Source organism: Tolumonas osonensis, from assembly GCF_014202415.1.
In the GTDB taxonomy this organism is placed as follows: Bacteria; Pseudomonadota; Gammaproteobacteria; order Enterobacterales; family Aeromonadaceae; genus Tolumonas; species Tolumonas osonensis.
On the sequence record NZ_JACHGR010000002.1, the window covers coordinates 288,037 to 345,517 of the forward strand.

58 protein-coding genes (2 of these 58 running past the window's edge) are annotated in these 57,481 nt (G+C 47.3%); 29 read left to right on the forward strand and 29 right to left on the reverse strand.

Annotated elements, in window-relative coordinates; translation table 11 throughout:
- A protein-coding gene (locus HNR75_RS03825) for a cation-translocating P-type ATPase (protein WP_188025696.1) crosses the window boundary here: on the forward strand, positions 1-2,624 show its 3' portion. 106 nt of this gene lie to the left of the window's left edge; only the last 2,624 of its 2,730 coding nucleotides appear in the window; its start codon lies off the left edge, out of view; it ends in the stop codon at positions 2,622-2,624.
- Positions 2,625-2,629: 5 nt separating this feature from the next.
- Complete coding sequence (locus tag HNR75_RS03830) at positions 2,630-3,826, forward strand: MFS transporter (RefSeq protein ID WP_188025697.1); 1,197 nt, start codon at positions 2,630-2,632, stop codon at positions 3,824-3,826.
- 2 nt (positions 3,827-3,828) lie between these two features.
- Here the strand turns inward: HNR75_RS03830 and HNR75_RS03835 are convergent, their stop codons facing one another.
- Positions 3,829-4,350 carry a phosphoribosyltransferase gene (locus HNR75_RS03835; protein WP_223157746.1) on the reverse strand — a complete coding sequence of 174 codons (522 nt, stop codon included), beginning with the start codon at positions 4,348-4,350 and terminating at the stop codon, positions 3,829-3,831.
- Between the two features lie 46 nt (positions 4,351-4,396).
- On the reverse strand, positions 4,397-5,179 hold the full coding sequence (locus HNR75_RS03840) for a DeoR/GlpR family DNA-binding transcription regulator (RefSeq protein WP_188025698.1): 783 nt from the start codon (positions 5,177-5,179) through the stop codon (positions 4,397-4,399).
- Positions 5,180-5,519: 340 nt separating this feature from the next.
- Here HNR75_RS03840 and HNR75_RS03845 point away from each other — a divergent pair, with 340 nt between their 5' ends.
- The 8 genes from HNR75_RS03845 (at position 5,520) to HNR75_RS03880 (ending at position 16,604) form a co-directional block, all read left to right on the forward strand.
- A complete protein-coding gene (locus HNR75_RS03845; protein WP_188025699.1) occupies positions 5,520-6,269 on the forward strand; it encodes a sugar phosphate isomerase/epimerase family protein in 750 nt (249 codons plus the stop codon).
- Between the two features lie 6 nt (positions 6,270-6,275).
- Positions 6,276-7,274: a sugar kinase gene (locus tag HNR75_RS03850; protein ID WP_188025700.1), complete on the forward strand. Its 999-nt coding sequence runs from the start codon at positions 6,276-6,278 to the stop codon at positions 7,272-7,274.
- A gap of 20 nt (positions 7,275-7,294) precedes the next feature.
- Positions 7,295-8,575, forward strand: coding sequence for an MFS transporter (locus HNR75_RS03855; protein WP_188025701.1), 1,281 nt, complete (start codon positions 7,295-7,297; stop codon positions 8,573-8,575).
- Between the two features lie 12 nt (positions 8,576-8,587).
- A complete protein-coding gene (locus HNR75_RS03860) occupies positions 8,588-9,565 on the forward strand; it encodes an NAD(P)-dependent oxidoreductase (RefSeq protein ID WP_188025702.1) in 978 nt (325 codons plus the stop codon).
- A 24-nt stretch (positions 9,566-9,589) separates the two neighbouring features.
- The gene (gene edd, locus HNR75_RS03865; protein WP_188025703.1) at positions 9,590-11,398 is read left to right on the forward strand and encodes a phosphogluconate dehydratase; all 1,809 of its coding nucleotides are present in this window, start codon (positions 9,590-9,592) and stop codon (positions 11,396-11,398) included.
- Positions 11,399-11,413: 15 nt separating this feature from the next.
- Complete coding sequence (locus tag HNR75_RS03870; RefSeq protein WP_188025704.1) at positions 11,414-12,061, forward strand: bifunctional 4-hydroxy-2-oxoglutarate aldolase/2-dehydro-3-deoxy-phosphogluconate aldolase; 648 nt, start codon at positions 11,414-11,416, stop codon at positions 12,059-12,061.
- Positions 12,062-12,447: 386 nt separating this feature from the next.
- Positions 12,448-13,278, forward strand: a complete 831-nt coding sequence (locus tag HNR75_RS03875; protein ID WP_188025705.1) for a Hachiman antiphage defense system protein HamA — start codon at positions 12,448-12,450, stop codon at positions 13,276-13,278.
- A gap of 2 nt (positions 13,279-13,280) precedes the next feature.
- Complete coding sequence (locus HNR75_RS03880; RefSeq protein ID WP_188025706.1) at positions 13,281-16,604, forward strand: DEAD/DEAH box helicase; 3,324 nt, start codon at positions 13,281-13,283, stop codon at positions 16,602-16,604.
- 189 nt (positions 16,605-16,793) lie between these two features.
- On the opposite strand, the gene HNR75_RS03885 is transcribed toward HNR75_RS03880, so the two are convergent.
- The 7 genes from HNR75_RS03885 to HNR75_RS03915 are packed head-to-tail and all read right to left on the reverse strand — an operon-like array spanning position 16,794 to position 21,820.
- Complete coding sequence (locus HNR75_RS03885) at positions 16,794-17,825, reverse strand: substrate-binding domain-containing protein (protein WP_188025707.1); 1,032 nt, start codon at positions 17,823-17,825, stop codon at positions 16,794-16,796.
- 30 nt (positions 17,826-17,855) lie between these two features.
- Positions 17,856-19,397, reverse strand: a complete 1,542-nt coding sequence (locus tag HNR75_RS03890) for a PepSY-associated TM helix domain-containing protein (RefSeq protein ID WP_188025708.1) — start codon at positions 19,395-19,397, stop codon at positions 17,856-17,858.
- A 2-nt stretch (positions 19,398-19,399) separates the two neighbouring features.
- Positions 19,400-19,660, reverse strand: a complete 261-nt coding sequence (locus HNR75_RS03895; protein ID WP_188025709.1) for a hypothetical protein — start codon at positions 19,658-19,660, stop codon at positions 19,400-19,402.
- Positions 19,660-19,920, reverse strand: a complete 261-nt coding sequence (locus tag HNR75_RS03900) for a hypothetical protein (RefSeq protein WP_188025710.1) — start codon at positions 19,918-19,920, stop codon at positions 19,660-19,662. Before HNR75_RS03900 ends, HNR75_RS03895 begins: the two co-directional genes overlap by 1 nt.
- Complete coding sequence (locus tag HNR75_RS03905; RefSeq protein WP_188025711.1) at positions 19,917-20,342, reverse strand: ExbD/TolR family protein; 426 nt, start codon at positions 20,340-20,342, stop codon at positions 19,917-19,919. The genes HNR75_RS03900 and HNR75_RS03905 overlap by 4 nt, the downstream gene beginning before the upstream one ends.
- On the reverse strand, positions 20,342-21,103 hold the full coding sequence (locus HNR75_RS03910) for a MotA/TolQ/ExbB proton channel family protein (protein WP_188025712.1): 762 nt from the start codon (positions 21,101-21,103) through the stop codon (positions 20,342-20,344). Before HNR75_RS03910 ends, HNR75_RS03905 begins: the two co-directional genes overlap by 1 nt.
- A gap of 6 nt (positions 21,104-21,109) precedes the next feature.
- Entirely contained in the window at positions 21,110-21,820 is a 711-nt protein-coding gene (locus HNR75_RS03915; RefSeq protein WP_188025713.1) for an energy transducer TonB, read from the reverse strand.
- A gap of 225 nt (positions 21,821-22,045) precedes the next feature.
- Between HNR75_RS03915 and ydfZ the strand changes: the two genes are divergently transcribed.
- Positions 22,046-22,246 (forward strand): putative selenium delivery protein YdfZ, encoded by a 201-nt coding sequence (gene ydfZ / locus HNR75_RS03920; RefSeq protein ID WP_015878883.1) that lies wholly within the window; start codon positions 22,046-22,048, stop codon positions 22,244-22,246.
- 147 nt (positions 22,247-22,393) lie between these two features.
- Here ydfZ and HNR75_RS03925 read toward each other — a convergent pair whose 3' ends face one another.
- A complete protein-coding gene (locus tag HNR75_RS03925) occupies positions 22,394-22,834 on the reverse strand; it encodes a nuclear transport factor 2 family protein (RefSeq protein WP_246358723.1) in 441 nt (146 codons plus the stop codon).
- 265 nt (positions 22,835-23,099) lie between these two features.
- On the opposite strand from HNR75_RS03925, the gene HNR75_RS03930 reads away from it, so the two are divergent.
- Both HNR75_RS03930 and yegD read left to right on the forward strand, forming a co-directional pair.
- Positions 23,100-24,188 (forward strand): AbrB family transcriptional regulator, encoded by a 1,089-nt coding sequence (locus HNR75_RS03930; protein WP_188025714.1) that lies wholly within the window; start codon positions 23,100-23,102, stop codon positions 24,186-24,188.
- Between the two features lie 70 nt (positions 24,189-24,258).
- Complete coding sequence (gene yegD, locus HNR75_RS03935; RefSeq protein WP_188025715.1) at positions 24,259-25,548, forward strand: molecular chaperone; 1,290 nt, start codon at positions 24,259-24,261, stop codon at positions 25,546-25,548.
- On the opposite strand, the gene HNR75_RS03940 is transcribed toward yegD, so the two are convergent.
- Together HNR75_RS03940 and HNR75_RS03945 are read right to left on the reverse strand one after the other, a co-directional pair.
- Positions 25,541-25,801, reverse strand: coding sequence for a hypothetical protein (locus HNR75_RS03940; RefSeq protein ID WP_188025716.1), 261 nt, complete (start codon positions 25,799-25,801; stop codon positions 25,541-25,543). The genes yegD and HNR75_RS03940 overlap by 8 nt on opposite strands.
- A gap of 11 nt (positions 25,802-25,812) precedes the next feature.
- The gene (locus tag HNR75_RS03945) at positions 25,813-26,523 is read right to left on the reverse strand and encodes an SDR family NAD(P)-dependent oxidoreductase (protein ID WP_188025717.1); all 711 of its coding nucleotides are present in this window, start codon (positions 26,521-26,523) and stop codon (positions 25,813-25,815) included.
- Positions 26,524-26,942: 419 nt separating this feature from the next.
- On the opposite strand from HNR75_RS03945, the gene rpiB (HNR75_RS03950) reads away from it, so the two are divergent.
- The 4 genes from rpiB (HNR75_RS03950) (at position 26,943) to HNR75_RS03965 (ending at position 30,439) form a co-directional block, all read left to right on the forward strand.
- Positions 26,943-27,410: a bifunctional allose-6-phosphate isomerase/ribose-5-phosphate isomerase RpiB gene (gene rpiB / locus HNR75_RS03950; RefSeq protein WP_188025718.1), complete on the forward strand. Its 468-nt coding sequence runs from the start codon at positions 26,943-26,945 to the stop codon at positions 27,408-27,410.
- On the forward strand, positions 27,407-28,066 hold the full coding sequence (gene rpe / locus HNR75_RS03955) for a ribulose-phosphate 3-epimerase (RefSeq protein WP_188025719.1): 660 nt from the start codon (positions 27,407-27,409) through the stop codon (positions 28,064-28,066). Before rpiB (HNR75_RS03950) ends, rpe begins: the two co-directional genes overlap by 4 nt.
- 10 nt (positions 28,067-28,076) lie before the next feature.
- Entirely contained in the window at positions 28,077-28,736 is a 660-nt protein-coding gene (locus HNR75_RS03960; RefSeq protein WP_188025720.1) for a DUF4867 family protein, read from the forward strand.
- A gap of 110 nt (positions 28,737-28,846) precedes the next feature.
- Positions 28,847-30,439 (forward strand): PTS transporter subunit EIIC, encoded by a 1,593-nt coding sequence (locus HNR75_RS03965; RefSeq protein ID WP_188025721.1) that lies wholly within the window; start codon positions 28,847-28,849, stop codon positions 30,437-30,439.
- 82 nt (positions 30,440-30,521) lie between these two features.
- On the opposite strand, the gene HNR75_RS03970 is transcribed toward HNR75_RS03965, so the two are convergent.
- Positions 30,522-32,555, reverse strand: coding sequence for a glycoside hydrolase family 3 protein (locus HNR75_RS03970; RefSeq protein ID WP_188025722.1), 2,034 nt, complete (start codon positions 32,553-32,555; stop codon positions 30,522-30,524).
- Positions 32,556-32,927: 372 nt separating this feature from the next.
- Here HNR75_RS03970 and HNR75_RS03975 point away from each other — a divergent pair, with 372 nt between their 5' ends.
- A complete protein-coding gene (locus HNR75_RS03975) occupies positions 32,928-33,359 on the forward strand; it encodes a YqaA family protein (RefSeq protein ID WP_188025723.1) in 432 nt (143 codons plus the stop codon).
- Here the strand turns inward: HNR75_RS03975 and alsK are convergent.
- The 7 genes from alsK to rpiB (HNR75_RS04010) all read right to left on the reverse strand — a co-directional run bounded on the left by alsK (position 33,352) and on the right by rpiB (HNR75_RS04010) (position 40,505).
- On the reverse strand, positions 33,352-34,257 hold the full coding sequence (gene alsK, locus HNR75_RS03980; RefSeq protein WP_188025724.1) for an allose kinase: 906 nt from the start codon (positions 34,255-34,257) through the stop codon (positions 33,352-33,354). The genes HNR75_RS03975 and alsK overlap by 8 nt on opposite strands.
- A complete protein-coding gene (gene alsE / locus HNR75_RS03985) occupies positions 34,250-34,933 on the reverse strand; it encodes a D-allulose 6-phosphate 3-epimerase (protein WP_188025725.1) in 684 nt (227 codons plus the stop codon). Before alsE ends, alsK begins: the two co-directional genes overlap by 8 nt.
- 9 nt (positions 34,934-34,942) lie before the next feature.
- Positions 34,943-35,896: a D-allose ABC transporter permease gene (gene alsC, locus HNR75_RS03990; protein WP_188025726.1), complete on the reverse strand. Its 954-nt coding sequence runs from the start codon at positions 35,894-35,896 to the stop codon at positions 34,943-34,945.
- An 11-nt stretch (positions 35,897-35,907) separates the two neighbouring features.
- Positions 35,908-37,440: a D-allose ABC transporter ATP-binding protein AlsA gene (gene alsA / locus HNR75_RS03995; protein ID WP_188025727.1), complete on the reverse strand. Its 1,533-nt coding sequence runs from the start codon at positions 37,438-37,440 to the stop codon at positions 35,908-35,910.
- Positions 37,441-37,524: 84 nt separating this feature from the next.
- Positions 37,525-38,457 carry a D-allose transporter substrate-binding protein gene (alsB, locus tag HNR75_RS04000; protein WP_188025728.1) on the reverse strand — a complete coding sequence of 311 codons (933 nt, stop codon included), beginning with the start codon at positions 38,455-38,457 and terminating at the stop codon, positions 37,525-37,527.
- Between the two features lie 423 nt (positions 38,458-38,880).
- On the reverse strand, positions 38,881-39,759 hold the full coding sequence (alsR, locus tag HNR75_RS04005; protein ID WP_188025729.1) for a transcriptional repressor AlsR: 879 nt from the start codon (positions 39,757-39,759) through the stop codon (positions 38,881-38,883).
- 293 nt (positions 39,760-40,052) lie between these two features.
- Positions 40,053-40,505 carry a bifunctional allose-6-phosphate isomerase/ribose-5-phosphate isomerase RpiB gene (gene rpiB / locus HNR75_RS04010; protein ID WP_188025730.1) on the reverse strand — a complete coding sequence of 151 codons (453 nt, stop codon included), beginning with the start codon at positions 40,503-40,505 and terminating at the stop codon, positions 40,053-40,055.
- 344 nt (positions 40,506-40,849) lie between these two features.
- Here rpiB (HNR75_RS04010) and HNR75_RS04015 point away from each other — a divergent pair, with 344 nt between their 5' ends.
- A complete protein-coding gene (locus HNR75_RS04015) occupies positions 40,850-41,032 on the forward strand; it encodes a YqaA family protein (protein ID WP_223157747.1) in 183 nt (60 codons plus the stop codon).
- A 12-nt stretch (positions 41,033-41,044) separates the two neighbouring features.
- Here HNR75_RS04015 and HNR75_RS04020 read toward each other — a convergent pair whose 3' ends face one another.
- Both HNR75_RS04020 and HNR75_RS04025 read right to left on the reverse strand, forming a co-directional pair.
- On the reverse strand, positions 41,045-42,037 hold the full coding sequence (locus HNR75_RS04020; protein ID WP_188025731.1) for a Gfo/Idh/MocA family protein: 993 nt from the start codon (positions 42,035-42,037) through the stop codon (positions 41,045-41,047).
- 84 nt (positions 42,038-42,121) lie between these two features.
- Complete coding sequence (locus HNR75_RS04025) at positions 42,122-42,469, reverse strand: hypothetical protein (RefSeq protein ID WP_188025732.1); 348 nt, start codon at positions 42,467-42,469, stop codon at positions 42,122-42,124.
- Positions 42,470-42,614: 145 nt separating this feature from the next.
- Between HNR75_RS04025 and HNR75_RS04030 the strand changes: the two genes are divergently transcribed.
- A complete protein-coding gene (locus HNR75_RS04030; RefSeq protein WP_188025733.1) occupies positions 42,615-43,052 on the forward strand; it encodes an Rrf2 family transcriptional regulator in 438 nt (145 codons plus the stop codon).
- Between the two features lie 76 nt (positions 43,053-43,128).
- On the opposite strand, the gene hpxK is transcribed toward HNR75_RS04030, so the two are convergent.
- The 7 genes from hpxK to HNR75_RS04065 all read right to left on the reverse strand — a co-directional run bounded on the left by hpxK (position 43,129) and on the right by HNR75_RS04065 (position 50,956).
- Positions 43,129-44,343 carry an allantoate amidohydrolase gene (hpxK, locus tag HNR75_RS04035; RefSeq protein WP_223157748.1) on the reverse strand — a complete coding sequence of 405 codons (1,215 nt, stop codon included), beginning with the start codon at positions 44,341-44,343 and terminating at the stop codon, positions 43,129-43,131.
- Between the two features lies 1 nt (position 44,344).
- Positions 44,345-45,586: a pyridoxal-phosphate-dependent aminotransferase family protein gene (locus tag HNR75_RS04040; protein ID WP_188025735.1), complete on the reverse strand. Its 1,242-nt coding sequence runs from the start codon at positions 45,584-45,586 to the stop codon at positions 44,345-44,347.
- Positions 45,587-45,599: 13 nt separating this feature from the next.
- A complete protein-coding gene (locus HNR75_RS04045; RefSeq protein WP_188025736.1) occupies positions 45,600-46,418 on the reverse strand; it encodes a TSUP family transporter in 819 nt (272 codons plus the stop codon).
- Between the two features lie 18 nt (positions 46,419-46,436).
- The gene (locus tag HNR75_RS04050) at positions 46,437-48,041 is read right to left on the reverse strand and encodes a gamma-glutamyltransferase family protein (protein WP_223157749.1); all 1,605 of its coding nucleotides are present in this window, start codon (positions 48,039-48,041) and stop codon (positions 46,437-46,439) included.
- A 1-nt stretch (position 48,042) separates the two neighbouring features.
- Positions 48,043-49,230: an amidase gene (locus tag HNR75_RS04055; RefSeq protein ID WP_188025738.1), complete on the reverse strand. Its 1,188-nt coding sequence runs from the start codon at positions 49,228-49,230 to the stop codon at positions 48,043-48,045.
- A gap of 152 nt (positions 49,231-49,382) precedes the next feature.
- A complete protein-coding gene (locus HNR75_RS04060; protein WP_188025739.1) occupies positions 49,383-50,231 on the reverse strand; it encodes a MurR/RpiR family transcriptional regulator in 849 nt (282 codons plus the stop codon).
- A 32-nt stretch (positions 50,232-50,263) separates the two neighbouring features.
- On the reverse strand, positions 50,264-50,956 hold the full coding sequence (locus HNR75_RS04065; RefSeq protein ID WP_188025740.1) for a GntR family transcriptional regulator: 693 nt from the start codon (positions 50,954-50,956) through the stop codon (positions 50,264-50,266).
- A gap of 253 nt (positions 50,957-51,209) precedes the next feature.
- On the opposite strand from HNR75_RS04065, the gene HNR75_RS04070 reads away from it, so the two are divergent.
- The 9 genes in view from HNR75_RS04070 to tatC are tightly spaced (at most 60 nt apart) and all read left to right on the forward strand, a layout consistent with a single transcriptional unit that may run on beyond the window.
- Positions 51,210-52,226 (forward strand): ABC transporter ATP-binding protein, encoded by a 1,017-nt coding sequence (locus HNR75_RS04070; RefSeq protein ID WP_188025741.1) that lies wholly within the window; start codon positions 51,210-51,212, stop codon positions 52,224-52,226.
- 22 nt (positions 52,227-52,248) lie between these two features.
- Positions 52,249-53,538, forward strand: coding sequence for an ABC transporter substrate-binding protein (locus tag HNR75_RS04075; RefSeq protein ID WP_188025742.1), 1,290 nt, complete (start codon positions 52,249-52,251; stop codon positions 53,536-53,538).
- Between the two features lie 60 nt (positions 53,539-53,598).
- A complete protein-coding gene (locus HNR75_RS04080; RefSeq protein ID WP_188025743.1) occupies positions 53,599-54,462 on the forward strand; it encodes an ABC transporter permease in 864 nt (287 codons plus the stop codon).
- Positions 54,462-55,298, forward strand: coding sequence for an ABC transporter permease (locus HNR75_RS04085; RefSeq protein WP_188025744.1), 837 nt, complete (start codon positions 54,462-54,464; stop codon positions 55,296-55,298). Before HNR75_RS04080 ends, HNR75_RS04085 begins: the two co-directional genes overlap by 1 nt.
- Positions 55,291-55,983 carry an aspartate/glutamate racemase family protein gene (locus tag HNR75_RS04090; RefSeq protein ID WP_188025745.1) on the forward strand — a complete coding sequence of 231 codons (693 nt, stop codon included), beginning with the start codon at positions 55,291-55,293 and terminating at the stop codon, positions 55,981-55,983. Before HNR75_RS04085 ends, HNR75_RS04090 begins: the two co-directional genes overlap by 8 nt.
- On the forward strand, positions 55,983-56,906 hold the full coding sequence (gene puuE, locus HNR75_RS04095) for an allantoinase PuuE (protein ID WP_188025746.1): 924 nt from the start codon (positions 55,983-55,985) through the stop codon (positions 56,904-56,906). Before HNR75_RS04090 ends, puuE begins: the two co-directional genes overlap by 1 nt.
- Positions 56,907-56,942: 36 nt before the next feature.
- A complete protein-coding gene (tatA, locus tag HNR75_RS04100; protein ID WP_188025747.1) occupies positions 56,943-57,140 on the forward strand; it encodes a twin-arginine translocase TatA/TatE family subunit in 198 nt (65 codons plus the stop codon).
- Between the two features lie 2 nt (positions 57,141-57,142).
- On the forward strand, positions 57,143-57,385 hold the full coding sequence (gene tatB, locus HNR75_RS04105; RefSeq protein ID WP_188025748.1) for a Sec-independent protein translocase protein TatB: 243 nt from the start codon (positions 57,143-57,145) through the stop codon (positions 57,383-57,385).
- Positions 57,378-57,481, forward strand: the 5' end (the start) of a protein-coding gene (gene tatC / locus HNR75_RS04110; protein WP_223157750.1) for a twin-arginine translocase subunit TatC. It continues 649 nt past the right edge of the window; 104 of the gene's 753 nt are visible here — the first part of the coding sequence; its start codon is at positions 57,378-57,380; its stop codon lies off the right edge, out of view. Before tatB ends, tatC begins: the two co-directional genes overlap by 8 nt.

Genomic DNA, 57,481 nt, shown 5'->3' on the forward strand with positions numbered 1-57,481 from the left:
AACAGCGACAACAGCAATACGGTCCCAACCGCCTGACTCCGCCGGCAGGTGAAAGCAATTGGCAAAAATTTCTCCGGCAATTTAAAAATGTGCTGCTTTATGTGTTGATCGTGGCGGCCATAATGAGCTGGATATTAGGGCGCTGGACAGACGGCGCCGTCATTCTGGCCGTCGTCGTGATCAACGGCATCTTTGGTTTTATTCAGGAAGGCAAGGCCGAACAGGCGCTGGCCTCGATCCGCAATATGTTACGGGTGCATACCCATGTATTGCGGGATGGTGTCCGCCAGCAGGTGGATGCCGAGGAGTTAGTCCCCGGTGATATCGTATTACTGGAATCCGGCGATCGGGTTCCGGCCGATCTGCGCCTGATTGAATCCATCAACCTGGGCGTTCAGGAAAGTGCGTTAACCGGCGAATCATTCAGCGTACAAAAAAATACTGATCCGGTCAGTGCCGAGGCACCACTGGCAGAACGTTTTTGTATGCTCTATGCCGGCACGCTGGTCACACAGGGGCGCGCCCGTGGTGTCACCATCGGTACCGGAGATAACACCGAAATCGGGAAAATCGGCAACATGCTACGTGCGGTCGAACCCCTGGCCACCCCCCTGATGAAACAGCTGGGTGATTTGGGACATACCCTGACCAGAGCGATTCTGGTACTGACCGTATTTACCTTCCTTTTTGGCTGGATCTGGCGCGACTACCCGGTCGATGAGCTGTTTATGGCGGCCGTGGGCCTGGCGGTAGCCGCCATTCCGGAAGGTTTACCGGCCGTGATAACTATCACACTGGCGATCGGGGTACAACGAATGGCCAGTCATAATGCCATCATCCGCCGTCTGCCAGCCGTGGAAACCTTGGGTTCTGTCTCCGTCATCTGTACCGATAAAACCGGCACGCTGACCCGTAACGAAATGAGCGCGCAATCGGTCCGGCTCAGTACCGGTGAACTGGCGGTCAGTGGTGTTGGATATCATCCGGAGGGCGATATTACGTCGGATGAACAACTGCCAACCGACGCTCAGAACCAGACCCTGCAACGGTTAGCGACTGCTGCCATTCTCTGTAATGATGCCCGTTTTGATCAGGAAACGTTGCCCTGGCAGCTTCACGGCGATCCGACCGAAGGGGCATTACTGATTCTGGCTGCGAAAGCCGGGCTGGATCCGGCATCAGTGCAACAATCCACACCGCGTCTGGCGGAGATCCCGTTTGAGTCAAGCCACGGTTATATGGCGACCCTGCATCCTGCGCCGGAAGGGAATACGACACTGTATCAGCTCCTGCTGAAAGGCGCCCCTGAAAAGGTGCTGGGTATGTGCTCCCGGGTCTGGACGCCAACCGGTTCACGCCCATTGCATCTGGATGAATGGCAGCAGGCGATTGACAGTTTCGCCGCCCGTGGCCAGCGGGTACTTGCGCTGGCGGAAGCCGACACAGCGGACGCGGATATTGCCATGATCGATAATCCGGACGGTTCCCCGGATCTCTCCGCTTATCAGTTTAGTCTGCTGGGCCTCGTTGGCATCATGGATCCACCGCGCGAAGAGGCTCGCCATGCCATCGCTCAGTGTCAGCAGGCAGGGATCCGCGTCATTATGGTCACCGGTGATCATGCCAGTACGGCAGCGGCCATCGGTTCCCAGTTAGGATTAAGTGAACCGCTGCAGGTTATTACCGGTTCGGAACTGGAAAACATGTCGGACGCGGAGTTGCAGCAGAAAGCGGCACAGCTGGATATTGTTGCCCGCGCAACACCGGCGCACAAACTCAAACTCGTTGCCGCATTGCAGGCCGATCAGCAGGTGGTTGCCATGACCGGTGACGGCGTGAATGATGCGCCGGCACTGAAGCGTGCCGATATCGGCGTCGCCATGGGCATGAAAGGTACGGAGGCCGCGAAAGAAGCGGCAGAAATGGTACTGGCAGACGACAACTTTGCCACACTGCGTACGGCAGTGCTCGAAGGGCGTACTGTGTATGACAATCTGCGCAAAGCGCTGGTATTCCTGCTGCCCACCAATGGTGGCCAGGCACTGGTGATGATCGCCGCCATTCTGCTGGGCATTACCCTGCCTATCACGCCGGTCCAGATTTTATGGATCAACATGGTCAGCGCCATCACCCTGTCCCTGCCGCTGGTGTTTGATAAGGCAGCGACCAACCTGATGCAGCGTTCACCACGGCAGAGTAACGAAGCGTTATTGAACAATGTTCTGCTGTTCCGCATTGCCTTTGTCTCCGTATTGCTGATGGCGCTGACATTAGTGCTCTATAATTGGAGTACATCCCAGCAGCCTGATCTGGCGCGGGCCAGAACGGTTGCCATAAATTGCCTGGTAGGCGCGGAAATGGTGTATCTGATCAGTTGCCGCTCACTAGTGAGCTCGACGCTTTCGCTGACCAGCTGGTTGGAAAACGGCTATGCGCTACTGGCTATTTTCCTGTTAACCCTGATGCAACTGGCGCTGACCTATATGCCGTTTATGCACATGCTGTTCGGGACAGCCGCCATCGACCTGTCTGACTGGCTCATGATTATTGCCAGCTGTCTGCTGATTTATCTGCTGATGGAAGCAGAAAAACAGCTCACACCCCGTCTGTTTTTCAGGAAGTAAATATCATGAAATCAGAGATGAAACATCCTCCGTTACGGAAAATTCCGGCCGCAGTCTGGATTCTGGGATTTGTCAGCATGCTGATGGATGTTTCGTCGGAGTTGATCCACAGTCTGCTCCCGCTGTTCATGGTCACCTCACTCGGTGCCAGTGCGCTGATGGTCGGCTTTATTGAGGGCCTGGCACAATCAACAGCACTGATCGTGAAAATTTTCTCCGGGATGCTGAGCGACTATCTGGGAAAACGAAAATGGCTGGCAGTAACAGGCTATGCGCTGGGCGCTTTTACCAAACCCGTCTTTGCGCTCGCCAGCAGCATTGATCTGGTACTGACCGCCCGTCTATTGGATCGCGTCGGAAAAGGCATCCGCGGTACCCCCCGCGACGCATTGGTTGCTGACCTGACCCCTCCTGAAGTTCGCGGGGCCGCGTTCGGTCTTCGCCAATCGCTGGATAGCGTGGGTGCCTTTGTGGGCCCCCTGCTGGGTGTGGGGTTGATGTTGCTCTGGGCGAACGATTTCCGGGCCGTATTCTGGGTAGCGGTCATACCCGGCATGCTATCGGTATTGCTATTGATCTTCGGTGTTTCAGAACCGGATACCCCGGCGACACATAAACGGACCAATCCACTGATTATGGCCAATCTGCGTCGTCTGGACAGCCGCTACTGGTGGGTTGTCGGCATTGGCAGCATCTTCACCCTCGCCCGTTTCAGCGAGGCATTTCTGATCCTGCGGGCGCACGACAGTGGTATCCCGATTGCCTATATCCCGCTGGTATTGGTACTGATGAGTATGGTGTATGCGCTCTCTGCTTATCCGTTTGGTCACCTGTCCGATCAAATCAGCCGTTATAAATTACTGAGTTATGGCTTACTGATGCTGATTGCCGCAGACATTGCGCTGGCCATCAATGGACACTGGAGCGTGCTCCTGCTGGGTATCGTGTTCTGGGGGCTGCATATGGGCGCAACGCAGGGCATTCTCGCTGCGCTGGTTGCCGATACCGCACCCGATGATTTGCGCGGTACCGCCTTTGGCTTTTTCAATTTGGCCAGTGGCATTGCACTGCTGGCCGCCAGTGTGATTGCCGGCTGGTTGTGGGATAGTTTCGGCGCCTCAGCCACTTTTCTGACGGGCGCCGGATTTTGCGGAATAACATTACTGCTGGTGACTTTAAATAGCCGATTAAGCCCGCGCTGAAATTATTTTATTAGCTTGGATATAAAGGGCATGTTCCGATATTTATCATTCCAGGGTAATCCGTAACCCACCAGCAAGTCATCGTTTTCCATTTCATAGGCGAAGTGCTGGTCAACCGGAATATTTACCCGGCCCGGTTTGACAAACAGAGTCGCAACCGAAATGGATTTCACGTTGAAATTTTGTGCTAAAAATTCAACGATCCGTTTCATGGTGCCACCAGATTCAATGGCATCATCAACCAAAACCACATGCCGGTTAGCTATGTTTATATTTTGATGATAGATGATTGCTGATGTGTTGTTTTTTTCTCCGGGTGTATGCGGACAAGAAATGTAATCCATGGAAACATCAAATTTTAACTGTCTGACCAAATCAGCAGTAAACAAAATACCACCCGGTACAACCGTGATAATAACGACATCATCATTACTGAATTTTTTGTTTAGTTGATCCGCGACCTGACTCACACCTTCTTTAATTTGATCTGAGTTGAAAACTGTTTTACCAATATGCTTATTCATAATGTAATTCTCAAATATCCTCTGTCTCATTGAGTAATTCAGATAATCAGACTGCACGATGGATCTGAACATCCGGCCCGCACAGTGATTTCAGTAATTGTTCATCGGCATCCGCTTCGGCCACGAGTGCAGTCAGAATGTCGGTTCCGGCAATCCGGAACGGTGCAGTGGTCTCAAATTTATCGTTTGTTATGGCCGTCACTACCGACCTGGCCTGCGAGGCAACGAGGCGCTTGAATTCGGCATCTTCCAGATCAAACGCAGTCAGTCCCATATCTGCATCCAGCGCACAAACACCGAGAATGTAGAGATCAGCACGAATATTGGCGGCATCGCGCAAAGTCTGAGCACCAAGAGCCGCACCGGTGTTCCGGTTGATTGTTCCACCCAGTAGAACAAGATGAATGTTTTCCCGCTCCGCCAATACCGCGGCAATAGATGGTGCATTGGTAACCACTGTGATGTTCAAATCGTCCGGTAATGCCTGAACTACCGCCAGATTCGTGGAACCCGCATCAATAAACACCACCTGCTCGGGCTTAATGAGATTGACTAAACACGCAGCTAAAGCCTGTTTCCGTTCCGGGTTTTTTGTTGCACGTTCGGTCAGTGAACCCGACGCCGGAGAAACCGGTAATGCTCCACCATAAACCCGCTTGCATAAACCTGCCGCGGCAAGCTCACGTAAATCACGCCGGATAGTATCTTCTGAGGTATTGAATTTACGGGCCAGTTCAGAAGCGACTACCCGCCCCTGTTCCGTCAGTAAATCCAGAATGGAACGCTGCCGCTCTTCCGGTAAACAATCGATCACATCGATGGAACTCATAAAATTCTCGTTTCTGCCTATTCAGCCTGAATGAATCATAATAAAAAACGCGCAAACATGCAAAAACAAGATCAAACGTGCACAAGGTTCACGTTTATCAAAATCATCTAGTCGGAATGTTTTATTTACGGGCTCATTTGTTACCAGTAACTAACAAAAACACCTATTTTTGCCATGGAATAGTGACCGGTCTCATATTTTTAAATTCCTGAAATGGATCTTTTGATGGGACCGGTCCCATAATCATCTCATCGAGCATAACAGCTCCCCATAAATATCCTCTGCCGATGAACAGACCCAGATGGTATTTACTCTATTTATCTGATTAATAAGGACTTGTATGAGCAAGGAAATCGTTATCGTCACCTCGGCTTATGGTGCTGATACCGTCAGACAGTTTGGTGGACAAGCTGCCCTGCTGCCGATGATTAAGGCCAGCGGCGCTGACGGGGTTGAGATCCGCCATGAACTGTTAACACCAGCCGACCAGCTGGATGATCTGGCTGCTCAGATCAGCGCGCATAACCTGTTTGCCGTTTATTCCGTACCGGAATCGCTGCTGACAGACGATGGTCAGCCAGAACTGGAACGACTGGCACTGCATTTGAAAAATGCCGCACGTCTGAAAGCCCGCACGCTGAAGTTGCCACTAGGCTCAATTACCAACGATACCGATTTGTCCGGAATTACTGCAGTGATCAAATCACAGCCAGTTAAGTTGTTGATTGAAAACGATCAAACGCAGGAAGGTGGTCGCATCAGCCCGTTGATCACGTTCTTCGGCATGGTAGTTTCACAGAAATTACCGGTTTCCATGACCTTTGATATGGCGAACTGGAACTGGCTGGATGAAGACGCTTTTGTCGCCGCCAGAGCACTGGCCGCGCAGGTTGCTTATGTGCATGTCAAAGCCAGCCATACCGATCAGGGCAAAGTAAAAGCCATTGCACTGGATAACAGCGATGGCAGTTGGAAAGACCTGCTGGCAATGCTGCCAACCGACGTGCCACGCGGTATCGAATTCCCACTGGAAGGCGACGATCTGACTGAAGTGACCCGTTATTACGTGGCTAAATTAAAAGAGGTGTAACGATAAATGACTACTCAAGCAATCAATACCACCGATGACCTGGATGTGGTGACATTTGGTGAAGCCATGATGATGTTTGTGGCCACCCAAACCGGTGATCTGCATCGCGTAGAACAATTTGTTCGTCGTGCCGCCGGTGCAGAATTAAATGTCGCCATTGGTCTGGCGCGTCTGGAACTGAAATGTGGCTGGGTCAGCCGTCTGGGTAATGACTCTTTTGGCCGGTTTATCCTGGATACACTGGATAAAGAAAGCGTCGATCGTCGTGCAGTGACCATTGATAACACCTACCCTACCGGCTTTCAGCTTAAATCCAAAGCCGAAAATGGGACCGATCCCATAGTGGAGTATTTCCGCAAAGGATCGGCTGCCAGCCACCTCTCGCTGGCTGATTTTAACGAGGCCTATTTCGGCGGTGCCCGTCATCTGCATTTAAGTGGTGTTGCAGCAGCGTTGTCACCAACGTCATACGAATTATCCGCCTATGCCGCACAGTGGATGCGGGCACATGGTAAAACGGTCTCCTTTGATCCGAACCTGCGCCCTGTGCTGTGGCGCTCCGAAAAAGAGATGGTGACGCAGCTGAACAAACTGGCTTTTGCCGCTGACTGGGTACTGCCCGGTATGAAAGAAGGCCGCATTCTGACTGGCTTTACCACACCGGAATCGGTTGCCGATTTTTACCTCGATGGTGGTGTTAAAGCAGTCGTAATTAAAACCGGTGAAGATGGTGCTTATTACAAAACAGCAGAGGGCGAAAAAGGCGTCGTTCCTGCTGTCTTCGTGAAAAATGTGGTGGATACCGTAGGTGCTGGTGATGGTTTCGCGGTTGGCGTTATCAGCGCATTACTGGAAGGAAAAACAATAAAAAATGCTGTCGCTCGCGGTAACTTTATCGGAGCCCGGGCAATTCAGGTAATTGGTGATAGTGAAGGTCTTCCGACAAGAAAAGCTCTGATTGCAGAGATGACGATGACAGAAGAAACCGCTACGGTTTCTGTATAACGAATTAAAGAGGAACAAGTATGACTACTAAGCTCCCTGCCCCATCCAGATGGTGGCACATCATGCCGATTGTGTTTATTACCTACAGTCTGGCCTATCTCGACCGGGCCAATTACAGTTTTGCCGCGGCAGCCGGTATTAACGAAGACCTGGGCATCACCAAAGGGATGTCCTCCCTGCTTGGTTCGCTGTTTTTCCTGGGTTATTTTTTCTTTCAGATCCCTGGCGCAATTTACGCTGAAAAGCGCAGTGTCCGAAAACTGATTTTCCTGTGTGTGCTGTTATGGGGTGCCTGCGCCACATTAACTGGCCTCGTCAGTAATATTCCGATGCTGATCATCATTCGCTTCACGCTCGGGGTGGTGGAAGCGGCGGTCATGCCAGCGATGCTGATTTATATCAGTAACTGGTTTACTAAATCGGAACGTTCACGGGCCAATACCTTCCTGATCCTGGGCAACCCGGTCACCGTGCTGTGGATGTCAGTGCTCTCCGGCTATCTGATCCAGGCACTGGGCTGGCGTGAAATGTTCATTCTGGAAGGTTTCCCTGCTGTACTGTGGGCCTTCTACTGGTGGAAGACCGCGCGTGACAAACCACAGCAAGTTAGCTGGCTGACTCAGCAAGAAAAAGATGATCTGGACGAGATCATGGTTAACGAGCAGAAGAATATCAAACCGGTTCGTAACTATGCCGAAGCGTTCAAATCCAAAAATGTGATCCTACTGTGTGCACAATATTTCTGCTGGAGTATCGGTGTGTATGGTTTCGTGCTCTGGTTGCCATCCATCATCCGTGGTGCCTCCAATATGGGCATGGTTGAAACCGGCTGGTTGTCATCTGTTCCTTATCTGGCAGCAACTATCGCGATGATCACCGTGTCCTGGCTGTCTGATCGCATGCAGAACCGCAAACTGTTTGTGTGGCCAATGCTGCTGATCGGCGCGACCTGTTTCCTCGGCTCCTTCCTGCTGGGTGCAGACAATTTCTGGTTATCTTACACGCTGCTGGTGATTGCCGGTGCTTCCATGTATGCCCCGTATGGCCCGTTCTTCGCCATCATTCCTGAAATGCTGCCGAAAAATGTCGCTGGTGGCGCAATGGCGCTGATCAACAGTATGGGTGCGTTGGGTTCCTTCATCGGTTCATGGGTCGTGGGTTATCTGAATGGTGCGACCGGTGGCCCAGGTGCGTCTTATATCTTCATGGGTAGTGCGCTGTTTGTCTCTGTGCTGTTAACCATCATCGTTAAACCGAATGCCGATAAAGAGAGTGCTCAGCCGCTGCCTCAGGCTGCCTAAAAGGAAACCGTCATGAAACCGAATGTTGTACTGTACAAAAAAATTCCTGCTGACCAGCTGGAACGTCTGCAAAGCCACTTCAATGTGGCTTTCTTTGAAGGCATTACCGATGACAATCGTGCGGATTTTATCGGTGCACTCAGTAACGCTGAAGGATTGATTGGGGCGAGTTGCCCCATCACCGCCGATTATCTGGATGCAGCCCCGGCATTACGCGCTATCTCGACCATCTCTGTCGGTGTTGACCAGTTTAATGTGCCGGATTTAACCAGCCGGAAAATCAACCTGATGCATACTCCGAGCGTACTGACTGAAACCACCGCCGATACCATTTTCACGCTGGTGTTAAACAGTGCTCGCCGGGTCATTGAAATGGCAGAAATGGTGAAAGAAGGCCGCTGGACCCGCAGTATCGGCGTCGATTGTTATGGCACCGATGTGAACGGTAAAACTATAGGCATTCTTGGTATGGGTCGCATCGGTTACGCCGTTGCCAAGCGCGCCTATGCCGGTTTTGGCATGTCGGTACTGTATTACAACGATATCCCAAACCCGATGGCAGAACAGGATTTTAAAGCCCGCCGCTGTGAGCTGGATGAACTGCTGGCGCAATCCGATTTTGTCTGTGTGGTGCTGCCACTATTGCCGGAAACCGAAAAATTTATCGGCAAAACACAGCTGCAGAAGATGAAACCGAGCGCTTTTTTAATCAATGGTTCGCGCGGCAAAATTGTCGATGAAGCTGCACTGATTGAAGCCTTACAGCAAGGTGTGATCCGTGGTGCCGGGTTGGATGTTTTTGAAAAAGAACCGCTGCCGGCTGATTCACCGCTTGTGTCTCTGCCTAATGTCGTCGCCCTGCCGCATATTGGCTCCGCCACGCATGAAACCCGTTATGCGATGGTGCGTTGTGCCGTCGATAACCTGATTTCCGCACTCAACAACGATGTTTCGGTGAACTGTGTTAATCCGAAAGCCCGTCAACGCTGATATTTATCTGAAAGGAGCTGAAGTATGCATCCTGTAATCCGGCAGGTAACGGAGCGGATCCGTCAACGTAGTGCACAGAGTCGTCAGCAATATATCGCGCTGATGCAACAGCAGGCGATGGAAGGAAGACCGCGGGCCCAACTGGCCTGCGGCAATCTGGCGCACGTGGTTGCCGCTTGCCCGCAGGCACAAAAATCCACTTTGCTGGATATGACGCGTTGTAATGTTGCGATTATCACCGCCTACAATGACATGCTGAGTGCCCACCAGCCTTATGCCGACTATCCGGCACAGATCAAAGCAGTGGTCAGTGCGTTAGGCCACTCCGCACAAGTGGCCGGTGGTGTACCGGCAATGTGTGATGGCGTCACCCAGGGGCAGCCGGGGATGGATCTGTCGCTGTTTTCCCGCGATGTCATCGCACAGGCCACGGCCGTGTCATTGAGTCACAACGCCTTTGACGCCACTTTACTACTGGGGATCTGCGATAAGATCGCCCCCGGCCAACTGATGGGGGCACTGGCCTTTGGTCATCTGCCGACAGCGTTTATACCGGCGGGCCCGATGAGCACCGGCATCAGCAACGAAGAAAAAGTAAACATCCGCCAACAGTATGCCGCCGGGAAACTCGGTCGTGATGCGCTGCAAAATATGGAGAATCAGGCTTATCACAGCCATGGCACCTGTACTTTTTATGGTACAGCCAATACCAATCAGCTGGTCTTTGAAGCCATGGGCCTGATGCTACCGGGCTCGGCTTTTGTCCATCCGGATGATCCACTGCGGCTGGCACTGACGGAAAAAGCCTCATCCTTAATCACCTCGCAAGTGGCTGGCAGTTCACAATATCGTCCACTCTGGCAAATCGTGGATGAACGTTCACTGGTTAACGGACTGGTCGCACTACTGGCTTCAGGCGGCAGCACCAATCACACCCTGCATATGGTGGCGGTGGCCCGTGCCGCGGGTTTACTACTGACGTGGGATGATTTCAGCGATCTTTCCGACGTAGTGCCGCTATTGGCCCGGGTCTACCCGAATGGTCCGGCGGATATTAACGCCTTCCATCAGGCTGGCGGTGTGCCGTTACTGCTGAAACGACTGGCTGATCGCGGGCTGTTGAACACCGATGCACAAACATTCAGTGGTGATTTCAGTGCTCATTTCCACCAGCCATTTTTGGATAACGGCAAACTTTACTGGCAGGAAGTGGGTGAATCAAAACACCCCGATGTGATTGCCGCAAAAGATCAGGCCTTTAATGTATCCGGCGGTCTGAAACTGCTCTCCGGCAATCTGGGCCGCGCGGTCATTAAAGTCAGTGCGGTAGCGCCTGAACACCAGATCGTGGAAGCGGATGCGCTGATTTTTGATTCACAACACGACGTCGAAACTGCTTATAAAGCCGGTCAATTAAATCGCGACGCCATCATTGTCGTGCGCTTTAGCGGCCCGGCCGCGAATGGTATGCCGGAGCTGCACAAGTTAATGCCGATCCTCGGCAATGTGCAGAAAGCCGGCTACAAAGTCGCATTGGTCACCGATGGGCGGTTATCGGGTGCTTCCGGGAAAATTCCTGCCGCTATTCATGTCACCCCGGAAGCCGCTAAAGGCGGTCCGCTGGCGCATCTGAAAACCGGTGATCGCATTTTGCTGGATGCCACCGAAGGCAAGCTGGAAGTGCTAACCGATATCAGCCAACGAGCCACCGCAAAACCCGATTTGCATAACCAACACCGAGGAATGGGGCGCGAGTATTTTTCATTATTCCGCCAAAACGTCTCCAGCGCCGAACAAGGTGCCTGTGTGCTGTTTGCTGACAATACCGATTAATCATAAGGAAAGAGAATGAATTGGAATTTATCTCCGGCCGCGATTTTCGCCGCCTCCCCGCTGGTCCCGGTTATGGTGATCGATGACTTGAATCAGGCGGTACCGATGACACAGGCACTGGCTGCCGGTGGCATCACCGTATATGAAGTAACCCTGCGCACCCCTGCCGCTCTGCAAGCCATCAAGGCAATTCGGGAAGCATTGCCGGATGCGCTGGTCGGTGCCGGCACCGTGCTGAATCCGCAACAATACGATGCCGCCGTTGAAGCTGGCGCACAATTTGTGATTTCACCGGGTTGTACCACGGAATTACTGGCACATGCCAAGCAGCGAACCGTCCCGTTAATTCCGGGTGTTGCCACGCCGAGTGAAATCATGACGGCATATAGTATGGGTTATGACCATCTGAAGTTTTTCCCGGCAGAAGCCAACGGCGGTGCACCGGCATTAAAGGCAATCTCAGCGCCATTGCCACAAATAAAATTCTGCCCAACCGGCGGGATCAGTCCGAAAAACGTGCATGAGTATCTGGCACTTTCTTGCGTGGGAACAGTGGGCGGATCGTGGATGTTACCGGCGGATGCACTGAAACAAGGGGACTGGCAACGCGTAACACAATTGTCGAAAGAAGCCGTTGAGCTGGTTAAATCACTACGCGGTTAATCATTTCGGTGATCAGAACGGTAGGAGATGAATAAAGTTTCATACTTGTAGTGGCATACTGGAATGGCAGAAGTAGCAACAACTTGCTGCCATTTCTAACACGAAAATGCCCCATTGTGTGTTTGCATCAACTATCACCCATATATTCTCTTCTCTAGTCATACAATAAATACATGTCACGCGTGGTTATTGGCGGTAGATGAGGATAGCTATGTCAGTTTGACACAAATCAGAAAAAGCTAAAATACATGTAGTTTTCGGTTGCTATCAATCAGCTTCATCCGGCATCATGATGTCAAATGAAATTATCACCTTTATAAACTTAATGATTTTACTCTGATAATTGGTGAATTACATCGTATAACTCACAATAATACGGATGAATTATGAACGCTAAGAATCAATTAACAGCCCAAAGTAATTTGATAGGTGAACATCCTAAGTCGGGCTTTTTCTTCGATTGGTTTGAATGTGAAGATACTCCAACGACAGCTAATAAAAAACATAGAAAGCTCACTAATAAAGGGATTAACAGATCGACTTTAGTTGACCATTTATCTCAATGGATAATTAAACATCATGCAAATGAAAATCGTATGGCTAGGATCGAGAGAAAAAAACTGATCTTAGATAAGCATGGCTTTGCTGAGTATATGGAAGGAAGAGTTCCTTTTCCTATTAAGTCTGCAACAACGCAGAAAGGTAACCTAGGAGAAATAATTCTTGCTGAATACCTCACAGAAACATCAGGTTTAGAAATCCTTGTATATAAGTTGAGGTACAATCCAAATGTAGAGCAATCCATGAAAGGAGACGATTTATTACTTTTTGAAAAACAAAATATTCAGAATAAAATAATATTGGGAGAGGCAAAGTTCCGAGAAATCAAAAGCAAAAAAGCTTTAGACGATATTGTTGAATCACTATCTAAGGAAAAACTTCCAATATCTTTGACTTTTATTAGCGATAGATTAGAAGAAATGGGAGATGATGTTTTAGCGAATGAAATAGATAATTTAATCACAAACCTCCATTCCAAAAAAACACCAGTAACATATGTTGGTTTTTATCATAGTGAAGCTGCTGTATATAAGACCATAGAGAACAACTTAAACTCTAATAATAATAATCTTGTAATAGTATCGTATGGTGAAAATAACCCCTCTGAACTTGTTAAGAATAGCTTTGACGAGGCTCTAAGAATGGTAATGAAATAGATATGGATATTATAAAGGCTCAAGAACTTTTTGAGACGCTTGAAAGCGATGAGTTTGCTCAAAACTTGATTGCACAATCCAATGCAAAGAGTATTCTTTTAGCTGTCAAAGAAGATAGAAATAATTTTCCAAATTTCACAGAAGGGTTAATAGATAGAATAAATAGCATTGCCTTCGCATATTTGTCTATAGGTTGTGCTATAGCTGAAAAAAATGAAATTAATGATATTGCTCTGCAATCATTTGAGAAAGCTGGAGATGCAATATATTACATTCACGCCCCGAATATTGATTTTAACGAACAGAGTAGTTTCTACTTAGTTGTCAGTAGTTTATCATTTTACTTGGCGACTCAATATTCAAAATCGTTTATAGCCATAAAAAATATTAAAGAAGATTTGCCATTAATTAAGCTAGTTAGCAATTTTTTGAAGAAAGACCTACAATCACTCATTCACGAAATTAACAGCATTCAGTTCAATGATAAATATGACGAAGTATCTGAGGATGAACTAGAACAGAATAACAAGTATTATGTGGTTATTTTATCAAAATCCCTAAATTTAGTATTGGAGTATATTTACTCAGGTAAAGAAGAATATCTCACTCTCGGTCAAGAATTTCTAACTGACTTGAAAGAGTTAGCATCTATCGATGACGAACCTGTTGTATGGTGGTTGTCAAGGTTGTTAAATATATTGTTTGGAGTATTCAAGCAGTACTCCTTTTGGAATGTATTACCAAAATTAATTGATAGTAATATCATCGATAATTATGTAGCGCAATTAGCATTGCGAACACCGGCAATTACAGAGTTATTCTTTGCTCAATATAATGCACTACAGGTTATGCAAAATAAAAGTGATATTGTCTTAAGTCTACCAACAAGTAGTGGCAAAACAAGAATTGCCGAGATCGCTATTTTAGAAGCTTTGATTGATAAACCTTTTTCTAAAGTGCTATACCTTGCTCCTTTCCGTTCGTTATCTTATGAGGTAGAAGAGTCAATGGAGAAAACGCTCACGCCTTTGGGATTTTCTACCACGTTCCTATATGGCGGAGGACAGTATAGTAAGCTAGATAAAACATTAATCGAGAACTCCAATGTAATTATTGCAACCCCCGAAAAAGCTAAGGCAATAGTCAGAGCTGATGAGAATATCGCCAATGAAATTAGCTTACTGATTATAGATGAGGGGCACCTACTTGGAGCAGAAGAAAGACTAATTAAAATTGAGTTATTTATCGAGGAGTTAAAGCATCATGTTAATAAAAATGACGGCAAGATTATGCTTCTTTCTGCCGTTCTCCCAAATACAAATGATATTGCTCAATGGATAGCCAAAGACAGTAGTAATGTTTATGAAACAGATAAGAAAATTTCAAACAAGCGATTCGGCGTAATTAAATGGACTCACTCTAAAAATATAACAATTGAATGGTTTGGAGAACCAACCTCCTTTAACAGAAATTTCGTGGAAAAATTCTTACCACCCAAAGCAAAAACTAAATATTTCCCCAATGATAAAAATGAAGGTATTGCTGCTACAGCATTAAAACTATCGCAACTTGGGACTGTCTTGATGTTCGTTGCTCAGGCTAGGTATGTTGTTTCTTCAGCTAATAGAGTGTTAAAAGCAATGGGGAGTACTCCCGAATTACACAACTATAAAAATGAAGCGCTTTTTGCGTCATTTAGGCTCGCATGTGATGAAGCAGGTGTTAGCGAAATATACAATTTAGCTCGATTCGGAATTCTATGCCATTACGGAAAATTGCCTACGGAAGTTCGAATTTTGCTTGAGCAATTAATGCGATCAGAAAATGTAAAAATTATCGTTTCGACCACAAGCCTAGGTCAAGGAGTAAATATCGGCATATCAACAGTGATCTTCGCAGATGTTTTTATGAATCATCAAGACGAAACAAGAATTGACTCAAAAGACTTTTGGAATATTGCTGGGCGAGCGGGAAGAGCATTTACCGATATCGAAGGCAAAGTTTTGTACTGCATTGACGAGACTAGTTGGAGCTATCAACGGGATCTTGGTTTTTGTCGTGAATACTTTGATCCATCAAAAATGGAGCAAGCTAAGAGTGGGCTGTTAGCTCTAGTTAAATATATAAAAAATATATCTAAAGAATGTAATGTTAATTTTGATTTGTTGCTACAACTAATTGCTGACAATGATTTTTCTCAACTAAAGTCTGGTGATGAAGATTACTCAGATATATCTAGACAATTATTTGACTGGCTTGATGACACATTATTAGCATTAAACTACAAAAACAAAGCAAATGAATTAAAAGCCCCTTCGGATTGGATTGATACAGTTTTCAGAAATTCATTGGCTTATATACAAGCTAAAGAAGATGGTGACGTATCTCAAGAAGACATTATCAAATTTATTAAGAGTAGAAATCAAGCTGTTCTCAACATGGCAGGGGATTATGAAAACTGGGAGAATATGGTTAAGTCAGGTATTCCATTAAGATCTTCCATAGCATTAGATGATTACATTGAACCAATAAAAGATAGCATAAAAATTTACAACGATTCCGAAGGTAATCCTGACGATTTGGCAATATTTTCAAAAAGTATTGAAGAGTTAATTCAAAAACTGCCCACAGTTACTTTTAAACATCATTTTGAAGAAGCAGAGTTGAATCAGGTGAGATTGAAGTGGTTTAGTGCAATACCATTATCAGAAATAGCTGTTCATGAGAACGGTCAAGATATATGTGTTTCATATTTTTCGATGACGCTACCTTGGGCAATTAATGCAATTACAAGAAAGTTACTTGATTTAAAGCTAAATTATGAAGCTGAAATACTGGAGGGATTAGCTCTTTATTGCGAAATAGGTGTTCCTAATATGGATTCAGTGAAAATCTATTTGGCTGGGTTGAAATCACGAGTGGCAGCATTTGATATTTCTAAAGTACTGGTAGGCAAGCTTACCAATTTAAACAAGTCCACATTATTAACGTTACTTAAAGTCAATGCGCTAGAAATTGAATTTTTATGCGATGAAACAACAAATAAATGGGTAGACACCTTTACTATGGAACAAGAGGGAAAAACAGAAGATGAACTTACTAAAATTAGTGACTTTGTCTTAGTAGATATAATGCCTAAAAGCCATCAGTTAAATGTCCGAAGCTTCAATGACAAGCTATATTTATGCAACGCAGATATGAATGAGAAAATATCAATAACTTCTAGTGATGAGTTTCCTTTTGGTACAATTGCGGATAACCCTAAAGTTTACTTCGAAAATGAAGATTCTCACTGGACTATGAGAATTAGAACCAATCGATACTAGAATGGTATGGCAGGACAGTTGTTTTAAGTCTTAATGTACTTTCTTTAGTGGGTATTAGATAAGTTTGCTTTTTTCTAGCTTATTTTTGTCCAGAAACGCTCTACGACGAGTACGAGACTTTATTCCTCTCCCACCTCCCACAAGAACGCTTATCTCCGGCTGAATTTGCCGGAGATATTTCAGACTTTGTTATAGCGTTGTCGAACCGCGAATAATCAGTTCGCCGTTAAACAGATATTGCGACGGCTGATGATCCGGTTTATCCAGTTTATCCAGCAGACAGGTCACCGCTTTTCGTCCCATTTCCGACGTTGGTTGTGAGACGGAGGTGATCCCCTTCCCGGCTAAAGCGGCCCATTCCAGATTATCAAAACTCAAAAAGCCGATATCGGAACCCCAGTTCAGCCCTAAGCGGCTTAACGCCTGTGCCACTTGTAAGGTCAGCACACCATTAGCCGCAATCACGGCTTTACGCATTCCCCGGTGACTGGCACAAAACTCGGCTATCAGACGTTCAATTTCATCGGGTGCCGGTAGCACCACTTCATGACTTTCCCCCTTGATATGCGGATGTTGTTCCAGCATCTGATGGAAAGTCTGCAGACGCTCCTGCCGCGCACTGATATAACGGACTGGCTCCGTCAGAAACAATAACGCTTCAAAACCCTGTTCAATCAGGTGATTTGTGGCCAGCGTAGCGGCCTGCGGGTTATCCAGCCCCACCATGTCACAAGGGAAATCGTCGATTTTTCGATCGAGTAATACGAACGGCAGCGTGGTGGCTTTCAGTGCCTGCAAAAAATGCGCATTGATGCCGGCGGAATTGATGATCAGACCATCGACCCGGTAGCCATTCAGCAGATTCAGGAATTCACATTCCAGCTCAATACTGTTACGGGCATTACAGACCACTGTCATGAAGCCCTGTTTGATCGACTCGGCCTCAACACCTTTCAACACTTCGACCGAAAACGGGTTGCTGATATCAGCGATGATCAGCCCAATCAGACGGGTACGGCCATATTTCAGGCTGCGCGCCATCTGGTTCGGGCGGTATTCCAGCTCCTGTATCGCGCTTTCAATGCGCTGGCGCAGATCATCCGATAACAGATGATATTCACCATTCAGATAGCGCGAAATACTGGTCTTTCCTGCCTTTGCTTTGGCAGCAACATCCCGAATGGTGGCATAAGAACGTTTACGGTTTGTTGGTTCGCTCACTCTCAGCTCCCGGTCTTAACATCAATGATGTCAGCATCGGGCTATATTACCTGAAAAATCCACAACATACCGAGTTGCCCGTCGGGCCAGGCGCCAAAATACCCACGCATAAAGGATTGCCGCCAGATCTATCCAGAGGAAACCGGTTTTCAGGGTGATAAATCCGGCCAGTAATTGTTCCTGATTCATCCACAAATCAATCAGCGGAATGAATGCGGTCAATACCGCACAGCCATACAGCAATTCGCTTCGCCCTTGGCTCATGGGGCGGACAACACTGAACATCATGGCTGCTCCCCATGCCGTGAAAAATACTTTCGTCTGCAAAGACGCGATCTCCGGGTGATCGGCCATCACCGCAGAAAACACAAACAGAAACGAGATCGCGGCACAACAACCCAGCGTGAATCCGTTGGTGAGTTTGGCCATGGCAACACCCTGCCGCTGAATTTTGAGCTGGCGGTTTTTCAGTTGCGTGTTGATCCAGAGTTGATTGCCGGAATAGAACAGGAAACAACCGCCAATGCCCAACACGGCATACAACAAACGGATAGCGATGCCGCCAAAATCACCAAAATGCAGGGAATAAAGCCCCATCATCATGCCATGGTTCAGCGATTCGTTATCGCCGGTTTGATCTTGCAATAACTGACCATTGATGGCGTTAAGCACCACCAGTTTGCTCTGGCTTAATTGTTTGTCCTGATGCGCGACAATTTCTACCTGCGCCGCACTGTCACCGTAGTATTTGTAATGCAGCCATTTCGGCGTAAATTCAGCGGTATCCGGTAATTTCTGCAGCAGCACATCGGCTGGCAAAGGCGCCTGCATCACACCACTTCGTTGTACACTGCTCATCGGCATAAAGGTTTGTCCGGTGGCGGTATACAATTGCTGATCAAAAATGACGCTGTTAAACAGACCATACAATAACGCCGACAACCCCCAGATAGCGCCGGTCCAGGCAAAAATCAGGTGAAACGGCAGACTGATCACACCAACCAGATTGTGCAGATCCAGCCAGTGCCGGCGTTCCCCCTGCTTGTTGCGCAGCAGCCAGAAATCTTTTGTTAACCGCGGCAGATGAATCACAATTCCGGTGATTAATGCCAGCCCGTAAAGCAGGCTGATCACACCTAAAAAGGTACGGCCCACGCCCGGAATAGCTAGTGAAAAATGAATCTCGTTGATCAGGTGCGCCAGCTTCCCATTTTGCTGTTTTTTATCCGGTTCAGCGCCCAGCTCAGATTGCGTGACCGATTGTCGGCCATGTTTTCCCGCCTCCATCCACATAAACCGTAATGGCCGATCTGACTCGCCCGGCAACATCATCCAGAATTCATCCCGCGCCTGCGGATGCAATGCGAGAAAACGATCCAACCAGGTCTGATAGTCAACCGGAGAAACCGTGGACTGCTGCCTTAATTCCGGTTGTTGCCACTGCGTGACTTCACCACGAAACAGCGTGATCACGCCGGCATAAAAAGCCACGAACAGCACCATACCGGCAATCAGGCCTGCCCAGGTATGCAACCGACGGAAAACAGAGATATCAGAAGATGGCATCGCCATGATTAACCAACCAGATGAAGATGTTTTACAATCAGAAAAAAGGGAACCAGCACACCATGCGCGATACCCAGCCAGATGAGCGATTTTTGCGGTTTCTGAGCCAGTGCCCAGCCTGTCAGTCCGAGCCACAGCGGAAAGAACAACAGCAGCGACGGCACCCAGAGTTGCTGCCAGTTGCCCGGTGGCAAGTAAGCCAGCAAGCCACAGATCAGCGCAGCCAGCGAGAATCCCGGTACACTACCGGCCAGCAGACGCCACCACATCAGTGCTGCTCCCGTGGGCTGAAAAAACGGGTAAACACAAACGGTATCAGCACCGCTGCGGCCATCAGCATCGCGATCAGCGTGAACACGCCCGCCCAGAATCCGAGGCGAAAAATACTGACCAGCAACCCCAGCCCGAACGCCATCCGTGCGACACCTTTGGCGGCACGTTGCTGCAAAGGCCAGATGAGGCGTTTCTGCTGCAACAGATAAAGCGCCGTTACGGTGATGATCACGCATACTGTGATGAAGGTGATCATGGTTGATCTCCAGTCGGTTCGCTGACAAAGGCGATTTTGCTGACACCGGAACGCGATGACAGCGCCATGATGTCGGCGATTTTTCCATAGTCGAGATTGCGATCCGCATGCAGATGCAATTCTGGCACCGGTTGCAGCTTCGCGGCATTAATCAGACGGATTTCCAGCTCTTCTCGACTGATCGCTTCCCTGTTCCAGAACAGCTCACCGCCGGCTTTCATCGCTAACTTAATATCATCATTTTTGATCTCTTCCGGCGAACTGCTTGCCTGCGGCAAATCCACCTTGACCGCATTGCTCAGCAGTGGCGCGGTGATCATAAAGACGATCAGCAATACCAGCATAACGTCGATCAGCGGGATCATGTTGATTTCGCTTTGGGGCTGTCCGCCGCCCTCGTCAGATAATTTGCCAAATGCCATTACGCTTCTCCCGCCTGCAGTTCAGTCACCACCGCACGGGACACCGCCTTGACGGCCGGTTGAGATGCTGTTTTGGCCTGTCCTGTGGTCAGCAGTGCAAAGACGTCATGCGCAAAACCATCCAGTTCCGCCAGATACACCCGGTTCATCCGGACAAAGGCGTTATACGCCAGCACCGCCGGTAAGGCGACCGCCAGACCAAAGGCAGTCATGATCAGCGCTTCACCGACCGGACCGGCCACTTTATCCAGCGTGCTCTGTCCGGAAACACTGATGCCAATTAGGGCGTTATAGATACCCCATACGGTACCGAACAAACCGACAAACGGCGCGGCAGAACCAACCGAAGCCAGCAAGGTCAAGCCCGCCTCCAGCCGCAGCGTACTGCGGGTGACAGAGCGGCGCAGCGCACGCAATACAAACTCTTCGCGCGATCCCATCGCCACCAGCCCCTGATCCGGATTCTGAACCTGACGGGCAGCCTGTAATCCGCTGTTCATCAGTTCGGCACACGGTTCAGGTTTTGCCTGTTTCAGTACCTGCTCTTCGACCTGTTTCAGGTTGCGGCACGCCCAGAACGCGTCAAGAAATGCTTTGGTATTCCGGCGCAGTTTCCAGTTTTGATAAACCTTCAGCACAATCCAGTACCAGGTGGCAACCGACATCAGCAGCAACAAAATAGCCGGTACCAGCCCCATTCCTGTGGTCTGAGTCAATACATGGGCCAATCCCATCTGGGTTACTTCTGGTTGATTTTCCATCTTTCATCAGCTCCTTAACTTGAACGAAACGGGCACAATCACCCAGCCTTCAATCGATTGATTACCCTGCTTCGCAGGTACAAAACGCCAGTTCCGTACGGCCGTTAATGCCGCATCATCCAGACGGGAAAACCCGCTGCTTTTAAACAATTGCACGCTCAATGCCTTGCCTACGGTCGAAACATGGACTCTGAGTTTTACGATCCCCTCTTCTTCCAGCATCCGCGAACGACGCGGATAGACAGGGGCCGGATTTGATAAGTAGGCCGCATTAAATCTGGGGGCTTCCACCGGTGCCGACGCTGTTTCGGCTTTCACCGGCGCCGGTTTTGCCGGCTGAACCGGTGCAGAAACGGCCGGTGTCACTATCGGTTTTTGCTGCAGCGGAGCCTGTGTCACGACAGGTTTCGGTTTTTTGAGTGGTTTCGGTTTCACCTTGACCGGAGATGGCTTTTTCACTTCCGGTGGTGGTAATGGCAGAGATTCAGGTTCGGCCTCTGCGACCGGTTGAGGCTCAACAACCGGCTCAGGTTTAGGATCTTCCACTGGCGTTACCCAGCGCACGGTTAATGGCATAGCCACCGTCATTTCCGGTTTAACCGCCGCTGACTGATAGTGCAGCATGCCGGCCAACACCAGTCCGTGCAGGAGCACAACGCCACCGAACACCGGCAAGCCCAATCGATTTTGTGGATAAGAAACAGCGTCGTAGATCATGATTGCCGGATCGGATGTCGATTAAATCTGTGAGGCAAATCATATGACAAACAATCAATAATGAGAACCATTATTATTTGCAACAATAGAGAAGTCAGTTTCGATTGAACAAAAAAACATCATTCAGGGCAAAAATCGGAATTTTTTTGATCTAAAACAGATACAAGTGATGCCATAAGCGTACGCTGATCACAGTTTTTCTGGTGCATAAGAAAGGAGGTTAATATGGCTAAAATTTATGACCGGAATCGCAACCTGCTGTCAGCAGGACAACGAGTAATGATTGTGGGTACCGGTGAAATTGATGTGCTGGAAACAGCGCTCACCGATGGTCTTACATCATCTCAGGCTGAACGCTCAAAATGTGTTCTGCTAACTCACGCTCAGGAAAGGTATGCACCGATTGAATTAGTCAAACTTGGCTGAATCAATCCACTCATGATTTCAGGCCGGTTTTCTCCTGATTGATCAAAACAACAGCCTGAAAGCTGAGACATACATTCCAAGCTGTATCAACCTGACAGTGACTGCCTTCTACGACGTAACTGTCAGGTCATGAAGTCTGATATCCGCTTATGGGTTTATGCGTACGGCCTGACGAGCCAGCAACTTCCACTCACCCGCCGCCTGTTTTTGCCACACTTGCAACACTTTCAGCGCCACCTGGCCTGGTTTACCGGAATCATTGGTCGTCGCAGATAAGGTATGACGAATAACTGCAGTATCTCCGGTCACTTTTACGGTTTGATCCATAATGTTCAGCGTTACAAAATCAGAGGCGCCTTTCATCAGATCACCAATAAAACTTTCTTTGGTATCCAGTCTGCCGCTGGAATGACCATAGCTCAGATCATCCAGCACCAACGCGTTCAGTCCATCCGTTGTCGGGTCGACCATCTGCACTCTTAACTGTTCAGCCGCTGAAGTCACATCCGTATTTTGTGCGTTTGCAACAGGAATAAACCAGGCAGCAGAGCAAATAGAAGCAACACACAGAAATTTCTTTAACATCATGATTCTCCGAATCTGTATCTATTAATGAATAAGTTTTTTTGCCGGCAGAAGAACCATACACAAAATGAAATAATGGATCGATATTTATAAAACGTTGTTTCATAAATTTGTGATGCACGATGTCTTTTGTACTGTCAGACATCACTCAACAAGAAGCAGACACACATGTTCCCCACTTCTGCTTTGTTAAATTCATATAAATTTTCTGCATCACCAGCACAAAAGCGTATTATTTCAGTCTGGAATAGCACAGATTGGAACCACCATGCTCAACGGTAACTACCGACCTGAAAATATGAAGCCGGTTATTCAGTGGCCATTGCTAATGATCCTCTCGGCAGTTTTTGCGTTTTGTCTGCAATGGATAAAACTGCCGGGTGCGCTACTGCTGGGCCCGATGCTGGCCGGTATTGTCTGGAGTTTAAATGGCGGTACGCTGCAGCTTCCCCGTAAATTATTTATCGCCGCACAAGCCATCATCGGTTGTCTGGTGGCGCAGTCGATCTCATCCGGGATGCTTTCCACCTTTGCCCAGCACTGGCTACTGTTTCCATTTATTGTGTTCTCGACTATCGCCGCCAGCAGCCTGATGGGCTGGGTGATCAGTAAACTCAATGTACTGCCGGGGACCACCGCGATCTGGGGTTCCTCGCCCGGTGCCGCAGCAGCCATGGTCCTGATGGCCGAAGAATTTGGTGCCGATTCCCGGCTGGTCGCCTTTATGCAATATCTGCGGGTGATTGTGGTGGCCAGTGCCGCATCCATTATTGCCCGCTTCTGGGTTGATACCGGTGACATAACCGCTACGCCGATCGTCTGGTTCCCGCCCTTACAATGGGCCACCCTCCACACGCTGTTGCTGGCATTCGCAGGGATCATCATTGGTCGTCTGGCCCGTATTCCGTCCGGCGCCATGCTGGTTCCCATGATGCTGGGCATGGCACTGCAAAGCCGTCAGCTGATGACGATCGATCTGCCGGAATGGCTGCTCAGTATTGCTTATGCATTGATGGGCTGGCGTATCGGGCTAAGTTTTACCCGCGCGGTTCTGCAGCATGCAATCCGCGGGTTACCACAAATCATCCTTTCCATCGTGCTGCTGGTTGGGTTTTGTGGCGGCCTGGCCTGGCTGCTGACCAACCACTTTCATATTGATCCGCTTACAGCCTATCTGGCCACCAGCCCGGGTGGTATGGATTCCATCGCCATTATTGCCGCCTCCAGCAACAATGTTGATCTGGAGTTTGTCATGGCATTGCAGACTGCCCGTCTGTTTCTGGTGATTTTCATCGGCCCGGTACTGGCGCGGATGATCGCCCGTAAAACGATCGCCGAATCATCGTCCATCAGTTAAAGATTGTTGCTGGTGATAGCGGGAAGGTTGTGGTAACTTCGCCGACCGCTTTAAACGAGGACGATCTTTTATGTACGCTGGCCTGGACTTTGGAACATCAAACTCGGCATTAGGTATCTGGGAAGACAACCAGCCTAAACTGCTTTCTCTGGATAACGGCAGCCGTTTTATCTCCTCGACGGTTTATATCGGTAAATCGCAGCAGTTCATGCAACTGCGTCCGCAGGATCAGACTCTGGCCCACGCGATCAGTGGCGATGGCGAAAAGATCTTCGGTAAAGAAGCGATTGCCAAATTTCTGGAATCCCCGGAAGACGGTTTCTTCGTGAAATCACCCAAGTCATTCCTGGGCGCCCGCCTCAAACCTCAGCAACTGCATACTTACGAAAAAATTGTGCATCTGATGATGAACAATATCAAACGGCTGGCGGAAACACAGACGCACGCCCCGATTGATTCGGTCGTGATCGGTAAACCGGTGAAATTCCACGGCACACAGGGTGAAACCGGTAACCAGCAGGCCATCAAGGTGCTGACCTCTGCCGCCACCGATGCCGGCTTTAAAAATATCGAATTTCAGTTTGAACCGATTGCCGCCGCGCTGGATTACGAACGTTCACTGAATGAAAACCTGACCGCGCTGATCGTCGATATCGGGGGTGGTACCACGGACTGCTCCATGATCAAGGTCGGCCCGGCCTACCGGGAACTGACGGATCGGAATGAATCGATTCTGGGTTATTCCGGTGACCGTATCGGCGGTCTGGATCTGGATATCAAGCTGGCATTCCGCCAGTTGGCGCCGCTGTTTGGTAAAGATGAATTGCTGAAAACCGGCCTACCGACACCGGCGAATATGTTCTGGAATGCGGTGTGTATCAACAACGTCGATGCCCAGACCACCTTCTATTCCGCCGCCAATGGCCGTGAAATTCATAAGATGCTGCGTGATGCCCGCCCGGATTCGGTGCTGGATCGTCTGCTGCACATTTATGAAACCATGCTCAGTTATCACATCAGCCAGAGTGCGGAAGCGGCGAAAATTGCGCTTTCTTCTGATGAAGTCACCACGGTGGATCTCTCTTATCTGGAAGCCGGATTAGATACGAATATCAATCGTGAACAGCTGCAGACGGCGATCAGTAATGAGCTGAACAAGTTCATCGGGTTGATGCAAGAGGTTGAACAACAGGCACAGGTTGCACCGGATGTGATTTATGTAACCGGTGGTACCGCCCGCTCACCGATTGTCGATGCGTATATCCGCGCCGCCTATCCGCAGGCACGGATTGTGTTCGGGGATCTGTTCGGTAGTGTGGCCTCCGGTCTGACAACCTGGGCACACCGGATTTTCAGCTAAAACCCAACCACTGCCAAAATGACCGCCGCTGTTTCTGTTCTTTGACCCAGTTCAGCAATTCATTGTTTTGTATCCGGGTTTTCTTCTTTATGACCAGATAATACCCGGAATCCAGCGGCGGCTTTTTAATGATGTGATAACGAATCGATTTGATGAACCGGATCGCCTCTTTTTTATCGTTGGTTTCAAAGACCGGATATGAACCGGTGATCACATGACGATAAATCACATATTTACTATCTGTTTGCTGCATGGCTCACTCACTCAGCTGAATACGGGGATCCGCGCACCGCTCGTAGCATCTGAATGTAATATGTTTATCACTCCTGCCGCTACCACTTCCGGTGTACGAAGTTCGCCGCTTTCTTTCCGGTGAATGAAATAATCCACCGCCGGGAAGTCTTCTTTTTGTGAACTGCGGATCAGCACCTGCATATCGGTATCCATCACACCCGGATCAACATTCAGCACCACAAACGGGTTAGCTTCACTCGCCTGCTCGACCGCCACTGTGCGGATGTAGCTTTCCAATCCTGCTTTGGCAGAACAATACAACGACCAGCCGGAATAGGCTTTTAACGCAGCGCCCGATGAAATACTGACGATAACTTTCCGGCAGGCATGCGACTGGAAGTGTTTCATCACCTCACTCATAAAGAGGATGGCACTGGTAAAATTCGTATTGATATTTGCCAGCACCGCCATGGTATTTTTCTTCGACGTCGGCCCTATCGGACTGAGCGACGCTGCGTTGCTAACCACCAGAATTTCTTCCCACGGTTGTGCAGCAAGCTTTTCCAGATTCGATGTCAGCACTGGCAGCATCTGATCCGGCGATGAAAAATCGAGTTTGACGGAATAGGCGTGCGGCGCACTGCGGGAAAACTCCACCACCTGATAACCAGCCACCTGCAGTTTTTCTGCAATGGCATGCCCCAGGCCTTTGGAACCGCCACTGATAATTGCTAATTTCATCTTAATTCCTAGAGCTATCTTTGGATATGAATTGTCATCATATAAAAATAGCCAGCCTATAACGATATTTCATGCAAAAACACTAAAGTGATTATTTTTCTATAAAAGAAAAAAATGTAATGCTGCTCACAAAAACTTCACAACAAAAACAAAAGGCATAAAGATAACGATACCAAAGCAGTGTAATCAGCATCATATTATTTGACGAAGATCTCATTTTAACAAAAATAACAACCAATCAAGCCCATTGAAAAGGCTTCAAACAAAAACCAAAACACAATTATAACGTTATTATTCAATACGTTATCTGCATGGAACGGTTCTCACCGCAACAAACTTCATGCTTTTACTTTTTTATGTGAAGTGATATTGTGAAGTTATGGCTTGCCCATGTAGTAATAAAACTCAGCAGGTGACGTATGAAAATTGCATTTGGAAGTGATCATGTCGGCTATGAAATGAAGTGTGAAATCATGGCCTATCTAACAGAAAAAGGTATCGAATGTAAGGATTTTGGACCTTACACGACAGATCGGGTTGATTATCCTGATTATGCATTGGCAGTGGCTAACGCAGTGAATCAGGAAGCATTCGAAAAGGGCATTTTAATTTGCGGTACCGGTGTTGGTATTTCCATTGCAGCAAATAAAGTGAACGGTATTCGTGCCGTAGTGTGTAGTGAACCATATTCAGCCCAGCTTTCAAGACAACATAACAACACAAATGTACTCGCATTTGGAGCAAGAGTTGTAGGCATTGAGCTGGCGAAGATGATCGTTGACTGTTGGTTGGCAGGGCAATATGAAGGTGATCGCCATCAAATTCGAGTCAATAAGATTGCTGAAATAGAGAAACGTCAAGATGTAGTAGAAGGTGTTTGTTCATGATTAATATTTGTCCCTCTATGATGTGTGCTGATTTCACTAAGCTACGTGAAGAGATTACAGCCCTTGAAGCTGCAGGTGCGGATTTATTCCATATTGACGTGATGGACGGCAATTTTGTTCCTAACTTTGCTATGGGCTTCGAAGACATTAAAGCCATCTCAAAACTGGCAACTATACCTTTCGATTTGCATTTGATGGTCAATGAACCTGACCAGTTTATTGAACGCTTTGCCGCGACTGATGCAAAAATAATTTATGTTCATGTGGAAGCTTGTACTCATCTGCATCGGACTATTATGAAGATCAAAAAAGCAGGAAAATTGGCCGGGGTGGCTATCAACCCGGGAACGCCACTAACTGCGCTTGATGAAATTATTACGGATATCGATTATGTGTTAGTCATGTCTGTTGATCCTGGTTTTGCAGGGCAAAGCTTCATTTCATCAAGTATTGATAAAGTTCGACGTTTGAAAACAATGATCGCAGAGCGTGAACTGAATATAAAAATCAAAGTAGATGGTTCAATTAATAAGGAGAATGTTCCCCTGCTTTATGCGGCTGGTGCGGAGTATTTTGTTGTTGGAACCGCAGGTGTATTTAGGGATGGCTTTGACTATGCCAAAAATATTAACATATTGAAAAACTCAGCAATCTAATAGGATCACCATGAACTTGCTTAGTAACTTACAATATATGAATGAAGATATGAATATTGTTTCTGTGCTTGATGAGAAATTTAAGTGCTATGGTTCTGTGTTAAATGGATATAATTTTGATGAAATAATTAAATATTCTTTAATAAATATCCAACTTCCAGAATTTGGCAACTTATATGAGCCAGCAATTCCTGCCATTTCTGAATTTGAAGAGATCAAAAATATCAAAAGCAAAGTTTATGGTGAATTACCTATTCAGGCCGGTTATGTAACCGGCCATAATCAATCACTGACTGGATTAGAATATCACCAGGGAAGTGAAACGATTATTGCAATAACAGATTTGATATTGATATTGGGGAAAAGGCAAGATTTAATTGATGATTGTTTTTTATCTGAAAAGGCAGAGGTGTTCTTTGTTAATGCAGGGCAAGCCGTAGAGCTGTATGGAACCACACTACACTATACACCGTGCAAAACATCATTAGAGCCATTTTTGGCTGTAGTTGTATTGCCTGATGGAACAAATAGACCATTATCAGAAAAAAGAAACGAAAGTCTTTTGTTTAAGAAAAATAAATGGTTCATCACTCATACATCTGAAAAAGAAAAAGTCAAGAATGGTGCATTCCCTGGGTTACTGGGGAAAATAATAAAGATTAAAATTTAATATTACATTTTCTGGCAAAAACTTTGTGTTCCACAACCAAATAAACAACAACTAATTTCAAACTTAAATTAACCATCTGTTGTGACTTATGTTTCACAAGGGGAAACCATATGCAAAATTCGTTTTTCAGTATAATGCAAAGAGTTGGTAGATCTTTTATGCTACCCATTGCGTTACTACCCGTAGCTGGACTGATGTTAGGATTTGGAGCTTCATTTACCAATGCAACTAATATTGCGGCATATGATTTAGAAAGTATTCTTGGCAATGGGACTGTATTGCACTCATTACTTAGTGTAATGAAAAGTGCAGGTAGTATTATATTTTCAAATTTACCTATTTTGTTTGCCATAGGTGTTGCCATGGGTATGGCAAAGAAAGAAAAGGAAGTTGCTGCTATTGCTGCTGCTATCGGCTATTTCATTATGCACGCAACAATCAATGCAATGCTTGACCTAAACGGCTTACTGCTCCCAGGTACATTACCAGAAGGTTCAGTTGGCACAACTATCGGTATACAGTCACTTCAGATGGGTGTATTCGGTGGCGTTATTGTTGGATTAGGTGTTTCGATATTACATAATAAATTTTATCAAATTGAATTACCTACCACATTCTCATTTTTTGGTGGAACAAGATTCATCCCCATCATTACTGCAATAAGTTATCTCTTTGTTGGTATTACCATGTTTTTTGTGTGGCCAGTTATCCAGCACGGGATCCTTATGCTCGGCGATTTAGTAAATAAGTCAGGTTATGCTGGTACATTTTTATATGGCTTTACAGAACGAGCATTAATTCCGTTTGGGCTACACCATGTATTCTATATGCCATTCTGGCAGACGGGGTTGGGTGGTACAGAAATCATTGATGGTGTATCAGTATCTGGTGCACAAAACATATTCTTTGCTGAATTGGCAAGTCATAACGTTGACCACTTCTCTGTAGAAGCAACACGATTCATGGCTGGTAAATTTCCATTTTATTTGTTTGGGATTCCTGGTGCCGCTCTTGCTTTATACCGAACAGCAAAACCAGAAAATAGAAGTAAAGTCTTGGGTTTATTATTATCAGCAACTTTAACTGCGATCCTGACTGGCATCACTGAACCAATTGAGTTTTCATTCTTGTTTGCCGCACCATTATTATATGTTCTCCATTGTTTAATTGCTGGCATGTCATTTATGCTCTGCCATATCTTCAATGTTGGCGTAGGCCAAACATTCTCCGGCAGTTTAATTGACTTCATTCTGTTCGGGGTTTTACAAGGTGAGCACAAAACCAGTTGGTTAAATGCAATCTTTATTGGTTTACCTTTATTTCCTCTATATTATTTTGCGTTTAGTGGATTAATTAAAAAGTTTCAATACAAGACACCTGGTCGCGAAGACAACGTTGATGATGTTAAGTTGTACACAAGAAAAGATGTCGAAGAAAGAAACAACTCCAAAGAAGCAATATCAGCTTCAATCATTGATGCTTTAGGTGGAAGGAACAATATCAGCGACTTGGATTGTTGTGCTACAAGATTGCGGATCACCGTTTCTAACTCTAGTTTAGTTAATGAACAATCACTGAAAGAAACTGGAGCTAAAGGCGTGATAGTCAAGGGCAACGGAGTTCAAGTTATATATGGCCCTCATGTCAGCAATATCAAATCCAGATTAGAAAACTATTTAGACTTAGAACTAGATCCTGCTTAATTAGCGACTACCTATCTGCTCTTTTATGTAATCCCTATATCCAGTCTTGGATATAGGGATATACACGGAACCCAGGTAGAAATTAATAGGACAGACCGAACCCGTAAGTAAACAGCGGGTCAACCGAATCGTGTGGCACATCGGATTGCTGATTCTCTACTGCGCTCCAGCTGGAAGGCAATTCAAATGGCAATTTACCCTGCGCTTTGACTTTGCCGGTCAGAACATCAAAGAAAGCTGTATCCAGCGCACCAAAGTTGGCCAGAATGACATCGGCACTATCTTTGATTTCCGTCAGAATGGCCGGACGATCCAGATAGACTGAAACAATCGACGGTACACCTGCCGCTTTCGCTGCCTTAATCACCGCATAATCTTCACTGCCGGTATAAACACCAGGATGAACGCTGTCATGCACTACACTTTCCGCATCCGAATAGCCTAACTGGCCGAAATGAACGCTGCCAAACGGATAATGTGGATCGGTTTCATAAGGCGCATTGGTACGGATAATGGCCAGATCTGCCTGTGCGATATCGGTTACAACGGTAAATCCGTATTGCGCGGCAACTTCTGCATTCACGTTATACAGATAAACCTTTTTCGCGGTATCACTGATTGGCAGTAATGCGCTGTCATTCTTCAACAGAACATGGGCTTTACTTTGCGCAGCTTGTGCTTTTTCCTGGAAGGTGCTGTTACCCACCAGCGCTACTGCCGCATCAACATCCACATACGGATTTTCAAATAATCCCTGCTGGAATTTCTGAGTCAGGATCCGGTTTGCCGATTCATTGATTCTATCCTGTGTTAACAGGTTATAATTCACCGCCGCCAGTAAATAGGAAGGATCATCGACGCCGCCGAATTGATCGACACCCGCATCGACTGCTTTCACATACCGGTTCTCAATACTTAAATCTTCGACACCCCATGGGATCCCGAATTTATAGAAGAAGCTCCAGGCACTGACGCCAGCGTCGACTTGCTCATCGGTGATGCCATCAACGCATTCGTCATAACAGTCATTCACAATCAGCCAGTCACTGAGAATGACGCCTTTAAACCCGAACTCACCGCGCAAAATACCGCTGAGAACCTGTTTGTTAAAACCAAACCCGACCGCTTCGATTTCTTGCCCGTTGTAAGTGACGTCCATCGGCTTGCCATAATACGGCATGACAGACGCGACTTTGGCATTAAATGCCCCTTCAAACGGCACCAGGTGATAGGCAAACTGATTCCCCGGATAAACCTGCTCTTTGCCATAGGCATTATGCGGATCCAGACCATCCTTCTGCGGACCACCACCCGAGAAATGTTTGACGACAGTGGCAACGCTATCTGCTTTCAGACCATCACTACCATGCTGGAAGCCTTCGATATACGCCTGAACCAGGCTTTTGGAGACCTGGTTATCCTCACCGAATGTTCCGTTGATTCGCCCCCAGCGCGGTTCCGTTGCCAAGTCGGCCTGAGGAGATAACGCGATCTGGATACCTACTGCCCGGTATTCCTGCCGAGCAATATCACCGAACTCCTCCACCAGCGCCGGATCATTGATTGCCGCCATACCCAGTGTTTCCGGCCATTGAGAAAACGAACCGGCGCTGACACTCGTGGCATTAGGGTCATTGGTAAAATGGTTACGGGGATCGGTGCTAATACTGACCGGGATACCCAAACCAATGCTTTCTGCCGCTTCCTGCAAGGTATTATTGTCAGTAGCGATGAGTGCCGGATCACCCGCCATGCGCGTGATAAAGGTATTCACAAAGCGCTTTTTAAGCACATCATCCATCGCGGTAGCATCGACACGCCCGGATGACAGAGATAATGTCCCGTGCAACATCAAACCCACTTTCTGTTCCAGTGTCAGTCTGCCGGTCAAATCTGCGGCACGTTCTTCTGCACTCAGGCGCCAATCTTCATACGGAGTCAGTTTTCCATCACGGTTAAGGTCTTTAAACTGATATCCATCTGCATTGATGATTGAAACGGAACGGGTACCCAGAACAGGCTGAGTATATTTTGCTGAGTCGGAGTCTGAACCACATCCGGATAACAATGCTATCCCGGTCAAACCGGCTATAGGAAGTGCATATTTTCCTTTCATGTATCGCGTCCCCACACAAAGATTATCGACATAGAGCGGGTCTACATTAGGGCAAAATGCATGGCCTTAATTGGCATCTAAAGACAATAATTTAGCATTCGGGTGCACGATTATGATTGTGTGACACACGTTTACAAATTCATACACCGGTGTCAGAGATGATGAGATGATCCAGAAATAGCCCGAACAGGCTTGCCTGCGATTCGATCCCGAGTTTGGCAAAGATATGTTTGCGGTGGTTTCCCCAAAAGTAGAAAAACCTTCATGTATAATTTGTCGCTACGATTTATACCGCGCCTAATAAGGAACACCAGCAATGACCATCAGACTCATGACCTGCAACAATTGCCCGCCTCTCTGGCTGGCGGCTAAATGATCGAATTATCCGTTTATGCGGGGTTATTTTTTGTTGCCCTGCTCTCCGCCTCTATCCTGCCATTGCAATCCGAAGCCGTACTCGTTGGCTTGTTGCTGAGTGAGTCACATCCGGTCTGGCTGTTACTGGTTGTTGCCAGCACCGGCAATGTGCTCGGCTCTTTGCTGAACTGGTATTTGGGAAAATATTTGCAGCATTTCCAGCATCGCCGCTGGTTTCCGGTCAAACCGACACAGCTGGACAAAGCCAGCCGCTGGTATCAGAAATACGGGAAATGGTCACTCCTCCTCAGCTGGGTGCCGGTTATCGGCGACCCACTGACGGTGATGGCCGGGATATTGCGTGAACCTGTCCTGCCCTTTCTGCTGCTGGTGACAGTCGCGAAGGTTTCACGCTATCTGGTGTTGGCGGGGATTACGCTTATTTAGACAAATCCAATGCCATACGCGCGGCACCGATCGCCCCATTGAATGATGAAGATGAAGCTTTCATAAACTTCACTTTTTCATACGGCAATGGTTTTCGCATATGTGTTGATACCCGCCGAATCAACTCCTCCAATGGGAAATTAGCCATATCAAGAACGCCGCCACCTAAAAGTGCTACATCCGGATCAAACAAGTTAATACCGGTTGCAATGGCCTTGGAACAGCTATCGATTAAAGTCTGAATAACCGGTTCATCCAACGCGTATGTGAAAATATCATCAATAGGATATGACCTGGTTTCGCTTTCATACCAACGACGAAGCGCTACGCCGGAGCAATTGGTTTCAACACAACCATGATTGCCGCAACCACAGGTAGCCGAATGATCGCCATATGGAATATGACCCAGTTCCCCCGCGACACCATGCGCGCCAACAAATGGCGCACCATTGAACCAGATGGAAAAGCCAAACCCAGTCCCCAAATAGAAACCAAGTACCAGATTATTTTTTAATTGATGCTCACTGACATCATAAAAAAGTTGCAAATTAACATCACGCTCTAAAATCACACGACAAGCAAAATGCTCTTCCAATTTTTCAGCTAAACCATGAAAGTCTGAAGATTTGCATGGTAAGTTAGGCACTGAAATGATTGTTTTTTTATCATTTGAAACCGATGCAGGAAAACCAATAACAATATTGGAGACCTGCACATTATGTTTTAATAGATAAGTATTAATAAAGTGGATCAGCCCATCAACTAGTCCATTACTCACAACACTAATAGTTTTCTCTTTTGTTGTCTCAATTACCGTCCCATCCGCTGCCAGCAGACAAATCCGGATATGGGTTGCCCCCATATCCACACCGACAGAAACTCTTTTTGAATTATCCATGTAACACCTCATTTCTGGCAGCATCAATCTGTTGCTCCATGATGGTCCAGGCATCCCCTAACTCTGGTGCATTATTAAATAATCCGGAAGTTCCAACTATAAAGACATCTGCGCCAGCTTTAATTAATTGTTTATATGTTTTTGGATTACATGAACCGTCAATCTCTATTTCATAATTTAAATTATTTTCTTCACGATATTCCTTGAGCTGTTTGATTTTATCCAGCATTTCAGGAATAAAACTTTGGCCAGCGAAACCAGGATCAACCGTCATAACTGTTATCTTATCTACTCGGTGAATATAATATTTTATCATTTCAATTGGCGATTCTGGGTTCAGAATCAATCCAACCTTCATACCTAGCGATTCGATTTTCTCAATCAGCCTGAATGCTTGTCCGGATAGTGTTTCCGGATGAAGTGTAATGTAGTCAGCACCAGCTTTAGCTAATGGATCTATATAATCCTGAGGATTAGTCACCATGAGATGACAATCCAATGGTTTTTTAGCGACTCTCTTAACCTGCTGAACAAAAAATGGTGATAAAGTCAGATTTGGGACAAAATGCCCATCCATAATATCGATATGGAAATAATCAGCATGTTGATCAATAAATTCAATCTGTTCTTTAAAGTTCAGTAAATCCATACACATTAATGAAGGAGAAATTTTCATTTTTAACCTCTATTTACTGATCAGTCTGTCTAATGCAACAGCTGCAATGATTAATCCGCCCATTACGACCAATTGGTAATAAGTCTGAACTTGAAGAATGTTAAGTCCGTTATTAATAGTCCCGATAATCAAACCGCCAATAACTACCGAGAAAATTCTGCCCTTACCACCAAAGAAGCTTGTTCCACCAATAATTGCGCTGGCAATTGCATATGTTTCAAAACCAATACCCGCTAATGGTTCAGCAGCTCCCAGGCGTGCAGTTGATACAACACCAGCTAAACCAGCACATATACCAGAAATGATAAACACAACTAATGTATAAAATTTAACATCAATACCGGAGAAAAATGCTGAGTTTTTGTTACCACCTAATGCATAAATGTTTCGTCCAAGACGAGTTTTAGTCGTGATAAACCAAAGTATCAAGGCAACAATAATTGAGAAGATGACAGGAACAGGAATACCAACAACATTACCGGCGAAGAAATTTACGAAATCAAATGAGAAACCATACACAGAGTTCGCATCTGAAATGACAAGTGTTACCCCACGGAAGATAGCATTAGTACCAAGAGTAATAATAAATGGATGCAAGCCAGTCCAGTTTACAAGGCAACCATTTATAGCGCCTAGTGCACCGCCAACAAATACGCCACCAATAATTGCTGCAAGCACTGGATCCACGCCAGCAAGCATCAACTTGGCTGTCACCATGCCTGACAAAGCCAGAACAGCACCGACAGACAAATCAATACCGGCAATCAAGATGGCAAAAAATTCACCCATCCCGATTAAAACCGTTACAGAACTTTGAACAAATATCTGAGTAATATTATTGGCTTTTAAAAAATATTCGCTGGATATCGCTCCAAAGATCGAAACGATAATAATCAGGATAAAGAATGTTCCATACTTATCCCAGAATTGAGAAAAGTTAAATTCTGATTTTTCTTTTTCCATTTTTTAAGCCTCTACTCTTGTGGTAATGCCCATTTCATAATCTCCTCTTCTGTAACCTGATCTGTGTTGTCCATTAACTGTGTTAATCTACCTTCACAGAAAACAGCGATCCGATCACAGACAGCCATGATTTCTGGTAATTCAGATGAGACCATCAGTATGGTTTTTCCCGAATCGGCCAGTTTTCTCATTACTTTATATATTTCAGCTTTTGCACCAACATCAATGCCCCGGGTTGGTTCATCAAATATCAGCACAGAGGGTTCACAGCATAGCCATTTCGATATAATGACTTTTTGCTGATTACCACCAGATAATTCTTTAATATTCTGATCAACGGAGCTACATTTCAGTGCCAAGAGTTTTCGCTGTTCTTCGGCTATTTCTTTTTCTTCTTTGGTATTAAACAAGCCAAATGCTCCTTTAAACCCTCCATCTTTTAGACTTTTGGAAATGGCCATATTTTGAGCTATTGAGAAATTATCAAAAAAACCATTTTCCCTACGACTTTCCGTAATGTAGCCCATACCCTTCTTAAGGGCATCTAGTGGAGATTCAGGAGTAATATCTTCTCCATTCAAAATCACTTGTCCGGATTTTTTAGGTTCGGCACCAAAGATGCAGTTCATAAATTCAGTTCGACCAGACCCAACCAAACCAGCAAATCCGAGTATTTCCCCTTTGTTCATTTTAAAGGATATATCTTTTACTCGTTTATTATCTTTACTGGTTATATTTTTCACTTCAAAAGTAGGTTGCTGATCGATTGCTTTTGTTTCTGACTTCAGGCCGGTAAATTTATTCTGAATATCTCGACCAACCATCATCTTTATAATGTCGTCGTTCGATACGTCTTTTATAAATCCAGAATAAACACTACTACCATCTTTCATAACAGTGTAGCGATCACAAATACGCCTAATTTCATTTAGTTTATGTGAAATATAAATAATCGCCTTCCCCTCATTTTTTAACTGATTCATGATCAAGAAAAGATATTCGACTTCTTTATTCGTTAATGATGAGGTTGGTTCATCCATAATAATCACTTCTGCATTCAGCATCAGTGTTTTAGCAATTTCCAGCATTTGTTTCTGGCTAATAGAAAGATTGGCTACTTTCTCATAAAGATCAACCTTCAGGCCAATGCGCAACAACATAATGGCAGCTCTGTTTTGCATCTCAGCCCAGTCAACAACCTCTATGCCAAACACTTTCTTTGTTGGTAACCGGCCAATGAACATGTTTTCAAGAACGGTTAATTCATCAATAACGCTTAACTCCTGATATATAATGCCAATCCCTAAATCAGCAGCCAGCTTATGATCCAATTTATCGTATTCATGTCCCAAAATTGTGATTTTACCAGAGCTTGGGTCATGAATGCCGGAAAGAACTTTCATCAAAGTTGATTTCCCTGCACCATTTTCCCCTAGCAATGCATGTATTTCATGGCTATAAATATCTAAATCAACAGATTTCAACGCTTGAACCGGGCCAAAATTTTTAGCTATTTTTTCCATTTTTATATATGGCGTGGTCATAACATTCTCCAGCCGGAATCAGGGACGACAGCTGATGTCGTCCCAGTTTTAAATTTAATAAGTACTATATTTTAAAAGAGATAATTATTTGGTAACCAAAATTGAATCAACCGTTTCAAATTTAGGTTGTTCAGTTAATGGAATTATTTTTCCTGATTTAACTGACTCAACTAATAATCTCAGACCTTTTGCGCCAATTTCAGCAGGATTCTGAGCCACAGTTGCTGTCATCTGTCCATCAGCAACCATCTTGCGGGCTTCAGGAATACCATCTGTTCCTACAACCAGGATCTTGCCGGTTTTACCTGCGTTAGTAACTGCCTGAGCAACACCCATCGCCATAGTGTCATTGGCGCAGTAAAAGGCTTTCAGGTCCGGATTACGTTGCAAAACGTTTGTTGCCACATCCAGCGCTTTGATACGATCCCAGTCAGCTGGCTGGCTGGCGACAAGTTTTATTGCGGAATTTTTGCTAAACACATCCGTTGCACCATTCTTACGGGCTTCACCGGAGGCATTACCTGCTTTCCCTTCGATAATGGCGACTTCCCCACCTGCGGCACCCAGCTGTTCAACAATAAAGTTGGCACCACGTGCACCTACGGCAACGTTATCAGTTGTGATAAATGCTTCGACATTGCCTTTTGCTTTTGCAAGGTTATCCATATCAATTTTTTCATCCAGGTTTACCAGATGGATACCTTTTTGGTATGCCTTGGCAGCTGGAACAACAAGGTTAGCCGCAGATAGAGGCGCAAAAGCGATACCTTTGTAATCTTTATTAGACAAATCTTCGAAAAGTTGCAGCTGTGACTGGAAATCGCCTTCAGAAGGTGAAGCAAAAACATCCACGCTAACACCTAATGTTTGCGCTTCTTTTTCAATCCCTGATTTCATTTCCACCCAGAAAGGGTTAGATAAAGTTTTCAGGATAACTGCGTAATCAGCAGCTTGAGCGGCTCCGGATAACATCAAACCACATGTGGTAGCAGCAACAACTTTCAGTAACTTATGCATGGTGTATCTCCTGCGTTTTCAGATTAGTTGTATCAGCGTTTGCTCGTATTTCGTGGCTCTGCTTACTACCAACATCAAAATCAGAGGCTCGCGAAAGTTCACGAAATTAAATCTATCAGTAAAGTTTTAGCTCTACAATGGCGTGAGATGATCTACTTCACAAATAAAAAACATTTCGTAAACAACAAGTGAGACCTATAAAAAACACTCTCAAACGAGTTCATGTATAAAATTTGAAATCGGTTACATGGCGAATTCAGATAAAAAAATACTTATCGGCTCTATAACCAAAACAGAAGATTAGTGATGAGATGAATCCGAAGAAGAAGAGATGAAGCCAAGCGCAGAGAAATATACAATTCACAAAATCCCGAAATCAGAATAAGTTTCCGGGATTATGGAAATTAACGAGCAGCAAGGGGATTAATCAACCGATCCTTTACCATGCAGATGTCTGACAACTTTAGAGCCTCGCGCAAGTTTTTCACGATTATTGTCATGATCCTGCAATAAAATGGCGATGAATAACACATCAAGAAGATTCAACTGGACAATGCGGGCAACTGCGTTTTGTCCCAAAAGAATACCACCTTTAGCTGGGCTGAATATGGCAATATCCGCTAACTGAGCCAACGATGATATGTCATTATTAGTAATACAGATGATCTTCGCTTTCCGTTGTTTCGCTATTTCAACTGCTTTTAATAATTCTCGTGTATCTCCGGACTGGGAAATAACAATAACAACATCAGACTCATCAAGTTGAGCTGACACCATCAGCATCATATGAAAATCACTATACGCCCTGCTCAGTATGCCGATACGAAGTAATTTATGTTCGAAATCCTGGCACACAGCTGATGAACCGCCAACACCAAAAATAGTGACGTGTTTGGCCTCAAATATACATTTAGCCGCCTTTTCAATTAACAGAGGATCCGCAACTGATCGAGCTTCTTTCATTGCCTGGATTGAATTAGCGAACACCTTATCTAATACAGATTCAACACTATCGGTTGACTCAATCTCTCTCTCACTGTTCTGGGGTAACGAATCGAGGTACTCTGCCAAAGCTTGTCTTAGTTCTCTGTAACCCGCAAAACCTAATTTTTTAGCCAGCTTCACAATTAATGGTTCAGAAACTTCAAGTTGTTCTGCGACTTCCTTGATACTTGTTTTTGCATTAATATTACCTTTTGACAGTAACCATTCGGCAATGAGCCGCTCAGTATTACTAAGACCAGGCAAAGCCATACGAATTTTAGCGCCGGTAGCTAACGCATCAAGGTTACTATCAATCATATATTGAGCTCTCTGCATATTTTAAATACAACTTATTATATCTTTCTATAAGATTTCATCAATCTATATACCCAATATAATACGTTATTTGATATATTTATCATAACATCAAAATCATATGTGAGTTTTTAATTTTTCTTTTTCTGATGTATGAATGATAAACCATTATATTTTTTTCATCTCCAGAATATCATATCCCTGAAGCACAGAACTATTTAGATTTTTACCCTTTATTGTCCCAAATGTTGTCATGAATTTAATTCCTTATTTTATAGCTGGTTATCCCATATATATCATTGTGTGGATTGTGATTTTTCAATAGCCTTGATTTTGTCAACCCTGCCCTGATGCCGTCCACCCTCATAATTAGCCTGTAACCAATGATCTACTATCATTTTAGCCAGTTCGATCCCGATAACCCTTGCGCCAAATGCCAGAATATTTGTGTCGTTATGTTGACGAGATAATTGGGCTGAATAAGGTTCGCTGCAAACGACCGCTCTTATTCCATTCACTTTATTTGCAGCAATAGAAATACCTATACCCGTACCACAGATCAGTATCCCTTTGTCATATTCTCCATTAATAACGGCTTTGGATACTGCCACAGCAAAGTCAGGATAATCAGCTCTCTCTGTACTGTATGGACCAAAGTCTTTACATTCGATCCCCTTTTCAATCAGATAAGCCATAATGTCACGTTTCATCTCATACCCGACATGATCACTTCCAATTGCAATCTTCATCTTTCACCTGTCTTTTTTCATTAAAAAAGGATAATCCGTAAACCAACCTCTTTCAGGCTATCACTTCACGCGACAAAGTAAAGGCGTGAAGGTTTGTCATTAGGCCGAGCCAACCCATGCGTATCAATATGATTTAAATGGAAAAAGTGTAATTCTGTGAATTTCAAAACTTATAACATTGAATAAAAAATGCATACTATGTGATATCAATCAAAATATTTCTGACTAAAATCTCGTCTAAAAAGCCATCAAACTTCACAAAAAACATTTAACAAGTGAAAGGTGTGTGGCTATAGAGGGAACCATACTGACCAAGCAATGTAGACTTTTATCTACATATCCAAATGCCACAAGATCAATGGTTATACGGAAAATGGTCACTTCTCCTCAGCTGGGTGCCGGTTATCGGCGACCCGCTGACGGTGATGGCCGGGATATTGCGTGAACCTGTCCTGCCCTTTCTACTGCTGGTGACAGTCGCGAAGGTTTCACGCTATCTGGTGCTGGCGGGGATTACGCTGGGCTAATGCCCAGCGGTTTTACTTTCCGCTGTCTGATGCGAATTCAATGCCGGCTGTTTTTCTGGCCTTGGTTAAAATATTCATCACAGCGATGGAGTGATCGAGGTTTTTATAGCAGGCCTCATAGTCATTATTCATAAACATCGAACAGAAGGCAGAAAGTTCATAAACCATATGATTTTCATATTTATTATGATTGGTCTCTGTCAGTTCATTATCGATATAACTTTCAACCGCCTTGCTGGTATTAGGTGCGCTCGTCAGCCGGACGTAGCCCTTTGTTCCCTGGACCGTCGCATGACTCGGGCTTTGCGAGTCTTTTGCGCCACAGCATACCGCGATAAATTCAGGGTATTGAAGCAACAGGACGCCGGAGGTATCAATGCCGTTAAATCCTTTATTAACAACATATTCCATAGAGAGCGGCTCGCCAAACAGCGCACAGGTGAAGTGCACATTGTAGATGTTGATATCATACAGCGCGCCGCCGGACAGCGCCGGATCAAACGCAGGCAATACGATACCATTCAGGTATTGAGGATAACGGCTTGAATACTGCGAGTAGTTGCACTGCACCAGTTTGATATCGCCAATTTCTTTTACCTTTTCCTTAAGATATAAAAAATTAGGCAAATAAAGCATGGTGATCGCTTCAAATAAAAACAGCTTTTTACTTTTGGCCAGATCGGACAATACCTTTAACTCATTGCTGTCAGAGGTAAAGGGCTTTTCACATATGACATGCTTGTTATTATTCAGCGCCGACAAGGCATATTCATAGTGAAAACTATTGGGTACGCCGATATATACAATGTCAATGTCAGGGTCTTTCAGGAAAGCATCATAATCCGTATACAGCTTCCTGATGTTGTATTCCTGCATCAGTTCTTTCGCTTTCTCAGCCGATCTTTCCTTTACAAAGATAGCCTCGCAGACGATATCCGGGACATTGCGTATCGCATCCAGACAGCTTTTGACAATATTTCCTGCACCGATCAGACCGATTTTCATAGGCGTTCATCCTCATTCGCTATAACCGGATACGATAGCACACAATCACTAAAGCGCTATGGTCCGGTCATACCGGATCAGGGATCACATGCATCCGCCACAGGAACTGCAACGCCAGTCAGCGACATTCACGGCCTGATAAAACCAGCGGAAAAACGCTTCTTCTACCGGAATGTCATTGTCGATAAAACACTGGCTGAGCCAATCGATGTTATCAACAATCCACTCGTCTTCCTTTAACCCTTCCTCCCAGTCCGGATCATCCTCAAACAGATAACTGAAGTTACCGAATGTGCCCATGTCATTGACCGCCGTGGTTTCCGGCAACACAACTTCCTGATCATTGAAACTGATTTCCCAGTGTCCCAGACACAGGGTATGTCCTTTAGCGCTCCACTCGGCACGGAATGGATTTTCATCGTTAACAGGCATCACAACGCTCCGCTGGTCGTTTTGTTAACGTATTTTTATCATTTGTTAACACGCTGTTATTGATATTCATCAAATATGCATTCGAAATATCTATTTCATGCCAGGCTGTGATATATTTTTCATGTGATACAAACGGGTGCCTGAAATGAAATTAACCACTTATACCGACTATGGCCTGCGGGCTCTGATGTTCATGGCATGCCTGCCGCCGGGGTCACGCAGCAGTGTGAACGCCATCAGCGAACATTACGGTATTTCCCGTAATCACATGGTCAAAGTCGTCGTACAACTGTCGAGTCTGGGCTACCTGAATTCTTTGCGCGGAAAAAACGGCGGCATCACGCTGGCCCGAGCCCCGAAAGATATCCGCATTGGCCAGGTGATCCGGGATCTGGAAAATAACCTGAATGGTGTGGACTGTAATTCTCCCGGCTGCAAACTGATTCCTGTCTGCCGTTTAACCCGTGCGCTGAAAACCGGGATGGAAGCCTTTCTGATCGCCATGGATGAATTTACGCTGGCAGATCTGGTTCATGGCAATGCGGAACAGATCATTGCTATTTTGAAAATCGAGAGCGATTAAAACTACCCCATCCAGTGATGGCCAGACCTCCGGTTTCTGCAGATGAGCCCCGTGGAACGTCCACGGGCAACAAAAGTTAATGGAAATCTGAAAGGAAATGCATCAGCGCCTGAAGCGCCAATTCAATATCAGCAACCTGAACTGACTCTGCGGGGTTATGGCTGATACCGCCTTTACAACGCATAAAGAGCATGCCGACTTCGCACAATGCCGCGATGGCAATAGCATCGTGTCCGGCACCACTGGCGAGACTCATACTCCGGCCTTGTACTTTCGTCACGGCGTTCGTCAGTTTCTCTTGCAGCAAACCCGCACATGGCGTGGCATCCGAGCTGTAAAAACAGTCGAAACCGAGCTCTAATCCTCGTCGGGTGGCGATTTCTTTTGCTTCTTTGAGTATCTCAAAAAGCGCGGCATCACGTTGCTGATTATCCGGCGCCCGGATATCTAGCGTAAATGAGACTTCCGAGGGGATCACATTCACCGCACCGGGGTGACACGCGATTTTTCCCACAGTAGCCACGACATCAAATTCTTTTGCGATGAATTCTGCTGCCAGAATCAGTTCACTGGCACCGACCAACGCATCTTGTCGTAATGACATAGGAACCGTTCCGGCATGTCCGGCCACACCTTTAAACGAGAAATTCAGTCTTTTGGCGCCATTGATCGCAGTGACAACACCTAAAGCGAGGTCGGTTGACTCAAGTAACGGGCCTTGCTCAATGTGCAATTCCAGATATCCAATAAAATCATCCGGTTTTCTTTTAGCCTGATGAATCAGCTCCGGCACCAGACCAAAATCACGTAAAGCCTGCGCGAGCGAAATGCCATGGCTGTCTTGTTTATCCAGCCAGTCATCCCCCCAGCTTCCGGTCAGCCCCCGGCTGCCCAGCAAGGTCACACCAAAGCGGACTCCTTCTTCATCACCGAAACCAACCACTTCGATGGCAAAAGGAAACCGCTTATTTTGCTGATGCAAGCGAGAGACCAGCTCAATTGCCGTGATAACGCCCAGCATGCCATCGTATTTACCGGCATTACGCACAGTATCCAGATGTGAGCCGAACAACAAGGCGGGGGCTTCCGGTTCTGCTCCTTCATACCGTCCGCAAATATTGCCAACGGCGTCCTGCCAGACATGCATTCCGGCATCGCGCATCCATTCTCCCACCAGCTGATTGGCTTGCTGATGTTGTTCTGAAAGATAGACGCGCGTTAACGCATCAGTATCTTCACTGAGGAGAGCCAGCTCATTGCAGCGCTCAAAAATGCGGATGCCTGCTTCCATATCAAATCTCCGCAGATGCATAGACATCCCATGCTGCCTGCAGCGCAGCACCCTGAGCCGTTTTAAAACTGAACCGGTTTAATACCGCTTCCAGCGCAGACAGTGTCATCAGAACGGTATCTTTACGTGCGTTGTAACCCATGGTACCAATACGCCAGATTTTGCCGTGCAGCGGACCAAACGAGGTGCCAATTTCGATACCAAAATCGTTCAGCAAGGTCTGGCGGATCTGTTCGCCGTGCACATTCTCAGGAATATAAACACCCAGAACGTTATTCATTTTGTGTTTCAGGTCGCCGAATGGTTTTAATCCCATGCCCTGAATACCGGCAAGCAGTGCATCACCATGCAGCTTGTGACGGGCAATACAGGTATCGATGCCCTCCTGGAGAATGATGCGGGCACATTCCCGGGCGCCGAATAACATGCTGGTCGCTTCGGTATGATGATTCAGGCGTTCCGGTCCCCAGTAATCCATGATCATGCCGAGATCGAAATAGTTGGAATAGATGATCTCATCACAGCCGTCCTGATGAGTGGCGTTACGAATCCCCTGCTCTACATGTTTGCGGTTCCGGACCACATCGGCAAAACGATCGCTTAATGTCACCGGCGAGCTGCCTGACGGACCGCCCAGACATTTCTGTAATCCGGCAGAAACAGCATCCAATCCCCAGGCATCGACTTCCATCGGATTGCCGCCGAAAGAAGCGGTTGCATCGGTATAAAACAGCACGTCGTGACGACGGCAGATTTCACCGAGTTCCGCCAGTGGTTGCAGCATGGTGGTCGAAGTATCGCCCTGAACGGTGAGTAATGCCCGTGGTTTGATCGTGATGATCGCATCTTCCACCATTTGCGGATCAAACACTTCGCCCCATGGTACCGAGATGGTATGCACTTCGGCACGGCAGCGACGGGCAATTTCACAGAGCAGATCACCAAAACGGCCAAAGACCGGCACCAGCACCTTGTCGCCAGGGCGGATTGCCGACACCAGCATGGCTTCGATCCCGGCGCGCGAGGTGCCATCGATCAGGAATGTCCATTCGTTATTGGTTTTATAGAGTGCACGATACAGCGCCATGGTCTGGTTCATATACTCGGTCATCGCCGGATCATACTGACCGATCAGTTGTGATGACATGGCGCGTAATACACGCGGATCAGCGTTGATCGGACCGGGCCCCATCAACAGACGAGCAGGAGGATTGATTTGATCGAAAGCCTGAATATCTAACATTGTCGGATTCCTCTTACAGCACCGAAAACAGCATACGGGCACCGGTAAACGCTAATGCCACCGCAAAAACTTGTTTTAAACGAACAGGATTTAATTTCTGCCCCAAACGCACGCCCACAGGAGCAAACACCACGGACATAGGGACAATGCAGGCAAAGCCAAGCAGATTGACCAGACCAATCGTGCCATACGGTGCATCTGCAGGAGTCGTTCCTGTTGCCAGCATAGTGATGGCGCCCGGCACCGAGATCAGTAAGCCGATTGCGGATGAGGTGCCGACGGCACGATGAGGCGGATAGCTACAACTGGTCAGAATTGGCACACTCAGCGTGCCGCCGCCAATACCGATCATGACGGAAACCGACCCGATCACCATGGCAATGAGTGACTGCCCGGCCTTGCCAGGTAATTCAGCGGCGAAGGGTTTTGCTTTGGCTCGGAATAACATATTCAATGAAACCAGCATGGCAAGGCTGCCAAACATCGCAGTCAGCCAGATACCACCAAAGTGCGTAGCCAGTGCCGCGCCGGCCAGTACGCCAATCAGCAGGAATATCCCCCAGCGTTTGAGCAAATCCGTATCTACATTGCCTCGCTTCTTTTGTGAGCGGATAGACATGATGGAAGTTGGGATCATTGCCGCCAGAGAAGTCCCTGTTGCCAGCAAAATGGCGTGTTGCGGCGCTACATCAAAACTCTGAAAGGTGAAGTAAAGCACCGGCACCATGACGATACCACCGCCCACACCCAGCAACCCGGCCAGAATACCGGCCACGACACCAGTCATGACCAATGCCAATAAAATCGGGGCAACAGATTGAATCAATTCCACGTAAATTCTCCGGAGAAGTTAATTAAAAAATTCGGCTGGCATAACGCCAAAAGAATCTGAAAGCGCAGCGCCGTCAGAACGGGGGTCGGTTGCCAGATCAACCACGCCGGCTTCGGTTGCTGAAATCGCCCCGGCATGTCCCATCAGTTCCGAACAGGCAGGGATCGGTTGCATTTCATGTCCCCGTTGCTGCAGTGAAGAGAGAATAGGTTCTGGCATATCCGCTTCTATTTTCAGGTTATGGCTGTTATCACCCCAGGTTCGTCCCAGCAGCCAGCGCGGTGCAGCAACAGCTTCGCTGAGTGATAACTGCTGATAGAGATGACGCCAGATGATGGCCGCCTGAGTTTGCGGTTGTCCTTCCCCGCCCATAGTGCCGTAAGCCAAAATCCGGCCATCATTGAGATGCACCAGTGCCGGATTCAGCGTATGAAATGGCTGAATATTGCCTTTCAGTTCATTGGTGGCACCGCGTTCCAGACTGAAACTGACGCCGCGGTTATTCCACAACAGGCCCAGTTCAGGGATGACCAGACCTGAGCCGAATTCCCAATAGATACTCTGAATAAAGCTCACCATTCGCCCATCTTTATCGCGCGCAGCCATCCAGATGGTATCGCCTGGTATGGCCGGATTTGGCCAAGGTGCAGCCTGATTTAGATCAATCTCTGCGGCCAGTTTTTGCAATGCCGGTTCCTGTAACCAGCGACTGATATCTTTAGTCGCCACCGAGGCATCCTGTGCTTCGGCATTGCGCACGCGGAAAGCCTGTTTGGTCGCCTCCACCAGCAAATGCAGTTGCGTACTGTCATCCAGTGATGAGTCAAAACAGCGATCAAACAGTGCCAGAATCAGCAGTGATGCAATGCCCTGCGTTGGTAACGGCAGGTTATAAAACCTGCCTTTGCTGGTCGTGACAGATAAAGGCTCCATCTGACGTGCTTTGTAGGCCGCAAGATCAGCCTGCGTCAGCAGTGAGCCGGCTTTAGCTAAGGCGGCAGCAATACAATTCGCTGTTTGACCACGATAAAAATCATCGAGACCAACCCTGCTCAAATGTTGCAGCAAGTCAGCCAACGGCTCATTGCGTAATGTTTCACCCACCCTCAATACATCACCGTTTGGCAGATAACGATCGCTAAACCCCGCAACAGCTGATAACTCATTGATGGTTTTGCGACTGGCGGCCGCCAGACTTTCGGTCACTTTGATGCCGTTGCGAGCCAGATGAATGGCCGCATGCAGGATGTTTTCCAGCCCGATCCCGGTTTGCCACTTCTCACTCATTTCCAGCGCCAGTTGCCAGCCGCTGACAGTGCCTGCCACGGTTAATGCCGCGGCACTGCCACGGGATGGGATCTGTGCATAATTTCGGTTCTGATACCAAGCTGCAGACGCTTGTGCCGCGCTGACACCTGCCGCATTAATGGCAACAGGTTGCTTACCGGGCTCATGGATCAGCCAGAAACCATCGCCGCCCAAACTGTTCATGTGTGGATACGCGACGGCAATCGCGGCAGCGGCGGCCACCATCGCTTCAATCGCAGTGCCACCGTTTTTCAAAATCGCCATACCCGCTTCGGACGCCTGAAAATGAGAGGCAGTAAAGGCTAATTGCTTCATCTCAGTTATCCTTGCCGATGGCATCGCTGAACAGACGGGCTAAGGCCAGCAACTGCATGTCGCTACCTGGTTTGCCGATAATGGATAAACCAAAAGGAACGCCATTGACCTTCACTAATGGCAGGTGTATCTGCGGAAGTCCGGCCAGACCCGCCAGTGCCGTTAGCCCCAGCAATTTCATGCGAAAATCGGCCAAATCAGCATCGCTGGCACTGCGTAATGGAGCCAGATCAGGCGTGGTCGGAATAACCAGAAAAGCCGTATCCAACTGAGCAATGATCTCTGCTTTCCACTGCTGGCAGGCTTCTTCAGCTTGTGCCTCTGCGTCTGCCGTTAACTGGCTGGCCCACTGAAAACGTTCGGCGATATCCGGCGCAAACGCATCAAGATGCTGCATTGCCCATGCAGAATGTGTACGGGCGACTTCCCGTCCTTGTAAGGTGCGAAATGTATTATTCAGTTCACTCAGACGGACAGGATCAAAATCCCATCCATTGACAGAAACAGCACACGCCACGATCTGTTGTTTAAGCGGTGCAATGGCGGTACGCAGTGCTTCCGGCAACAAATCAAACAACGTGGTAGCCCAGAGCAAATCAACGGCTTCCGGTTTGAGCGGAGCTGCACCGAATAACACAGCCCCGACCCGTTCCAGCGTTACCGCATCACGACACAGCCAGCCAGGGGTATCAAACCTCGGTGCTAACGGCACCATATGTTCCGAAGATAAACGACCGTGAGTCGGACGGATGCCAAACAGGCCGTTATAACAGGCCGGAACACGAATCGAACCGCCGGTATCCGTACCTAAGCCAACATCGGCCTCGCCACGAGCGACCGCAACAGCACTGCCGCTGGAAGAACCGCCCGGTAACCGATCCGGTGCAGCAGGATTAGCTGGTGTGCCGTAGTGAATATTGCAACCATTGAGGCTATAGGCCAGTTCATCAGTTTGTACCCGGCCAATAATTTGCATACCCGCATTCATTAATTGGAGTAGCACCGGTGACGTTGCCGCCGCAGGTTCATGGGTGTGCAGCCAGGTTGGATTCCCAGCACCGGTCGGATATCCCGCCACATGATAGAGATCTTTGTAAACCAGACGCAGATCGCTCAGCGCGCCTTCCTGCGTCGTTCTGAAATTATGTGGCCCATGCGGGCAGTAAACAGAGAAATCAGCCAAGTCCATCACTCCAATCCGAACTTCAATATACCCATTAAACAACTATTGTTTCTTTTAGTAAACACATTGGAACTATTATTTCTTGCGGGGATATAAAAAATCTGCGTAACCAGCCAAACGATTCACGCAGACATTTTTTCTTTCAGTTCAATCAGGAACTAGCCTCCCAGAGAGGGTTCTAATTCATCCATCAGATCAAACAGTTCATCAATCGCCTGCACCCGACTGTCATCTGACAGTTTCTGCTGGCAAAGGTTCGACATCAGACTGACCACCGCCATCGCACTGGCATAACTGGCAAATCCGCCTGGACTGATTTGATGACAAGTTAGCGTCCAGTCCGCATGTATTGCATGCTCTAATCCGGAAGGATCCGTGATCAGCAGACACTTCGCCGGTGATTTGCCCAGCCACTGCATGATTCGTTTCACATTAACCGGACGACGGCGCATCGCCACCATAATCACCAAATCTTGTTCGGTCAGTTGGCTCAGCTCTTCCGCCAGCGTCTGCCCAGGTTGTGGCACAATATCCACGCCTGCTCGCAGTTGTAACAACTGCTGGCGCCAGTGCAGTGCAACCGGATAGCTGTTACGAAAACCGATCACCTTAATTTGTCTGACTGAGCACATCGTTTCCGCAATGGCATCCAGCGGTAACCGCTGTAAGTCCGTCAGCGTCTGTTGCCAGTTTCTCGCTTCCTGTGCCTGATGGTTGGCTAATAACGTGCCGATATCCGCGGGCTGCTGATCTGCCAGTAATGGAGAACCGGACGTTTGCACCTTACGCAGATCCTGCCGGACTTCAGCGAAGCTGTCATAACCCAGGCGTTTAAAGAAACGGCTCACCACCGGTTTGGACACGCGCGCCAGACGAGCCATATCCGCACTGGAATAAATCGCCAGTTCAGCTTCATGCGTCAGCAGAAATTCGGCAAGTTGCCGCTCTTTCGGCCCCATCTGTTCCAGTTGCAGGTAAATCCGTTGTGCAAGTTCCGAGCGAGGCATATCGGGCATCTCTCATCAATAATTGAAAATGATTATAACGGTTTGCGAATCGCCTGAAACACCGCCTCTAAATCGGTTTCTTTCACCGGACGCTCAAAAACCAATTCGGCTTCAATATCATTTAAATGTTCAAGCATCAGTTTCTGAGCTTCCAATGATTGTTTATTGGCAATCAAATCGACCAACTGAGCATGATGGCTTTCATCACAATGATGCACTTGCTCAGACTGGTATTTCTCCAGAATCAGTGAACTCAGCGCGATCAGTTGCCTTAAGAAATCGAGGTAAAGCTGATTACCCGCGATTTCCGCCAGCATAATATGAAACTCGCCTGTCGCCCGGATTAATGCATGTCTGTCATGTGTATTCCGCGCAGCACTTTCTGCCTCCAGATGGTGCCGAAGTTTCAGCAAATCCGTTTCTTTTCTATTCTGACAAGCCAGCGCAACCACTTCTTTCTCAATCAGTTTACGGGACTGAAACACTTCTCTGGCCTGTTTTTCGGTCGGTTCAGCGACTTCGGCACCTCTATTGGGCTTGATCTCCACCAGCCTCCGTTGCGCCATTAAAAGTAATGCCTGCCTGACTACCGGCCGACTGGTGCCTAGTGCCGAAGCCAGTTTGGTTTCAACAAGACGAGTATTGGGCTCTAAGCGTCGTTCAAGAATCGCCTGATAGATTGCGTCACAGACCTTATCAACATCTGTTTGCTCATCTTCTTGCATTTATTACACCTCAAAACCACACATTGCTGACAATTATTGTTTAGCTTTGTTATCACGTCAATGGAGATATTGTTTGCACCATTTTGATCTTTATGTGCACTGTTTTGGCTTTTTTACCGGGTTTACCGAGGACTGTGTTATCTAAAGTAACACGATAATAGCCTTGTGGAACAATAGTTTCAGACAAAAAATCAAACATGGCATATCGATTGCTTACATTGATAACAAAGATTGTTAACAATGGAATGAAATAATGGTGGCAACTAAACCAGCAGTCGAATTAATCGCAGTGTCAAAACGCTATGCCAGCGGCCAATTGGCAGTCAGCCAGATAAACCTGCGTATTCCTAAAGGAAGCTATTGTTGTTTGCTTGGACCAAGCGGTTGTGGAAAAAGCACATTACTGCGCATGATTGCCGGCCATGAATCAGTCACCGACGGTGATGTCTTACTGGATAACCGCAATGTGACCAATCACAGCCCGGCCGAACGCGGTACCGCGCTGATGTTTCAGAACTATGCGCTATTCCCGCACATGACCTGCCTAGATAACGTGGCCTACCCGCTTAAAGTAGCCGGTATCAGCAAATCGGAGCGACTCGAACAGGCGCACGAATTGCTCGCCAAGGTCAATATGAGCGATTACGCCAATGCGTATCCGGAACAACTCTCTGGTGGTCAGCAACAACGTATCGCGCTTGCACGTGCCCTGATCCGCAAACCGGAAGTGGTGTTGCTTGATGAACCGCTGTCAGCGCTGGATCCCTTCCTGCGTATTCAGATGCGTAAAGAGTTAAAACGAATTCAGCATGAAATGGGCATCACCTTTATCCACGTCACCCATTCCCAGGATGAAGCATTTGCACTCGCCGATACCATCGTCGTAATGAGCAAGGGTGAATTGCAGCAGGTCGGAACGCCACAGATCATTTTCAATAAACCTGCTAACCCTTTTGTCGCCAATTTCATCGGGGGCCACAACATCATCAAGGGCGCCATCGCACTGACTGGCAGCCCCGCGGAAACCGCCTTTTCAGTCCGGTTTGATCGCATTGATATTGTTGATGAGCCTAAAAACAACACCATCCAGGCAGCCGTCATGGATGTTGAGTTTCAGGGAAATCATTCTCTGGTTCATTGCCAGTTAGCGGATTCCCAGCCCATTACTGTGCTTTGCCGGGACAACGAGGCGTCATTGTCGACGCTTTATCCCGGAAAGTCGGTACATCTGCATGTAAACCCGGCCTCACTCAATCTGTTCACTCACTGATCTGACCCATTGGAGGGATCCTATGACTGTAGATAAAAAACCAGGTCTGACACGCCGTCAGTTTTTGAAAAATACTGCTGTTTTGTCTGTCGCAGCAGTGGCATCAGCACCATTCAGCGGTTTTCCGATGATCTGGAAACAGAACATTAAAAACGTCACCTTGCGTCAGTTCGGTACCGGTGTATCCAACCTCAACGATATCGCCCGGAAGTGTAAAGAAGATCTGGGGATCAATCTGGAAATGACGGCACTGGACAGTGATGCCGTAACACAACGTGCGGTCACCCAGCCGAAGTCTTACGATCTGGCCGATATCGAATACTGGATCTGTAAAAAGGTTTTCCCAAGCGGCGCATTGCAACCGATCGATGTTCGTAAACTGCGTTTCTTTGACAAGATCTCGCCGCTGTTTACCACCGGCAACCTGCCGGGCAGCCAGATGTCGGCACAAGGCACTACCCCGTTTTCAGTTGGTTTTGTGGATGGCCCCGGCGCTAAAAAGTTTGCCGGTAAACAGACTGATTTCATGACACTGGTGCCGACCATTTATAACGCCGATACCTTGGGGGTTCGTCCTGATCTGGCTGGCCGCCCGATCACCAGCTGGGCAGACATTATGGATCCGGCCTTTAAAGGCAAAACCTCCATTCTGAACATTCCGTCGATCGGCATTATGGATGCCGCGATGATCTGCGAAGCCATGGGCGTCGTGAAATATGGCGACAAAGGCAACATGACCCGCGAGGAAATCGACAAAACCATCGATTTTCTGATGCAGGCGAAGAAAGATGGTCAGTTCCGCGCATTCTGGAAGACCTTTGACGAATCCGTAAACCTGATGTCCTCCGGTGAAGTCGTGATCCAGTCCATGTGGTCACCGGCCGTTGCCGCTGTTCGATCCAAAGGTATTCCATGTGTCTATCAGCCACTGAAAGAAGGCTACCGCGCCTGGGGTGGTGGCTTAGGCATCGCTAGCCATTTATCCGGTCTGGAACTCGAAGCCGCCTATGAATATATCGACTGGTATCTCTCCGGCTGGGTCGGTGCTTACCTGATGCGTCAGGGCTATTACACCGCCGCACCGGAAACCTCCCGCCAGCACATGAGTGCCGAAGAGTGGGATTTCTGGATGGAGGGTAAAGCCGCCAAAGCAGACATCATGAGTCCGCAAGGCAAAGTCATGGAGAAAGCCGGGACGATTCGTGATGGCGGTTCCTATCAGGATCGTATGGGCAAAGTGGCCTGCTGGAACTCGGTGATGGAAGAGAACAAATACATGGTTCGCAAGTGGAACGAGTTTATTGCTTCCTGATAGATCACGCTCCGCAATGCAGGTTGCGGAGCTTTTAAACCAATTTAAAGGATTAAATTTATGAGTACCCCTCCCGGACAGACGATAAATCCCAGTTATTGGCAGGCAAGCCCGCTGTTTCTCATCATGCTGGCATTTCTGGTGTTTCCGGTCGGTGTGATAGTGACGGTGAGTTTCTGGGATTATGACTCTTATGAACTTATTCCCGATTTTATCTGGGATAACTATCAGTACTTGCTGACATCAAAAGTCACCTGGCAAGCCTATGCACAAACTCTGTTTTACGCCGTGACAACCTGGGCAACCTGTCTGGTGATCGGTTTTCTTGTCGCGTATTACCTGGCATTCCATATCAGAAACAAAGCGCTCCAGAATCTGCTGTTCCTGCTGTGTACCGTGCCATTTTTTACATCCAATATCATCCGGATGATTTCCTGGATCCCGTTATTGGGTCGCAATGGTCTGGTCAATCAAGGGCTGCTCGGCCTCGGGATCATTGATAAGCCGATCGAAGGTCTGCTTTACAGTGATTTCTCGGTGATCCTCGCTTTTGTCCATCTCAATGTCTTATTCATGATCATTCCGATCTTTAACTCTATGAGCCGGATTGATCGTCGCTTGCTGGAAGCCAGTTATGACAACGGCGCATCGAGTCTGACCACGCTGTTTCAGGTTGTTGTGCCCTTAAGCAAAACCGGCATCGTCATCGGTTCTGTCTTCGTACTCACGTTGGTGATGGGCGATTTCATCACCGTGAAAATGATGAGCGGCGGTCTGAGTGCCTCCGTGGGTGTGCTGATCCATAACGAAATCGGTCTGCTGCAATATCCGGCCGCCGCGGCGAATGCCGTCGTATTACTGATCACTGTATTGATGATGCTGGCACTGTTGTTCCGCATGGTTGATATCAAGAAGGAGCTGTGATGAAAGCATCATTTTTCTCTGGTCGCCGAATCGAATTTATTCTGTTAACTGTGTTATTTGGCTTGTTTGTCCTGTTCCTTTACGGACCGACCATTACCATCGGACTGCTGTCATTTCAGGGGCCGAACGGTGGATTGACCTTCCCGATGAATGGCTGGTCGCTCACCTGGTTCCGTAGTTTGCTGGAAGCGCAGGCGGTCGGTGATTTTGCCGGTGCATTCAAGCGTTCGCTCGGTCTGGCGCTGCTGGTGACGGTGATTTCGACCCTGATCTCGATACTGGCCGGATTTGCGTTCCGCCGCCTGTTCAAAGGTTCAAATTTCCTGTTTGCGCTGGTTCTTATCAGCATGATCACCCCCTCCATTCTGGTGAGCCTCGGCGTCGGTCTGATGTTTGATCGTCTGGGATTCTCGCCGGAATGGTACAGCTCGGCTTTGGGCGCGCAACTGACCTGGTGTCTGCCGTTTGGGGTGCTGGTGATGTTTGTCGTCTTCAACCGTTTTAACCGGAATCTGGAAGCCGCCTCTTTCGATATGGGTGCCAGTTCATGGCAAACCGTACGCTGGGTGGTGCTGCCATCGATCCTCCCCAGTGTTATCGGCATTGCGATGACCAGCTTTACGCTTTCGTATGATGAATTTGCCCGCACGCTGATGACCTCCGGCAGCCATAACACCTTGCCGCTGGAAATCTACGGCATGACCACGAATGCCACGACACCGGCGCTATATGCACTGGGGACCGTCACCACCCTTTTCTCATTCATTCTTATCAGCTTCACGATGGGTTTGCTTGTCGTGATCGCCAAACGTCGGGCCCGGAGGGAACATGCCTAAGATTGCAATCATTAATCCGAATACCACGGTTGCCATGACCAACAGTTTACGGGTGACGGTGGAACGCGTTGCGCCACCCGGTTTCGAATTGCTGGTAACTCAGCCCGATACCGGCGTTGCCAGTATTGAGGGATTTTCTGATGGCATTCAGGCCACTCATGCCCTGATTGCGTTAACAGAACAAATCCAGGCCGATGGCTGGCTGGTGGCCTGCGCCGACGATACCGGTGTCGATGCGTTAAGAGAAGTTTGTGTCGGCCCCGTAATGGGAATTGGTCAGGCGGCGATGCAGGCAGCCACGCTGTTAAGCGCCAGATACAGCATTCTGACTCCGATGCAGCGCTCCGTGGCCATTCTGGAAAACAACGCCCGCCGTTACGGGCTGGATGCCTCCTTGCAAGGTGTGCATGCGCTGAATCTGCCGGTACTGGCCATCGAAAAGAACTTTGATCTGATCAAACAAAGAGCACGGCAGATTCTGGAAAAAGATAACAGCGAATGTCTGGTGCTGGGCTGTGCCGGTTTCACCCGTTTCCGTAAACCACTGGAAGATGCCTTGGGTATTCCGGTGATAGACGGTGTGCAGGTGGGTGTGCACTGGCTGGCAGGTTTGATCAATCTGGGTTTAAAAACCAGCAAACACTGCACTTATAACTACCCGGAACAGAAAACGGAGGTGTTCTGATGTCGCTCTATCCGCGGGATATGGTGGGTTACGGTCAAAATCCACCACACGCAAAATGGCCGAATAATGCCCGTATCGCACTGCAGTTTGTTATCAATTACGAGGAAGGTGCCGAGAACAACATTCTGCATGGTGATGCGGCCTCCGAGTCGTTTCTCTCTGAGATGGTAGCCGCACAGCCATTACCCGGCGTGCGTCATATGAGCATGGAGTCGCTCTATGAATATGGCAGCCGTGCCGGATTCTGGCGTTTGCACCGCATTTTTAGCGAACGGAACCTGCCTTTAACCGTCTATGCCGTCGGCATGGCGATGGAACGAAATCCTGACGCTGTTGACGCCATGCTCAAGGCTGGCTGGGAAATTGCTAGTCATGGTTATCGCTGGATCAATTACCAATACCATTCGGTTGAAGATGAGTGGGCAGACATGCAAAAAGCCATTGAGGTTCATACAAAATTGACCGGTTCCCGGCCATCTGGCTGGTATACCGGCCGCACCAGTCCGCAGACACATTCCCTTGTGGTGCGTGATGGTGGTTTTTTGTATGACGCAGACTCTTACGCTGATGACTTGCCATATTGGTGCGATATCACCGGCACACCGCAGTTAATCGTGCCGTATACCTTAGACACAAACGATATGCGCTTTGCCTCACCACAAGGCTTTAACAGCGGCGATCAGTTTTTTACCTACCTGAAAGATGCGTTTGATGTGCTTTATCAGGAAGGTACAACTCAGCCGAAGATGCTCTCGATCGGCTTGCATTGCCGGCTGGCTGGCCGACCGGCCCGCGCCGCTTCGCTGATGCGGTTTATCGACTATGTCACCTCGTTACCGGATGTCTGGGTGTGTACGCGTGAGCAGATAGCCCGTCACTGGATAGAACATCATCCGTATCAATCAACAAATACAGCCGTATAGCAACAAACCTGTTTTTAAACTCAAGGAGTGCGCTCTATGAACATTGGAATTACTGAACTGTTATTAATCGCTGTCATCGTCTTTTTATTATTCGGAACCCGTAAGTTACGCGGTATTGGTGGTGATTTAGGCACGGCGATCCGCGACTTTAAATCGGCAATGAGTGATAACAAATCGTCGGCAGTTGCAGGAAATAAACCTGTTACCGCACCGATTGAAAACGACAAGGAGTAGCTATGTTTGAGATCGGCTTCAGTGAAATGGTGCTGGTCTGTGTCATCGCGCTGCTTGTTTTAGGTCCGGAGAAACTGCCTGGCGCGGTGCGTCAGGTAGCCCGGTTTATTAAAAAGATACGCGCCATGGCTGACGCCGCCAGCAAAGAATTACAACGGGAATTGCCGATTGATGAATTGCGCCGGGACCTCAATTCAGAACTAAGCGCGATTTCATCTAAATCAGGGAGCGATAAAAATGAATGAAACCCAATATACGCTCATTGAACACCTGACCGAGATCCGTCGCCGCCTGATACACGCCATGATCGTTTTAGGTCTGGCGTTTGGTGTGTTGTTTTA

What these genes read in the sequence shown, in the direction of transcription:
- HNR75_RS03830 (WP_188025697.1), top strand. Translation starts at nt 2,630, where the DNA reads ATGAAATCAGAGATGAAACATCCTCCGTTACGGAAAATTCCGGCCGCA.
- HNR75_RS03835 (WP_223157746.1), bottom strand. Translation starts at nt 4,350, where the DNA reads ATGAATAAGCATATTGGTAAAACAGTTTTCAACTCAGATCAAATTAAA.
- HNR75_RS03840 (WP_188025698.1), bottom strand. Translation starts at nt 5,179, where the DNA reads ATGAGTTCCATCGATGTGATCGATTGTTTACCGGAAGAGCGGCAGCGT.
- HNR75_RS03845 (WP_188025699.1), top strand. Translation starts at nt 5,520, where the DNA reads ATGAGCAAGGAAATCGTTATCGTCACCTCGGCTTATGGTGCTGATACC.
- HNR75_RS03850 (WP_188025700.1), top strand. Translation starts at nt 6,276, where the DNA reads ATGACTACTCAAGCAATCAATACCACCGATGACCTGGATGTGGTGACA.
- HNR75_RS03855 (WP_188025701.1), top strand. Translation starts at nt 7,295, where the DNA reads ATGACTACTAAGCTCCCTGCCCCATCCAGATGGTGGCACATCATGCCG.
- HNR75_RS03860 (WP_188025702.1), top strand. Translation starts at nt 8,588, where the DNA reads ATGAAACCGAATGTTGTACTGTACAAAAAAATTCCTGCTGACCAGCTG.
- edd (WP_188025703.1), top strand. Translation starts at nt 9,590, where the DNA reads ATGCATCCTGTAATCCGGCAGGTAACGGAGCGGATCCGTCAACGTAGT.
- HNR75_RS03870 (WP_188025704.1), top strand. Translation starts at nt 11,414, where the DNA reads ATGAATTGGAATTTATCTCCGGCCGCGATTTTCGCCGCCTCCCCGCTG.
- HNR75_RS03875 (WP_188025705.1), top strand. Translation starts at nt 12,448, where the DNA reads ATGAACGCTAAGAATCAATTAACAGCCCAAAGTAATTTGATAGGTGAA.
- HNR75_RS03880 (WP_188025706.1), top strand. Translation starts at nt 13,281, where the DNA reads ATGGATATTATAAAGGCTCAAGAACTTTTTGAGACGCTTGAAAGCGAT.
- HNR75_RS03890 (WP_188025708.1), bottom strand. Translation starts at nt 19,397, where the DNA reads ATGGCGATGCCATCTTCTGATATCTCTGTTTTCCGTCGGTTGCATACC.
- HNR75_RS03895 (WP_188025709.1), bottom strand. Translation starts at nt 19,660, where the DNA reads ATGTGGTGGCGTCTGCTGGCCGGTAGTGTACCGGGATTCTCGCTGGCT.
- HNR75_RS03900 (WP_188025710.1), bottom strand. Translation starts at nt 19,920, where the DNA reads ATGATCACCTTCATCACAGTATGCGTGATCATCACCGTAACGGCGCTT.
- HNR75_RS03905 (WP_188025711.1), bottom strand. Translation starts at nt 20,342, where the DNA reads ATGGCATTTGGCAAATTATCTGACGAGGGCGGCGGACAGCCCCAAAGC.
- HNR75_RS03910 (WP_188025712.1), bottom strand. Translation starts at nt 21,103, where the DNA reads ATGGAAAATCAACCAGAAGTAACCCAGATGGGATTGGCCCATGTATTG.
- HNR75_RS03915 (WP_188025713.1), bottom strand. Translation starts at nt 21,820, where the DNA reads ATGATCTACGACGCTGTTTCTTATCCACAAAATCGATTGGGCTTGCCG.
- ydfZ (WP_015878883.1), top strand. Translation starts at nt 22,046, where the DNA reads ATGGCTAAAATTTATGACCGGAATCGCAACCTGCTGTCAGCAGGACAA.
- HNR75_RS03925 (WP_246358723.1), bottom strand. Translation starts at nt 22,834, where the DNA reads ATGATGTTAAAGAAATTTCTGTGTGTTGCTTCTATTTGCTCTGCTGCC.
- HNR75_RS03930 (WP_188025714.1), top strand. Translation starts at nt 23,100, where the DNA reads ATGCTCAACGGTAACTACCGACCTGAAAATATGAAGCCGGTTATTCAG.
- yegD (WP_188025715.1), top strand. Translation starts at nt 24,259, where the DNA reads ATGTACGCTGGCCTGGACTTTGGAACATCAAACTCGGCATTAGGTATC.
- HNR75_RS03940 (WP_188025716.1), bottom strand. Translation starts at nt 25,801, where the DNA reads ATGCAGCAAACAGATAGTAAATATGTGATTTATCGTCATGTGATCACC.
- HNR75_RS03945 (WP_188025717.1), bottom strand. Translation starts at nt 26,523, where the DNA reads ATGAAATTAGCAATTATCAGTGGCGGTTCCAAAGGCCTGGGGCATGCC.
- rpiB (WP_188025718.1), top strand. Translation starts at nt 26,943, where the DNA reads ATGAAAATTGCATTTGGAAGTGATCATGTCGGCTATGAAATGAAGTGT.
- rpe (WP_188025719.1), top strand. Translation starts at nt 27,407, where the DNA reads ATGATTAATATTTGTCCCTCTATGATGTGTGCTGATTTCACTAAGCTA.
- HNR75_RS03960 (WP_188025720.1), top strand. Translation starts at nt 28,077, where the DNA reads ATGAACTTGCTTAGTAACTTACAATATATGAATGAAGATATGAATATT.
- HNR75_RS03965 (WP_188025721.1), top strand. Translation starts at nt 28,847, where the DNA reads ATGCAAAATTCGTTTTTCAGTATAATGCAAAGAGTTGGTAGATCTTTT.
- HNR75_RS03970 (WP_188025722.1), bottom strand. Translation starts at nt 32,555, where the DNA reads ATGAAAGGAAAATATGCACTTCCTATAGCCGGTTTGACCGGGATAGCA.
- HNR75_RS03975 (WP_188025723.1), top strand. Translation starts at nt 32,928, where the DNA reads ATGATCGAATTATCCGTTTATGCGGGGTTATTTTTTGTTGCCCTGCTC.
- alsK (WP_188025724.1), bottom strand. Translation starts at nt 34,257, where the DNA reads ATGGATAATTCAAAAAGAGTTTCTGTCGGTGTGGATATGGGGGCAACC.
- alsE (WP_188025725.1), bottom strand. Translation starts at nt 34,933, where the DNA reads ATGAAAATTTCTCCTTCATTAATGTGTATGGATTTACTGAACTTTAAA.
- alsC (WP_188025726.1), bottom strand. Translation starts at nt 35,896, where the DNA reads ATGGAAAAAGAAAAATCAGAATTTAACTTTTCTCAATTCTGGGATAAG.
- alsA (WP_188025727.1), bottom strand. Translation starts at nt 37,440, where the DNA reads ATGACCACGCCATATATAAAAATGGAAAAAATAGCTAAAAATTTTGGC.
- alsB (WP_188025728.1), bottom strand. Translation starts at nt 38,457, where the DNA reads ATGCATAAGTTACTGAAAGTTGTTGCTGCTACCACATGTGGTTTGATG.
- alsR (WP_188025729.1), bottom strand. Translation starts at nt 39,759, where the DNA reads ATGATTGATAGTAACCTTGATGCGTTAGCTACCGGCGCTAAAATTCGT.
- rpiB (WP_188025730.1), bottom strand. Translation starts at nt 40,505, where the DNA reads ATGAAGATTGCAATTGGAAGTGATCATGTCGGGTATGAGATGAAACGT.
- HNR75_RS04015 (WP_223157747.1), top strand. Translation starts at nt 40,850, where the DNA reads ATGCCACAAGATCAATGGTTATACGGAAAATGGTCACTTCTCCTCAGC.
- HNR75_RS04020 (WP_188025731.1), bottom strand. Translation starts at nt 42,037, where the DNA reads ATGAAAATCGGTCTGATCGGTGCAGGAAATATTGTCAAAAGCTGTCTG.
- HNR75_RS04025 (WP_188025732.1), bottom strand. Translation starts at nt 42,469, where the DNA reads ATGCCTGTTAACGATGAAAATCCATTCCGTGCCGAGTGGAGCGCTAAA.
- HNR75_RS04030 (WP_188025733.1), top strand. Translation starts at nt 42,615, where the DNA reads ATGAAATTAACCACTTATACCGACTATGGCCTGCGGGCTCTGATGTTC.
- hpxK (WP_223157748.1), bottom strand. Translation starts at nt 44,343, where the DNA reads ATGGAAGCAGGCATCCGCATTTTTGAGCGCTGCAATGAGCTGGCTCTC.
- HNR75_RS04040 (WP_188025735.1), bottom strand. Translation starts at nt 45,586, where the DNA reads ATGTTAGATATTCAGGCTTTCGATCAAATCAATCCTCCTGCTCGTCTG.
- HNR75_RS04050 (WP_223157749.1), bottom strand. Translation starts at nt 48,041, where the DNA reads ATGAAGCAATTAGCCTTTACTGCCTCTCATTTTCAGGCGTCCGAAGCG.
- HNR75_RS04055 (WP_188025738.1), bottom strand. Translation starts at nt 49,230, where the DNA reads ATGGACTTGGCTGATTTCTCTGTTTACTGCCCGCATGGGCCACATAAT.
- HNR75_RS04060 (WP_188025739.1), bottom strand. Translation starts at nt 50,231, where the DNA reads ATGCCTCGCTCGGAACTTGCACAACGGATTTACCTGCAACTGGAACAG.
- HNR75_RS04065 (WP_188025740.1), bottom strand. Translation starts at nt 50,956, where the DNA reads ATGCAAGAAGATGAGCAAACAGATGTTGATAAGGTCTGTGACGCAATC.
- HNR75_RS04070 (WP_188025741.1), top strand. Translation starts at nt 51,210, where the DNA reads ATGGTGGCAACTAAACCAGCAGTCGAATTAATCGCAGTGTCAAAACGC.
- HNR75_RS04075 (WP_188025742.1), top strand. Translation starts at nt 52,249, where the DNA reads ATGACTGTAGATAAAAAACCAGGTCTGACACGCCGTCAGTTTTTGAAA.
- HNR75_RS04080 (WP_188025743.1), top strand. Translation starts at nt 53,599, where the DNA reads ATGAGTACCCCTCCCGGACAGACGATAAATCCCAGTTATTGGCAGGCA.
- HNR75_RS04085 (WP_188025744.1), top strand. Translation starts at nt 54,462, where the DNA reads ATGAAAGCATCATTTTTCTCTGGTCGCCGAATCGAATTTATTCTGTTA.
- HNR75_RS04090 (WP_188025745.1), top strand. Translation starts at nt 55,291, where the DNA reads ATGCCTAAGATTGCAATCATTAATCCGAATACCACGGTTGCCATGACC.
- puuE (WP_188025746.1), top strand. Translation starts at nt 55,983, where the DNA reads ATGTCGCTCTATCCGCGGGATATGGTGGGTTACGGTCAAAATCCACCA.
- tatA (WP_188025747.1), top strand. Translation starts at nt 56,943, where the DNA reads ATGAACATTGGAATTACTGAACTGTTATTAATCGCTGTCATCGTCTTT.
- tatB (WP_188025748.1), top strand. Translation starts at nt 57,143, where the DNA reads ATGTTTGAGATCGGCTTCAGTGAAATGGTGCTGGTCTGTGTCATCGCG.